The sequence below is a fragment of the Phenylobacterium sp. genome, from assembly GCF_037968635.1.
Taxonomy (GTDB): domain Bacteria; phylum Pseudomonadota; class Alphaproteobacteria; order Caulobacterales; family Caulobacteraceae; genus Phenylobacterium.
Genome location: NZ_JBBKVV010000063.1, coordinates 1 through 52,243, shown reverse-complemented (window position 1 = coordinate 52,243; position 52,243 = coordinate 1). Strand labels below are relative to the sequence as shown.

Genomic DNA, 52,243 nt, shown 5'->3' with positions numbered 1-52,243 from the left:
ATGTTGATCAGGGTCGGCTCTTCCACCTTCTGACCTTCGGGCGGCGGGATCGCCGGCGGCAGGTCGAGCTTGATCGACACCGTCGCGGCGGGGATCGACACCATGAAGATGATGAGGAGCACCAGCATCACGTCCACGAAGGGCGTGACGTTGATGTCGCTGTTTTGGCCGAGGTCGAACTTGCCGCCGCCTCCGCCGCCCAGCTTCGCACCCATATGCAATTCCTTCCCTAGGGGCGCGTATGACGTCGCGCCCATCCACAGTCTGGACACCCTTCGCCAATCAAATCGGGATTGTAAAGCCCGAACCGCCGTCCAGCGTCGGCCAAGGCCAAGCGCTGCCTGAGATGCTCTCGCGCCGGGCGAGATTTACCGGCGCCCGATGTCTCGCCAAGACCAGTGTTTGGCGGTTAAGAGGCCCGCATGAGCATGTCCTACGACGCCTATGTCACCGCCGCCCTTTTCGACCGCCACGGCAAGGCGGCTTTCGCGCTCGGCGACGGCACGGTCCGATTCGAGGGCGGAGAGACCGCCGCCGCCCACAAGGGCGTGGCGCTGTCGGCGTGCCTGCATCCCAGCGGCGACGGGATTCTGACCGGGGGCGATGACGGGGCGGTGGTGTGGTCGCGCGGCGCCGAGGTCGCCAAGATCGCCAGTATCCCCGGTCGCTGGATCGAGTCGGTGGCGGCTTCGGCTGAGTCGAAGCTGATCGCCTTCGCCGCCGGCAAGGAACTGCACGTCCGCGACGCGGGCGACCCGGCATTCGCCCGGGTCTTCGTCCACGAGAAATCGGTGGCCGACGTGGCCTTCGATCCCAAGGGGCGGCGGATCGCCACGGCCACCTATAACGGCGCCTGGCTCTGGTACGCCCGTATCGCCGAGCAGAAGCCCATGGTGCTGAAGTGGGCCGGCAGCCATGTGGCTCTGGCCTTCAGCCCTGACGGCAAGTTCCTGATGAGCTCGATGCAGGAAAACCAGCTGCACGGCTGGCGGGTGGCCGACGAGAAGAACCTGAAGATGGGCGGCTATCCCGCCAAGGTGAAGAGCCTGGCCTTCCTCTACAAGGGCCAGATGCTGGCCACCTCCGGCGCCAACGGCGTGGTCATCTGGCCCTTCACCGGCTCGGCCGGACCGCTCGGCAAGCAGGCGGCCGAGGTGGGCTTCGACGAGAGCGCGATGGTCAACCGCGTCGCCGGGACGCCGGTGGGCAACCGGGTGGCGGCGGGGCTGGACGACGGCCGGGTGTGGATGTGCGACCTTTCCAACCAGGCCATCGACATGCTGAAAGCCGAAAAGGGCCCGCCGATCTCGGCCCTGGCCATGACCGCCGACGGCAAGCGCGTGGCCTGGGGCGATGAAGAAGGCGGCGCCGGGGTTTTCGACCTCGCCTAGTCGAACCCCTTGAGCTCGGCCCAGGTGTCGAAGGCGTCGCGGGCCGAGCGCAGGGTGTTGATGGGGTGGGTGTCATCGCGCCAGCCGAGCGCCATGCCGGAAAACAGCATGTGGTCCTGGGGCATCCCCACCAGGTCCCCCACCAGCTTGGGATAGCGGGCCCAGTATTCCTGGGCGCAGGTGTCGAGGCCGCGCTCGACAGCCAGCAGCATGACGGTCTGCATGAACATCCCCAGGTCCGACCACTGGGGCGGGCCCAGCTTGCGGTCGAGACAGAAGAACAGGCCCACGGGCGCCCCGAACAGCTCGCCGTTCTTGGCCAGTTGGCGCAGGCGGGCGGGCTTGTCCTCGCGGGGGATGCCGATGGCGGCGTAGAGATCCTCGCCATTCTGGAAGCGGCGGGTGCGGAAGGGGTCCCAGAGGCTGGCCGGATAGACGTCGTATTCCGGGGTCTCACCGAAGGGATTGGCGGCCACCTGGGCTTTCAGCTCGGCCAGGGGCTCGCCGGCCAGGGCGTAGAGTCGCCAAGGCTGGAGGTTACCGCCGGAGGGCGCGCGGGCGGCCAGCTCCAGGATCTCGCGCACGGTCGCGGCGGGCGGGGTGTCGGGCTTGAAGGCGCGGACGGAAATTCGCCTGGCGACGGCTTCGGTGACGTTCATCTGCGCTCCTCACGTGCGGCGGCTTGACCCATTGCTCTCCATCGCTAGCACTGGCGCCTTAGGTCAAGGCAAGGGCCCGCGAACTTGAGCGACACGACCCCCGGTTCCGACAAGGACGACGGCCTGCGCCTCACGCGCGAGGCGTCCGGCGGCTGGGAGAATCTGGCCAGGTCCTGGGACGACATCTCGCTCAACGAGAAGCCCCGGTCGGTGGACGACCGTGGCGACGCCCCGCCGATCGAGATCCTGCAGGACCCGTCGCGCAAGCGCAGCGCCTGGGCCCGTGTGGGACGCACTGTGGTCAGTTTGGTGCTGGTGTTCGGCCTGATCGGGCCGGTGCTGGTGACCGCCGCCTATCGGCTGATCCCGCCGCCCATCACCTATCTGATGGTGGAGCGGGCGTTCGAGGGGCGCGGCTTCGACCGCAAGTGGCGGTCCCTGGACGACATATCTCCGCGGCTGGTGCGCTCGGTGATCGCCGCCGAGGACTCCAAGTTCTGCGCCCATCGCGGTTTCGACTTCGGCGCCATGCAGAAGGCCCTGGCCCACAACGAAAACTCCAAGCGGGTGCGGGGCGGATCGACCATCAGCCAGCAGACCGCCAAGAACATCTTCCTCTGGCCCGCTCGATCCTATGTCCGCAAAGGCCTGGAAGCCTATTTCACCGTCCTGATCGAGGGGCTGTGGGGCAAGCGGCGGATCATGGAGGTCTATCTCAACAGCGTGGAGTGGGGCCCGGGGATCTATGGCGCGGAGGCCGCGGCGCTCAAGAACTTCGGCGTCGGCGCCGACCGGCTGACCCCGGCCCAGGCCGCCCGGCTGGCGGCGATCCTGCCCAGCCCGCTGAAATGGCGCGCCGCCAAGCCGGGACCCTATGTGAAACGCCGCTCGGGCCGCATCGACAAGGCCGCCGGCGCCGTCCGCCGCGAGGGGATGGCGAGCTGCGTCCTGGGTTGACGGAACAAAATTAAGCCCCCAACTCGTGCCCTAAGCGAATGAAATTCGCATCAGGGAGACAGCTATGCGCGTCGGCGTGCCCCGCGAGATCAAGGCGGACGAGTATCGCGTGGGGCTGACCCCCACGGCGGTCCGCGAATATGTCGTCCACGGCCATGAGGTATTGGTGGAGACCGGCGCCGGCCAGGGCGCCGGCTACGCCGATGACGCCTATGTCCGCGCCGGGGCGAAGATCGCCCCCGATGCCGACGCGGTGTTCGCGGGATGCCAGCTGATCATCAAGGTCAAGGAGCCCCAGGCCGCAGAGTGGGGCCGGCTGACGCCGCAACACATCCTCTTCACCTACCTGCACCTGGCGCCCGATCCCGCCCAGACCGAGGGCCTGCTGGCCTCGGGCGCGGCGGCCATCGCCTATGAGACGGTGACCGACGCCAACGGCGGCCTGCCGTTGCTGGCCCCGATGTCGGAGGTGGCGGGTCGGATCGCGGTGTTCTCGGCCGGCGAGACCCTGCTGAAGCACAATGGCGGCATGGGCCTGCTACTCTCCGGCGTGCCCGGTGTGCCCCCGGCGCGGATCTGCGTGCTGGGCGGCGGGGTGGTGGGCATGAACGCCGCGCGCATGGCCGCCGGCCTCGGCGCCGAGGTGGTGGTGGTGGAGCGTTCCATCCCCCGGATGCGGGTTCTGGACGACATGTTCCTAGGAAGGATCCTCACCCGGTACTCCACCCTCGACGCGGTGGAGGAGGAGGTGCTGAAGGCCGACGTGGTGATCGGCGCGGTGCTAAGCGCCGGCGCGGCGGCCCCGACCCTGGTGCGCCGTGAGCACCTGTCGCGGATGAAGCCTGGCTCGGTGCTGGTGGACGTCTCCATCGACCAGGGCGGCTGTTTCGAAACCTCAAAGCCCACGACCCACCTCCACCCCACCTACACGATCGACGGGGTGGTGCATTACTGCGTGGCCAATATGCCGGGCGCCGCCCCGCGCACCTCGTCCGAGGCCCTGGGCCACGCGACCCTGCCCTTCGGACTGGCCCTGGCCGACAGGGGGCTGGAGGCTTTGGCGGCCAACAAGCACCTGGCCAAGGGGCTGAATGTTCTGAAGGGCCAGATCACCCACCCGGCGGTGGCGCAGGCCTTGGGCAAGTCGTTCAATGATGCCTACGGGGCGTGGGCGGCTTAAATCTCCGCCGCGATGAGCGGTTGCTGAGTCACGCCGCCCAGCGGGCCAGGTCCTGGCGGCCCTGAAGCACGCCCAGCACCTGCTCCAGGCCAAAGGCCGGGTCGTCGGCGTGCAGGGCGCCGTAGACGCCGTTGGCGAAGGCCATGTCGGCGGGCGTCTTCACCCTCCAGTCCAGCGCCGACCAGTCGCGCCGCGCCAGGCAGTGCGCCTGGGGATAGCGTTCGGGCCGGGCGCGGATCTGGGCCAGGGGCGAGGTCCCGGCGGCCGTCGCCTCATCGGCCTCGGCGGCGGTGCGGGTGAGCGCCTGGGCGGTGACCACCTCGACCTCGAGACCCTTGGGGAAGCTGCGCTGCACGCGGTTGGAGGCGTAGGCGGCTCCGGTGGCCAGGGCCAGGCGGATGGTCTCGTCGATGACGCCGGGGTCGACGAAGGGGGAGTCGCCCTTGATGCGAACCACATGGCTGACCGGGCCGGCGGCCTCCACGCAGCGCATGAACCGGCGGGTGAGGTTCTCCGAGGCGCCCCGGAATACGGTCTGGCCGCGGGAGACCAGGAAGCTGGCCATCGGGTCATCAAGCGCCTCGTCGCTGGTGGCCACGATCAGCTTGGAAAGGCAGCGGGCCTGACGGATCCGCTCGACCTGGCGCAGGATCATGGGCTCGCCGCGTAGGGGCGCCATGGCCTTGCCGGGCAGGCGGGGGGAGGTCATCCGGGCTTGGAGGATCGCGAGGATCATGGCGGCTGGCTCCTTTTGAGCCGTGGCCGGGGGCCGCTTACCCTTTAAGCGGCGGCCCAGGCGCGGGGGTCAAGGGCGACCGGGTCATTGATCGCCATGTCGTCCCAGTCGAGGTCGGGCGGCGGGCTGGAGGCCGCGGCGATCACCGCGTTCAGCTCGGCCGCGGTGGTGACGCCCACCAGGACGGCGGCGGCTTCGGGACGGGACAGGGCGAAGCCCAGGGCCGCCTGCAGCGGATCAGACCGACCCTCGGCGATCAGCCGGCGGGCCCGCGAAATCCGGCTGGCGGCTTCCTTCAGGTGGTTGGGGGCCCGGTCGGCGGGCAGGAACAGCAGGCCCGACAGGAAGATCGAGCGCAGGTGCACCTCGATGCCGATGCCGGTCAGGGCCGCGAGCGTTCCGTCGATCAGCAGGCGCTGGTCGAGCAGGGAGGCCGGGGCCTGGATGATGTCAGGACGGAACCGGCGGGCCACGCCCAGCGGATCGTCGGAGGCGAAGACCGAGACGCCGATCTTCCGGGTGAGACCTTGGTCCTTCAAGGCCTTCAGGCGGTCCCACAGGGCCAGGCCGTGCGGGCCGAACAGGTCGGTGGCCGAGGGCACCAGGATCGCGTCGGCCTGCTCCACGCCCAGGCGGCGTAGGGTGGCGCGGGCCTCGGCCTCCACGAAGTCGGGGCCGCGATCGGCGCGGACGGTGGAGATCGAGATCTTGAAAGGGTTGGGCCGGGGCATGATGTCCCCCAGCACGCTCTCCACCTGGGGCGAACGGCCGGCCACATCGAAGACGGCAAGCTGAGTGCGCGCGGCGATGTCCAGGATGTCCCGCACCTCGGCCTGAGGCGGGCGCCCACGCAGGCTCGCCTGTTCGAGGGCGAACTGGCCGGAGCCGAGACCGAGCTTGGAAAGCGGAGACGTCATGAACAACGCTGGTTGCGAGACTTAGGAGTGCCCATTTAGGGGGCAAGGCCTAAAGAAGCGGTGTCTGGAACCTTTCACGGGGGTTAAGCTCAAGCGCATGAGAGAACCCCTGCCCGAGTGGCCATTGTTCGGCATGGCCGAGGACGTGCGCCCCGCTTTGCGCGAGGCAGCACAACAAAATCAACCACTTGCCCTGGCCACCCTGGTGGCGGTGGAGGGTGGGGGACCGCGCCCGGTCGGAACCCAGATGGTCTTCGCCGACGGCATCGTCTGCGGATATTTTTCAGGCGGCTGTGTCGAGAGCGATATCGCCGATCATGCGGCTGCCTGCCTCGAGGACGGACAGCCCCGACGACTGATTTATGGCGAGGGCAGCCCCTGGCCCGACATCCAGCTGCTATGCGGCGCGCGCATCGAGATTTTCCTGGAGCGGGTCCCGGCGGGTGACCCCGCCCTGGCCGAACTGCTGGCCGCCCAGGCGCAGCGTCGCCCCGCCGTCTGGATCAGCGATGGGGTGAAGCGGCTCTGCGGGGAGCCCGGCGCCGACACCGCCTGGGAGGGCGCCATCCTGCGCCGCTACGACCCCACCCCGCGCCTGGTGGTGTTCGGCTCCGACCCCACGGCCCTGGCCATCAGCCAGCTGGGCGCTCAGAGCGGGTTCGAGACCACCCTGGTCCGGCCCAAGGGCCCGGAGGCCGGACCGCCCGTCGCCGGGGTGGCCTATCTCCGCTCCGAGCCCGAGGTGGCGCTGGCCGCCATCGGGACCGACGCCTGGACCGCCATCGCCATCGCCACCCACAATCTGGAGACCGACCGCACGGCGTTGGCCGCCGCCCTGCCGTCGCAGGCCGGCTATGTCGGTCTGCTGGGCGCGCGCAAGCGCCTGCCCGAGCGGTTGGCCCCCCTGCGCGCGGCGGGGGTTCCGGAGAACGTCCTGCTCCGCGTCCACGCTCCCATCGGCCTGGACATCGGCGGCAAGGCGCCCTGGGAGGTGGCGGTCTCGGTGATCGGCGAGATCATGGCCCTGCGCCATGCCCGCGCGCCGGCGACGCCCCGCGAACCGGTGTCCAAGCGCGACAAGGCCGACGCCTGAATTCGGCGAAGCTTGGCCGGAGACGCCATCGAAACCCTGACTCCTTAACGGAAACTCCCGTCTCGCCGAGTCGCTTAAGCTTAACTCGACGCCTGCCGGTTGCGCGCGATTGGCGCGGCCGGCGCCACCCTTAGGTTGCGCCCCTCGGCATTCAAGCCGGTGTGGGAGGGGTCATGTTTCTTACGGGTGGGTCTGGCAAGGACAAGCTGACGGGCGGCGCGGGCGCCGACACTTTGTATGGCCTGGGCGGCGACGACTCTCTCTCCGGCCTGGCGGGCGAGGACGTCCTGACCGGCGGCTCCGGCAATGACACCCTCTCCGGCGGCGCCAATGACGACTACCTGATGGGTGACGCGGGCAATGACCGCATCGACGGCGGCACGGGCAATGACTGGGCCGGCTACGAGGACGCCACCTCCGGGGTGAAGGTCGACCTGGCGCTGACCACGGCTCAGAACACCCTGGGCGCCGGGATCGATACCCTGGTCTCCATCGAATATGTCTACGGCTCGTCCTACGGCGACACCCTCAGCGGGACGGCAGGCGCGAACTACATCTTCGGCGGCGACGGCGACGACAAGCTCTACGGTCGGGGCGGCGACGACTTCCTGGCCGGCGGCGCGGGCAACGACACCATCGACGGTGGCGCGAACGACGACACGGTCAGCTTCGACGACGGCGTCGCGGGCGGGGTCGTGGTGTCGCTGATCACCCAGACCGCCGACGGTCACGGCCACGACAGCCTGGTCTCGATCGAGGGCGTCTACGGCAGCGGCGACGCCGACAGCATCGTCGGGAATGACCTCGATAACTACCTGTTCGGCGGCGCGGGCGCCGACACCATCGTGGCTGCGGGCGGCGCTGACTATGTCGACGGCGACGCGGGGAACGACCTGCTGGTCGGCGGCGCGGGCGATGACTACGTCCTCGGCGGCGACGGCATCGACACCTTCAGCTTCGATGACGGCGTCGCGGGCGGCGTGACGGTCTCCCTGTTGAACCTGGTCGCCGATGGTCATGGGCATGATGTGCTGGTTGCGATCGAAAATGTGATCGGCAGTAGCTATGCCGATACGATCGCCGGCGATGGCGGGAACAATTCCATCAGCGGCGGCGGCGGCTTCGACCTGTTGTCGGGCGGCGGCGGCAACGATGTCCTCGTTGGCGGCGCGGGCAATGACACCATCGACGGCGGGGCCGGCATCGACACGGTGAGCTACGACGATGGCATCGTCGGCGGTGTAATCGTCATGCTCGATCTGCAAATCGCCGATGGCCACGGCGCAGACAGCTTGGTTTCCATCGAGAACGTACATGGGAGCGCGTATAGCGACATCCTGATCGGCAGCGCCGCCGACAACTACATCTACGGCGGCGACGGCGACGACAACCTTAGCGCCGGAATAGATGGCCACGATGTGCTGGACGGCGGCGCCGGGAACGACTGGTTCTTCCCCGACCATTCACCTGATGTGATCGTTGCGGGCGGCGAGGGGTTCGACACCATCAATTATGAGGACGGGAGCGGTCCTGACCCGCTGCATGGGATCGTGATCGATCTCGCCAATACTGGCCGCCAATATGTCGACGCGACTCACTCAGTGATCTTGTCCTCGGTCGAAGGGGTCAACGGGACGCATTATTCCGACACGATCGCCGCGAGCACCGCGACCAATCATTTTGACGGACGTGGCGGACCTGACGTGTTCGTGTTCCGCAGCCTCGCGGAACTCGGCAATGGCGCGAGCGCCGACGTATTCAGTTCCGTCAATGATTTCGATCGAATCGATCTGTCTGCCATCGACGCCGATACGACCACGGCGGGCAATCAAGCGTTTCTGGCCTTCACATTTGTCGCGGGACAGCAGGGAGCGACACCCCATACGGATTTCACGGGCCGAGCGGGCGAGATCATCGAGAACTATATCGCCGAGAAGGACATGTACCTTGTGCAGTTCGACGTAAACGGCGACCGAGTCGCCGACGCTAGTCTTTGGTTTGAGCATGGCGGCGCCAGCGACGGTGTTTTCATCCTCTAGGCGGTCAGCCTGCCCGGTCCAGCGCCAGCACCTCGACGAGGTCCCCGGCGGCGCAGGCCGGGGCGCCGGCCGGCCGCTTGAGCAGGGCGTCGGCGGCGGCGAAGACGCTCACCAGGGACGAGTCCTGGTCGCGATATGGGTGGGCGGTGATGGCGCCGTCCGCATAGGTCAGCTTGGCGCGCATCCAGTGTTCGCGGGGGCCGTTGGCGGCCAGCGGCTCGGCCAGGCGAGCGCTGGTCATGCGGGGCTGATGCGGCGCGCCGCAATAGGCGGCGATCAGGGGCTTGAGGAACAGCTCGGCGCAGACGAAGGCCGAGGCCGGGTTGCCGGGAAGGCCTAGCAGCCGTCGGCCGTCGGCCAGGACACCGAAGAAGGTCGGCTTGCCGGGGCGCACCGCGACGCTTTCCACCCGGTACTGGATGCCCAGGGCCTCGGCGGCGGCGCGGACCAGGTCGTGGTCGCCCACCGAGGCGCCGCCCACCGTGACGATGAGGTCGGCTTCGGCGGCCCGCATCGCCGCGATCACCGCGTCGAGCTGGTCGCGGATGCCGCTGAGCTTGGAGGCCTCCGCGCCCCAGGCCTCGCACATCACCTTCAGGGCGGGTGAGCCGGAGTCGTAGATCTGGAAGGGCCCTGGCTTGGCCGGCGCCTCGACGATCTCCTCGCCGGTGGAGAGGATGGCGACGCGGAGCTTGCGGTGGACGCTGACCTCGGCTCGGCCGGCCGAGGCCGCCAGCGACAGGCGCCAGGGGTCGATGCGGGTCCCCTTGGTGAGCAGAACCTCGCCCGCCCGGAAGTCCTTGCCCGCGTCGCGGATATTGTCGCCGGGCGCGGCGGCGGGAACAGTGACCCGGTCGCCGTCGCGCGTAGCGTTTTCCTGGATCACCACACTGTCGGCGCCGCCCGGCAGGGCCGCGCCGGTGAAGATACGGGTGGCCTGGCCGGGGGCGAGCGCGCCCTCATAGCCATGGCCCGCCGCGCTCTCACCGACGATGGCGAGCGCGCCCGGCGTCTCGGCGGACCGTACGGCCCAGCCGTCCATGGCGGAGTTGGTGAAGGGGGGCTGGGCGCGGACAGCGGCGACATCTTCGGCCAGCACCCGGCCGTTGGCGCTCTGCAAGGCTATAGTCTCGGCCGGCAGGGGGGTGGCCTCCGCCACAATGGCGGACCGCGCGGCCTCGACGCTCAGCAGTTTCACGGACGCTTCCAGTCGCCGGACTTGCCGCCGGACTTTTCCATCAGGCGCACGGCCTCGATGGTCATGGCCTTATCGGCGGCCTTCAGCATGTCGTAGACGGTGAGGCAGGCGACGGAGACGGCGGTGAGCGCCTCCATCTCCACCCCGGTCTGGCCGGTGGTGCGGACCCGGGCGGTGACCGCCAGGCCCCCTTCGCCGGGCTCGACCCGGACCTCGACCTTTGAGAGCGCCAGCGGGTGGCAGAGTGGGATCAGGTCGGCGGTTTTCTTGGCCGCCATGATCCCGGCGATCTCGGCGGTGGCCCGCACATCGCCCTTCTTGGCGTCGCCGGAGAGCGCGAGCGCCAGGGTGTCGGCCGACATACGCACGAAGCCCTCGGCGACCGCCTCGCGGGCGGTGACCGCCTTGGCCGAGACGTCGACCATGTTGGCGCGCCCGGTCTCGTCGATGTGGGTCAGGCGGCTCATTTCTCGAGCAGGCGCGGCATCAGCTCGACCATGTTGCAGGGGCCATGGCGGCTGTCGAGCTGGGCTGAGATGACCTTGTCCCAGCCGTCCTTCACCGCCCCGTTGGAGCCTGGCAGGCAGAAGACGAAGACCCCGCCGATCAGGCCGGCCGTGGCGCGGCTCTGGAGGGTGGACAGGCCCACCGACTGGTAGCTGACCAGGTGGAAGACCACCGAGAAGCCGTCGATCTTCTTGTCGAACAGCGGCTCGACGGCTTCGGGCGTCACGTCGCGGCCGGTGATGCCGGTGCCGCCGGTGGTGATGATGGCGTCCACGGTTCCCGAGGCGACCCAGGCCTTCACCTGGGTTCGGATCTGATCGACGTCGTCGCGGACGATGGCCTTGGCGGCCAGTTCGTGGCCCGCGCCGGTGACGCGCTCGGCCAGGACGTGACCGGAGGTGTCGCTTTCCTCGTCGCGGGTGTCGGAGACGGTGAGTACGGCGACGCGGACCGGCACGATCTGCAGCTTCTCGTCGATGTGACCGCCGGGGCTAAGGACAGGGGCGTTCATGGGGTGGGTTCCTCCCAGCGGGCGATGTCGGCGTGGTCCTGCGGCTTGGGCTCGATCCAGCGCGCCTGGCCGTCGGGACCGGTCTCCTTCTTCCAGAAGGGAGCCCGGCTCTTCAAGTAGTCCATCAGGAAATCGCAGGCCTCGAAGGCCGCACGGCGGTGGCCCGCCGCCGTGGCCACGAAGACGATGGCCTCGCCGGGTGCGATCTTGCCCACGCGGTGGACGATGGAGAAATCATCCAGGGCGAAGCGCTCGCGGGCGCCGTCGGCGATGCGGCTGATCTCGCTCTCGGTGAAGCCAGGATAGGCCTCCAGCTCCAGGATGGTGGTGGCCCCCTGTTCGGCCCGCGCCAGGCCGGTGAAGGTCGCCACGGCGCCGGTCTCGGTACGGCCCTTGCTGAATTCGGTCAGCAGGGCGCCGGGTTCGAAGGGTTGGTCGATGAGGGCGATCATCCGCCGCTCATGGCCGGCAGGAAGGCCACCTCGGAGCGGGGGGTGAGGGCGGCGTCCCCGCGCACGATGGCCTGGTCGAGGGCCACCTGGACGCCGGGGGCCGACAGGGCCTCGGCCAGGCTTTCGTCCTCGGCGCAGAGCTGGGCGCGCAGGGCCGACAGGGAAGTGGGCAGGGGATCGAGGGTGCGCTCGCGCCAGCCGGCGATGTCGCTCAGGCGCCCGAACAGCAGGACCTTGGCCACGCTAGACCCTCTCCGGATCAGGTTGACTCAACCTGATCGGGTAAAGAGGGTCTATCTCTTTGAATCTAGAGCATGTCCGAGCGGCGAACCGGTTTCCACTTGCGCCTGACATGCTCTAGCCGCCCGTGGTGGACATGTGCCGGGCGACGGCGGGGGCGGAGGATCGCACGATCTGGAAATCATGTCCCTCGGGCTTGGCGTCCACGGCCAGGCGGATGGCGTCTTCCAGGCCCGCCTCGTCGGCGCCGGCGCGGATGACGGCGCGCAGGTCGCTGGCGTCCTCGCGGCCCAGGCAGGTGTGCAGGGTGCCGGTGCAGGTCAGCCGTACCCGGTTGCAGGCTTCGCAGAAATTGTGGCTGAGCGGGGTGATGAAGCCCAGGCGGCCGCCGGTCTCCTCGACCGTCACATAGCGGGCCGGGCCGCCGGTGACGTGGTCTGAGTCGGTGAGGGTCCAGAAGCTTTCCAGCCCGCGGCGCACGTCCTTCAGCGACAGGAACTGGTCGGTGCGGTCGACCTCGATCTCGCCCAAGGGCATGGCCTCGATCAGGGTCATGTCGGCGCCGCGGGCGTGGGCCCAGGCGATCAGGTCGGGGAGCTCGGCGGCGTTGTCGTCCTTGAGGGCCACGGCGTTGACCTTCACCGCGATGCCGGCCGCCAGGGCCGCGTCGATGCCCGCGATGACCTTGGACAGGTCCCCGCCCCGGGTCAGCTTGCGGAACAGGTCGGGCTTCAGGGTGTCCATGGAGACATTGATGCGGCGCACGCCGAACCGGGCCAGGTCACCCGCGAACTCGGTCAGCCGGGTGCCGTTGGTGGTCAGGGTCAGCTCGTCCAGCGCCCTGGACTTCAGATGGCGCGACAGGTTTTCGATCAGACCCATCACTCCCTTGCGAACCAGAGGCTCGCCGCCGGTGATGCGCAGCTTGCGGACCCCCAGCTGGATGAAGCCCGTGGCGATGCGATCGAGCTCCTCCAGGGTCAGGACCTCCGCCTTGGGCAGGAAGGTCATGTGCTCGGCCATGCAGTAGACGCAGCGCAGGTCGCAGCGGTCGGTGACCGAGACCCGCAGATAGGTCACGGTCCGCCCGAACCCGTCGATCAGGGCTGGCCGCGAAGTCGCTTGCGAAGGGGCGTCGTCATAGGGCGTCATGCTGCGCCTAACATAGAGAGGAACGCGGTCGGGTGACAGGGGTTGGCGGATTCGAGGCGATCGTTCTGGCGGCGGGCGCCGGGACCCGGTTCGGCGGCGGCAAGCTGCTGGCGCCCTACGGTGATGGGGTGCTGCTGGACGGCGCTCTGCGCGCGGCCTTCTCAGGCCCGGTGCGCGGCGTGACGGTCGTCACGGGGTCGGATCCCAGCCGGGTGGGCGCGGTGGTGATGGCCCACGCCCGACAGGCCGGCCAGTATGAGCGCCTGCAGATCGTCCACGCCGTCGATCACGCCGAGGGCATGGGGGCCTCCCTGCGCCGGGCGGCCGCCGCCCTGCCGGCGGACACCGCGGGCGTGTTCATCTTCCTCGGCGACATGCCGCGCATCCCGCTCTCGGTGCTGGAGCCCCTGGCCCAGGCGGTGCGCGACGGGGCTCCGGCGGCGGCCGCGACCTTCGGCGGCAAGCGCGGCCACCCGGCGGTGATCGGCGCGGCCATGATCTCGCAGTTGCTGACTCTGACGGGAGACGCCGGGGCCCGCGCCTTGCTGCAGAACCTGGGCGACCGGCTGGTCCTGGTCGAGGCCCCCGACGACGGAGTGCTGTTCGACGTGGACCAACCGGCCGACCTGAAGTCCTAGGCCTTCACGAAGGGCAGGCTGGTGGTGGCCTGGCCGTTGAGGGCCAGCAGGGCGTTGGCGACGGCCGGCGCGATCACCGGAGTGCCGGGTTCGCCGGTGCCGGACGGGGCGTTTCCGGAGGGGAGGATATAGGTCTCCACGCTCGGGGCCTCGGAGTTGCGCAGCACCCGGTAGGTGTCGAAGTTGGTCTGCTCGACCACCCCGTCCTTCAGACTGACCTTGCCGTACAAGGCCGCCGACAGGCCGTAGCAGATGCCGCCTTCCATCTGGGCGGCGATCTGGTCGGGGGAGACGGCGACACCGCAGTCGACGGCGGTGACCACGCGGCCGACCTTGGGCTGGCCGTCCACCAGTTTCACCTCGGCCACCTGGGCGACCAGGGTGCCGAAGCTCTCGTGCACGGCGATACCGCGCGACCAGCCGGCGGGTGCGGGCTTGTCCCAGCCCGCCTTCTCGGCGGCGAGGTTCAGCACCGCCAGGTGGCGGGTGGCGCCGGCCTTCTCATAGAGGGTCCGGCGATAGGCCACCGGGTCCTTGCCGGCCTTGCGGGCCAACTGGTCGATGGTGTGCTCCATGACGAAGGCGGTATGGGTCGCCCCCACCGAGCGCCACCACAGCACCGGAATGCCGACATCAGGCATCAGAACCTGGGCGTCCACCACCGGGGTGGCCTTCAGATAGGGCGACCCCTTGGTTCCCTCGACGGTGGTCTCGTCGACGCCCTTGGTGGGCATGGGCGAGCCCTTCATCAGGGTCTGGGTGACCACGCGGTGGCGCCAGGAAACCGGGTATCCCTCCTTGTCGACGGTGATCTTCAAAGCGTGATGGGTGAGCGGGCGGAAGTAGCCCGCCGCCATGTCGTCCTCGCGGGTCCAGACCAGCTTCACCGGCCGCATCTTGCCGACCTTCTTGGCGATCTCGACGCACTCGGCGACATAGTCCGACTGGAAGTTGGCGCGGCGGCCGAAGGAGCCGCCGGCGAACAGGGTTTCGATCTCCACCGCGCCCGGCAGCATGCCGACGATCTTGGCGGTGTTGAGCTGGTCCACGGTGGGGATCTGCGAACCGAAGGTCAGCTTGGCCTTGCCGGCGCCGACCTGGGCCACGCAGTTCATGGGCTCCATGGCCGCGTGGGCCAGGAACGGGAAGTCGTAGGTGGTCTCGAAGATCGTGCCCTGGATCTTCTTTGACGCATCGCCCTTGGTCTCGAAGGCCTGCCACTCGGTCTTTTCCGGAAGCTTGCCCTTGCCCGCCGCCCACTGGCGGTAATTGGCGGCCATGTTGTCGGAACTGGCCTTTTCGGCGCCGCTCTCGTCCCAGGTCACCTTCAGGGCCTCGCGGCCCTTGCGGGCGGCCCAGGTGTTCTGCGCCACCACGGCGACGCCGGTGGGGATCTGGTAGACCTCCACCACGCCGGCGACCTTCTTGGCCTCGGCGGCGTCGAAGCTTCCCACCTTGGCGCCGTAGCGCGGCGCGTGGGCGACCATGGCCACCAGCATGTCGGGCAGCTGGACGTCCTGGGTGAAGCGGGCGGTGCCATCGCTCTTGGCCTGGGAGTCCTTGCGGCGCACGCGGTCGGAGCCGATCAGGGTGAAGGTCTTGGGATCCTTCAGGACCGGCGCCTTGGGCGGCGTCACCTTGCCCGCCTCGGGCAGCAGCTGCGCGAAGGTGGCCGACTTGCCGCTCTTGGCGTGGCTGACGACGCTGTCCTTGACGGTGATCTCGCCGGCGGGCGCATTCCACTTGTTGGCGGCGGCCTCGACGAACATCGCCTTGGCGCCCGCGCCGGCCTGGCGGAGCTGGTTCCAGGAGTTGGAGATGGCTGAGGAGCCGCCGGTGCCCTGCACCCCCATGCCGGTGTTGGCGTAGACCTTGGCGATGGCGGGCGCCTGCTCGACCTTGACCTTTGTCCAGTCGGCGTCGAGCTCCTCGGCGACAATGGCTGCCAGGCCCGCATGGTTGCCCTGGCCGAATTCGATGTGCTTGGAGATCACCGTCACCGCGCCGTCGGCGCCGATCTTGATGAAGGGTCCGAAGGCCCCGAAGTCCTCCTTGGCGCCGACGCTGAGCAGGTCGCCAGGAGAGCAGCCAACCAGGAGGGCGCCGCCGACAAGTGTTGCGCCGACAACGAGGTCGCGCCGGGTGGCGCCTTGGGTTTCGCGGCGGGAGAGGATCTTGTTCATGGGGTCCGCTCCTAGTTCGTGGCCGGGGCGGCGGGCGCCGCGACGGCGGCCGAGGCGGGGGCGGCCGTCGCCATCCCCGCGGCGTCCTTGATGGCGGCGCGGATGCGCTGATAGGTCCCGCAGCGGCAGATGTTCCCGTCCATCGCCGCGTCGATGTCGGCGTCCGTCGGGTTGGGTTTGGCTGCCAGCAGGGCCGAGGCGCTCATGATCTGGCCTGACTGACAGTAGCCGCACTGGGGCACGTCGTGCTTCACCCAGGCCTGCTGCAGGGGGTGGTTCCCTCCCAGGCTTTCGATGGTGGTGATCTTCACGCCGGCCAGCCCCTCGATGGGCATGGCGCAGGCGCGGATCGGCTGACCGTCGGCCAGCACTGTGCAGGCGCCGCACTGGGCGATCCCGCAGCCGAACTTGGAACCGGTCAGGCCCAGCTCGTCGCGCAGCACCCAGAGCAGGGGCGTGTCGGGGGCCGCCTTCACCGCCAACGGTTTGCCGTTCACGTCCAGTGTCATGGCCATGGGTCTGTCCCTCCCCGAATGAGCTTCAAATCGCATCTTAACGTCGTTTAGTCGTCGCGGTAAATGTCGCCGTCGTGGCGGGGCTCGTCGTGACGCGCTAGTTAGGGGGTCGACGTCTCCGGAGGGTTTTCATGACACGCCGTGTTCTCGCCATTCTCGCATTTGCGGGCCTGCTGACGGGGTCGCCCGCCCTGGCCGCCGACGGGGCCAAGACCTTCCAGTTCCAGTGCAAGACCTGTCACGGCGCCACGAGCACGCCGATGGGCCCCAGCCTGGCCGGGGTTTCGGGCCGCAAGATCGCGGGTCTGTCTGACTTCAAGTATTCGGCCGGCCTGACCGCCAAGTCGTCGATGGCCTGGACAGACGCCAATCTCGAGGCGTTCCTCGCCTCCCCGACCAAGTTCGCGCCCGGGACCAAGATGATGACCGGTGTCGCCAACCCCGCCGACCGCGCCGCGGTGGCGGCCTATCTGAAGGGCTTGAAATGAAACTCGCCCCCTGGCTGGCCCTGGCCGCGGGGCTCGCCCTGACCGGCTGCGCCTCCGTGGCCCCGGAGGACGCCAGCGACGCGCCCATGACCTATGCCTGCGGCGCTGGGAAGCGCTTCGTGGCGTCCTACGCCCTGGACGGCCGGATCGTGCGGGTCACCGCCGGCGGCCAAACCACCACCCTGCGCCAGGTGAGGAAGAAAAAGGGCGATCCCGTCTTCGCCGCCGGCGGTGTCACCCTGACGACGAAGGGCGCGTCGGCCAACCTGGACGGGGCGCCGGCCGGGCCCTACCGGAACTGCAGAACCGGCTAGGGTGGACGCCTTTCCCGCCTATTTCCCGCTGGCCGGCGCCAAGATCGTGGTGGCCGGGTCCGGCGAGGCCGCCGAGAACAAGCTGCGGCTGCTCGCCTCGTCGCCGGCGACCCTGGTTCGGTTGGAGGGGCCCGACGCCTTCCTGTCGGGCAGCTATTCCGGCGCGCTGCTGGTGTTCATCGATGGCGAGGACGAGGCCTTCGCCAAGGGCGCGGCGGCCGCCGCCCGCGCCGCCCGCGTCCTGGTCAATGTCACCGACCGGCCGGAACTCTGCGACTTCACCACGCCCGCGGTGATCGACCGGGGTGAGGTGGTGGCGGCCATCGGCACCGGCGGCGCCTCACCCATGCTGGCCACCATGCTGCGCAACGACATCGAGCAGCGGGTGCCCGAGGGGACCGGCCGGGTCGCGGCCCTGTTCCGCACCTTCCAGGACGATGTGCGCGCCAAGTTCCCCGAGCTGCATGCGCGTCGCGCCTTCCTGCGCGAGACCCTGTCGGGCGCCGTCGCCCAGGCGGCCCAGGTCGGCGACATGGAGACGGCCCGGACCCTGTTCCGGGCGGCCATCGCCAAGGGTCCCGAGGCCGCCGGCAAGGTGCAGTTCGTGGCCGGTCGCGGTCCCGCCGATCTGCTGACCCTGCGCGCCAGCCGGGCCCTGGCGGCGGCCGACGTCATCGCCGCCGATAAGGGCGCGGACGCCGACATCCTGACGATGGCGCGCCGCGACGCCGAGCGGATGACCCCGGACGAGGCCACTCCCGAGGCGATGATCGCCTTGGCCAGGTCGGGCCGCCGGGTGGTCCGGGTCTTGGTGCAGGCGCCGCGTGCCGATGAGGTCCAACCCCTGGCCGCCGCCGGGGTGACCGTCGAGGTCCTGGCGTCCGCCTCGTGACGTCCCTGACCTCGGACGATTGGGCGGCGATCCTCCTGTCCCTGAAGGTGGCCCTGGCGGCCACCGCCTTTGGCCTGCCCCTGGCCCTGGTGACGTCGCTCGCCCAGGCGCGAGGAAGGTTCCTGGTCCGTGTGGTGCTCGACGTCCTGGTGACCCTGCCGCTGGTCCTGCCGCCGGTGGCGACGGGCTATGTCCTGCTGCTGTTGTTCGGGCGGCGCGGGGCGATCGGGGCGGCCCTGGAGAAGGTCGGCATCGTCTTCGCATTCGACTGGACCGGCGCGGCCCTGGCCGCCGGGATCATGGCCTTCCCGCTGATGGTGCGGCCCATGCGGTTGGCCATCGAGGCCCTGGACAAGGAGGTCGACGAGGTGGCGCGCACCCTGGGCGCCCCGCCGCTGGTGCGGTTTTTCCGCATCACCCTGCCGCTGGCCCTGCCCGGGGTGGCGGCCGGCGCGATCCTTGGATTCGCCAAGGCGCTGGGGGAGTTCGGAGCCACCATAACCTTCGTGGCCGCCATCCCCGGCGAGACCCTGACCCTGCCCGCGGCCATCTATGGCGCGACCCAGTCGCCGGGGGACGAGGCGAGAGCCGGGATGCTGTGCCTGGTGGCCGCGGCGATCGCCGTCGGGGCGGTGCTGGTCTCCGACCTGGTGGGGCGGTTGGCCACGCGGACATCGCGGGGCGCCCCCTAGGTATTTATCCGGGTAATATTGACTCGGTATTATATCCGGGTAAAAGGGAGCGACCATCTGGAGCCGCCCATGCCCATTCCCCACGCCAAACGCCCCGAGGTCGACCGCGCCCTAAGGGCGGCCTTCGGTACGGCGGAGATGGACAGCATCGCCACGGTGAGCGGCGGCCTGTCCGGCGCCCTGACCTATCGGATCCGGGTGGGGGGCATCGCCTATCTGCTGCGGGTCGAGACCCAGCGCGACGGGTTCAAGGACCCCGATCGCTGGTATCGATGCATGGCCATCGCCGCCCAGGCCTGCCTGGCGCCGCGGGTCCGGTACGCCGACGCCGCCGACGGGGTGGCGATCATGGAGTTCATCCCTGAGCAGTCCTGGAGCCTGGACTATGCCGGCACGCGGGAGGATCTGATCGTCGAGGCCGCGCAAGGCGTCCGCGCCCTGCACCAGGCGCCCGCCTTTCCGCCGCTGGTGGACTATATGGAGGGGATGGACGCCGTCCTGACGGGGTTCCGAGCGACCGGCCTGATGGCGCCCGAGGCGATATCGGAGCTGCTGGACGGCTATGGCGCGGTGCGGGCCGCCTATCGCACCGACCCGGCCGACCTGGTCTCCAGCCACAACGATCTGAACCCCCGCAACATCCTCTATGACGGCCGGCGGCTGTGGTTCATCGACTGGGAGAGTTCGTTCCTCGCCGACCGGCATGTGGACCTGGCGACCCTGGCCAACTTCATCACCCACGACGCAGGCGAGGAAGAGCTGCTGCTGCGCACCTATTTCGGCCAGGCGCCGGACTCGCGCCAGCGCGCGCGGCACGTGGTGATGCGGCAGGTGAACCACCTGTTCTACGGTCTGATCATGCTGACCACGGTGGCCGCGTTGCGGCCGGGGGCGCGGGCGCCAGGCGATCTGGACGGGCCGTCGCTGGCGCAGATTCACCAGGGCATCGGCGCCGGGACCTTCCAGCTGGATGGCTGGGAGGGCCAGGTCGCCTACGGCAAGGCGCGGCTGAACGAGGCGCTTACGGGCATGAAGACCCAGGCCTTCGATCAGGCGGTCAGGGTGCTGACCGCCTGACGGGGGGCTTGGTTCGAGCGGGGTGCGGGCGGAAAACCCGTTCCCACTTTTCCTCATCCCGCTCTAGTCGTGCAGGGACCGCTTGTTGGTCTCGGGCAGGAACAGGACGCAGGTGACCACCGAGATCGCCGTGAAGGCGAAGGGGTACCAGAGGCCGGAATAGATGTCCCCCACCGCCGCCACGATGGCGAAGGCGGTGAAGGGCACGAAGCCGCCGATCCAGCCGGTGCCGATATGGTAGGGCAGGGACATGGCGGTGTAGCGGATGCGAGTGGGGAAGAGCTCCACCAGGCAGGCCGCGATGGGGCCGTAGAGGGCCGTCGCGGCGATCACGAAGACCATCAGCACGGCGAAGACGCCGGGCAGGTTCATGCGCTCCGGGTCGGCCTTGGAGGGGTAACCCGCAGCGGCGAGGCCGGCCTTGATGCGGCCCTCGATCTCCGTCCTGGCCTCCTTGGCGGCGTCCTTGGATAGGCCTTGGACGGAGTCTGACGCCACCACGGCGTCGCCGATCCTGACCTGGGCCTTGGCGCCGGGCGCGGCCTTCTGGTTGCCATAGGACACCCCGGCGTTGGCCAGGGTGGTCTTGGCGATGTCGCAGGAGGACGTGAAAGCCGTCTTGCCGATGGGGTCGAACTGCAGAGAGCACTCGGCCGGATCAGCCACCACAACGACGGGCGTTCGCGCCACCGCTTCGGCCAGAGCCGGGTTGGCGGTCTGCGCCAGCATGTGGAAGCCGGGGAAGTAGGCGATCAGCATGAGGGTCATGCCAAACAGCATCACCGGCTTGCGGCCCACCTTGTCCGAGAGCCAGCCGAACAGGACGTAGAATAGGGCGCTCGCCGCCGCCGCGCCCATCATCAGCAGGTTGATGGTCTCGGCCGGGACCTTGAGGAACTTGTCCAGAAAGGTCTGGGTGTAGAAGAAGGCGGTGTACCAGACCGCGCCCTGAGCCGACATGATGGCCACCAGGGCCAGGATGACGATCTTCAGGTTCTTCCAGGTGCCGAAGGCCTCGGTGAAGGGGGCGGCGGCGATCTCGCCCTCCGCCTTCATCTTGGTGAAGGCCGGGCTCTCCGAGAGCTTGAGGCGCATGAAGATCGAGACCGCCAGCAGGCCCGCCGAGAACAGGAACGGGATGCGCCAGCCCCAGGCGTCGAAGGCCTCCGGTCCGAAGTAGCGGCCCACGATCACGCGGGTCACCAGGATCACCAGCAGGGCGGCGAACAGGCCGAAGGCGGCCGAGGTCTGCACCCAGCTTGTCGAGCGGCCCCGCGCGCCGGGGGGCGCGTGCTCGGCCACATAGATGGCCGCGCCACCGTATTCTCCGCCGAGCGCGAAGCCTTGAAGAATACGCATGAGCACCAACAGGGCGGGCGCCAGCAGGCCGACCTGGGCGTACGAGGGCAGGAGGCCGATGGCCACGGTGGCCCCGCCCATCAGCACGACGGTGAACAGGAAGGCGCCCTTGCGTCCCACCCGGTCGCCGATGCGGCCGAAGACCAGGGCTCCAATGGGACGGAAGGCGAAGCCCGCGCCGAACAGAGCCAGGGCGGCGACATAGCCGGCGGTTTCTGTGAGGCCGGAGAAGAAGGTCTTGGAGATGACCTGGGCCAGGCTGCCGAAGACGAAGAAGTCGTACCACTCAAAGGCGGTCCCGGCGGCCGAGGCGGCCACCACGGTGCGCAACGAAGCCTTCTTCGGCGCCTTGCCCTCTTCAACCGCCACCATATGTCTCTCCCCCGAGCTCTTTAAGGCCAAGGTCTAGCATTGGCTTGTGCGCGGTTGGAAGGGCGTCCACCGCTACCCGCTCATCCCGGCGAAGGCCGGGACCCAGGTGAGGCCCACCACGATCTCAGGCGGAACCGCAAATGGGGCGAGTGAATCAGGTCGCAGCGCCGCAGATGAACCTGGGTCCCGGCCTTCGCCGGGACGTGCGGCTTTTGTCTAGGCCACCGCTTCGTCCTCGAACGCCGCCGGCGCACTCAGCCGCGCGATCTCGGTCAGCAATGCGGTGGGGGAGATGGGCTTGCCCACCACCCCGTCCATGCCGGCTTCCAGATAGGACTGGTGCTGGTGGGACAGGACGTTGGCGGTCAGGGCCACGATCGGGGTGTGGGCGACAGGACCGCTCAGGGCGCGGATTCGGCGGCAGGCCGCCAGGCCGTCGATGCCGGGCACCTGGACGTCCATCAGGATGAGATCGAAGGCGCCTCGGGCCGCGGCCTCGACCCCCAGCAGGCCGTCGGCGGCGGTCTCCACGCTGGCGCCCAGGTTCTCCAGCAGCTTGGTGGCGATCATGCGGTTGGTGGAATTGTCCTCCACCACCAGGATCCGCAGGCCCTCCAGCACCGGCTCGCCGGTGTCGGCGACGGGGGCCACGGCCTCGGCATCGGGGGCCGCCACTTCCAGCCAGAACACCGAGCCCTGGTTCTCCACCGAGGTGAAGCCCACGGCGCCGCCCATCATCTGCGCCAGCTTCTGGGTGATGGCCAGGCCCAGGCCCGAGCCGCCGAACTTGCGGGTGGTCGACGCGTCGCCCTGGTCGAAGCGCTGGAAGATGCGGTCTTGGACGTCCGCCGGGATGCCGACACCGGTGTCGGCGATCTCGAAGCGCAGGCTCTGGCCGGCGCTGGTCTGGCGCAGGGCGGCGCGGACGGTGACCTGGCCCTCGAGGGTGAACTTCACCGCATTGCCCACAAGGTTGAACAGGGCCTGGCGCAGCCGGACCGGATCGGTGCGGACCCAGCCGATGTCGGCCAGACCCTCGAGCCTCAGCTCCAGTCCCTTGGCCTCGGCCTGGGGCCGCAGCAGGCGGGTGACGCCCTGAACGAGTGCGGCGGGATCGATGGCCTCCTCGGCCAGCACCAGGGCGCCGGCCTCGATCTTGGAGAAGTCGATCACGTCGTTGAGCAGCTCGGCCAGCATCTGGCCGCAGGACAGGGCCTCCTCAAGCATCGCCCGCCCGTCGTCGGTCAAGCTCTCGGTCTTCAGCAGGTGCAGGACCCCCATCACCCCGTTCATCGGTGTGCGGATCTCGTGGCTCATATTGGCCAGGAAGGCGGCCTTGGCCTCGGCGCCGGCCTGGGCGGCCTCCTGGGCCTCGATCAGGGCCAATTCCTGGCGTTTGCGCTGGTCGAAGTCGTGGACCAGGCCGACACCCTTGAGCCAACGGCCCTTGGAGTCCCGTTTCAGGTGATGGAAGACCCGCATCCAGCGCGCCTCGCCTGAAGGCGTCATGATGCGGGCCTCGAAGGCCTCGCCGGATTTCCGGGTCTCGGCGTTGATGTCGAGGAAGGCCTGGCGGACGCCGGCCATGTCCTCGGGGTGGAACTTCGGGAAGTTCAGCTGCAACGCGTCCTTGTAGCTGCGGGACGAGCGGCCGATCAGCTTCTTGAATTCCGGGCTGGCCCAGAAGGTCTTGTTGACGTGGTCGATCTCGTAGACCCCGGCGTCGGCGGCGCTGAGCGCCACCTTCAGGCGCCGCGCATTGGTCTGGGCCTCGCGCCGGGCGCTGGCCACCGCCGAGATGTCGTCCACATAGGCCAGCATGCCGCCGATCTCGCCCTTGGCGTCCAGCCAGGGCCGCGCCTCCCAGCGCACCCAGTGCTTGCCGCCCTGGCTGTCGGTGAAGCGGTCTTCCTTGCTGGAGACCACCTCGCCCTTGAGCGCCCGGCGCTGGGCGGCCAGGAACTTCTTGGGAATGGTGGGGAAGACGTCCTCAAGCCGCAGGCCCACATGGTTGCGGTGGCCCAGGCTGAAGGCATGACGCCAGCGATTGGAGATCATCAGATAACGCAGGTCGCGGTCGAACATCGCCACAGCGAAGGGGGCGTTCTCGATCAGCTGGCGAATCTGGCGCTCCGCAGCCAGGGCCACGTCGCGGGCGGCCGCCAATTCGGTGATGTCCTGGGACATACCCTTTAGCGCAAACACCCCGCCAGGCCGGGGCTCGCAGTGGAAGGTGGCGCGCCAAGTGGACCAGCGGCCGTCCTTGTTGCGCATCCGATGCTCAAGGGTTTGGGGCAGGCCTTCAAGGATGCCCCGGTTGAAGGCGGCGCGGACGTCCTCGGCCTCGTCGGGATGGAGGATGTTCCGGAAGGCCTCGGCGTCGGCCATTTCCTCGCGGCTGTAGCCGGTGATGGCGCGAATGTCGTCAGACCAGTCCAGGCGCTCACCGACCGGTTCGAACATCCAGGTGCCGACCCCGGCCGATTCCGACAGCAGCAGGCGGGTGCGGCGCGCGGCCTCCAGCTCCATCTCGCGCTCGCGTTCGCGGGTGGCGTCACGCAGGGTTCCGATGATGTGGCCATCGTCGGTGAGCTGGCTGCGGCCCTCGAACCAGCGGTAGGAGCCGTTCTTCATCCGCATGCGGGCGACGTTCTCGCCGACGCGGGTTTCGATCAGCCGCTCGGCGAGCTTTCCGAAGTCCTCCAGGTCGTCGGGGTGGATGAATTCGGCGGCTCGCTTGCCGACGATCTCATCGCTGGCCCAGCCTGTGGCGGCCGTCCAGGCCGGGTTCACCAGCTTGAAGCGGGAGTCAGGTCCGATGACGAGCAGGAGTTCCTGGCTGTTGGCGAACAGCCACTCGATCATCGGCCCGGGCTCCGTCGGCGTGTTGGTCGCACGCTCTGCCGGCATGGAAGTTCCCCCAAAATTCGGGCGAATTCTTAGGCGTGAAGCGTAAACGCAACGTTCGAAGAACGTGGTTTGATCGCGAAAGTTGATGCGACTTCAACCGGCGAGCGCGCCGTCAGTCCATGTGCTTCTTCTCGATCTTCCATTCTGGGGCCAGGCAGAGGCCGCACTTGGCGCCCTCGAACAGCTTGGCGGCGGTCTTGTCGCCCTTCAGACGCCAGGCCAGCCAGGCCTCACCCACCTCGCCGAACCAGCCGCCATTGACGTGCCGATAGGTGCCGCCGTGGCCGACATTGAGGTTGCCCTTGAACACCGGGACGGTGGTGATCCTGGCGAAGTCGTCCTCGGCGTTGGGATAGGCCACGTCCACCGGGCCGCCGATGAAGTAGGCGACGGGGGCGTGATAGGCCTTCAGGCTGTCCTTGGTGGCGTTGGAGAGCTTGGGCAGGCCGCCCTGGTCGATGATGACGCCGGAGTTCCAGACCACGGTGGTCTTCACCCGCGGATCGCCCGAGGCCTCGATGGCCTGCAAGCCGCCGCAGGACTGGCCCATCACCGCCACGGCGGTGGTGTCGATACGGCCCCTATAGGGTCCGGCCTTGGCGTTCTCCCCCTGGGCCCAGTCGATGGCGTCGATCAACTGGCTGGCGCTGGTCCTGGGGGCGACGATGGGCGCGCCCTGACCCGGGGCGACGTTCGGTGTCCAGGGCGGGGCGTCCTTCGGCCCGATGGCCACCACCAGGAAGCCGTGACTGGCGATCTTGGTGAGGAACGGGGTGAACCGCTCGCTGGAATTGGCGCAGGCGCCGTTGCCCCAGGCGACGATGGGCAGCTTGCCCTTCACCGCCGCCAGGTCGGTGGGCCGATAGAGGGTGTGGGTCGGCAGGCTGGCGTCGGTCTCGATGGTCACCGCGTAGGGACCGAGCGGCGGGGCCTTCTGCGGCGGGGCGTCGACGGGGACGGCCAGGATGTTCGGTGGCAGGGTCGCGGCGGGGGCCTGAGCCTGGGCCAGGGTCGCCGACATGACCAGGGCCAGGGCGAGGGGGATGATCTTCATACGCCGCTTCCTTCAAATATAGTTTGTTTGGCAAACGATATTTGGTCTTACGAAAAGTTCACTATCATGCGTCGCCCACTACCTTGTATGAAGCAGTACCTTGCGGTGTGCGATCGCGGGTTTTGGAGGCAGGCCAAGTGGAAGCCGTGGAAGTTCAACTGAAGAAAGGGGTGCTCGAGCTCTGCGTGCTCGCGCTTCTCTCCCGGGGCGACAACTACGCCTACGAGATCGCCAGCCGTTTGGCCGAAGGGATCGATATGGGGGAAGGCACCATCTATCCGCTGATGCGGCGGATGCAGGCCGATGGTCTGGTGGACACCTACCTGGTGGAGTCCTCGTCGGGCCCGCCGCGCAAATACTATCGTCTGACCGAGGCTGGGAAGACCAGCTTCGCCGGGCAGAAGCTGGCCTGGGGTTCGTTCTCCAAGGCCGTCAACGCCATCCTGGGAGAGGCCCAATGACCCGCCAGGCGTTCCTTGCCCGGCTGCGGGAGGGTCTCGCGGGCCTGCCCGCCCACGCCATCACCGACATTGTCGCCGACTATGAGGCTCACTTCGCCGAAGGTGAGGCCGCCGGCCGCACAGACGCCGAAGTCGCCGCAGCCCTGGGGGACCCTGGCCGCCTGGCCCGCGAACTTCGCGCCGAGGCGGGGCTGAAGCGCTGGGAGTCTGAGCGCAATCCGTCGGCGGCCGCCTCGGCGGTGTTCGCAGTCCTGGGGCTCGGGGCGATCGACCTGCTGATCCTGCTGCCCATCGTGCTCTCCATCGCCGGCACGCTGCTTGGCCTCTTCGTCGCGGTGATCGCGGTGTTCGGGTCCGGCGGCTTCGTCTTCGCCGCCGGTCCGTTCCTGGATCCGCCGGGCGGGGTCGCCGCGGCCATGCTTGCCGGGATCGGTCTGATGGCCGGCTCGGTGTCGCTGGGCGCGTTGCTCTGCCTGGTCACCGTCGGCTTCGTGAACCTGCTCGTCTGGTACGGGCGTCTCCACTACCGGCTGCTCAAGCCGGCCATTGAACCTCAAGCCTGAAGGCCCCTGACATGATCCGCCTTCTCGTCATCATCGCCGTCGTCGGGTTCCTCACCTGCATCGTCACCCTGGGCGGCGCCGTGGCCCTCGGCGGCCGCGATATCGCAGCCCAAGGCTGGGACCGCTGGAGCTGGTCCGATCGTGATTGGGATATCGGCTGGGACAAGCATGGCCAGCGCCACAGCAAATGGCGCAACCACCACAAGGGTGATCCCGAATGGGCCTCGGCCACCCGGGAGCTGGCCTGGGACGGGGCGACCGCCCTCATCCTCGACGTTCCGAGCGAGGTCACCTTCATCCAAGGCGGCGAAGGTCCTGGCAAGTTGACGGTCACCGGGCCCAAGCGCTCCATCGACACCCTGACCCTGGCGGCGGGCCGGCTGAGCGACAGCGTGCGCCACACCGGCGAGCGGCTGAGAGTCACCCTGACGGCGCCCAAGGTCACCCGCTTTGAGCTGAAGGGCGTCGATCGCCTGAATATCGAAGCCTACGACCAGGAGAGCCTGGAGATCAGCACCACCGGCATGGCCAAGGTCACCGGCCACGGCAAGACCAAAGCCCTGAGGCTCAACATGACCGGCGCCGGCGAGGCCGATCTTGCGGCGCTCGACGCCGAAAGCGCCGAGGTGGACATCTCCGGCGCGGCGCAAGCCACCATCGCGCCGCGCACCAGCGCCAAACTCGAGATCTCGGGCTCGGGCGAGGTCAAGCTGAAGACCCGGCCGCTGAAGCTGGAGAAGAACGTCTCCGGTTCCGGCGAGGTCAAGGAACTGGACTCATAGAGATCCGCGCAAGCGGAACGGCCGACGGTTCTTCCCCAAAAAGACAACCGGCCTGACTGGCCCAGGGCGCTCCCCCGCCCTGGGCTTTTTCTTTTGGTCCCTACTGCGGGCCTAGAAGGCGTTCTCGCCGGTGATCGCCCGGCCCAGGATCAGGGCGTGGACATCGTGGGCGCCTTCATAGGTGTTGACGGTTTCCAGGTTCGCGGCGTGCCGCATCACATGGTACTCGCCGGATATCCCGTTGCCGCCGTGGATGTCGCGAGCCTCACGGGCGATGGCCAGCGCCTTGCCGCAATTGTTGCGCTTCATCAGGCTGATGGCTTCGGGCACCCAGGCGCCCTGGTCCAGCAGGCGGCCCAGCGCCAGCGAGCCCTCGAAGCCGAGCGCGATCTCGGTCTGCATGTCGGCCAGCTTCTTCTGCACCAGCTGGCGGGCGGCCAGCGGCTTGCCGAACACGCTGCGGGTCTTGGTGTAGTCACGGCTGGCGTGCAGGCAGAACTCGGCGGCGCCCATGGCCCCCCAAGAGATGCCGTAACGCGCCTTGTTCAGGCAGGAGAACGGACCGCGCAGGCCCGAGACATTGGGCAGCATCTGGTCTTCCGGCACGAAGACGTCGGCGAGCGCGATCTCGCCCGTGATGGAGGCGCGCAGGGACAGCTTGTTGAGGATCTTCGGCGTCGTGAAGCCTTCCGAACCGCGGTCCACCAGGAAGCCGCGGATCACCCCGTCCAGCTTGGCCCAGACCAGGGCGACGTCGCAGATCGGCGAGTTGCTGATCCACATCTTCGATCCCGACAGGGTGTAGCCGCCGGGCGCCTTGCGGGCCACGGTGCGCATGGAGGCGGGGTCGGAGCCGCCGTCGGCCTCGGTCAGGCCAAAGCAGCCAATGATCTCGCCCTTGGCCATGCCGGGCAGGTACTTGCGCTTCTGCTCTTCCGAGCCGAAGGCGTAGATCGGGTACATGACCAGCGACGACTGCACGCTCATGGCCGATCGGTAGCCAGAGTCGATGGCCTCGATCTCGCGGGCGATCAGGCCATAGGCCACGTGGTTGACGCCCGCGCCGCCGTATTCCTCCGGCAGCGTCGGGCCGAGGAAGCCGAGCGCGCCCATCTCGGTCATGATCTCGCGGTCGAACCGCTCCTCGGCATAGGCCGAGACCACCCGGGGCAGCAGCTTCTCGCGGGCATAGGACCGGGCCGCGTCCCAGACCATGGTCTCCTCCTCGGAGAGCCGGGACTTCATGTCCAGGGGGTCTTCCCAGTCGAAGGTCTTGGCGGTGCTGTCCTGAGCCATGGCGTTTCCCCTGCGCAAAGTCTGGGGGCCTTATGACGCCAAGTCAGGTCCCTGTGTAGACGCCTTTGCGTTTCTCCAGGAACGAGGCCCGGGATTCCTTCACGTCATTGAGGGCGCGGCGAGCGAAGGAGAGGCCGACGGACTCGTACTTCAGGGCGGTGTCGAGGTCGCTTTCGAAGTTGGCCTGCAGCACCTTCTTGGCGGTGCGGACCGCCAGGGGCGGCCAGCGGGTGATCTCCTCGGCATAGGCCAGCGCCGCGTCGAGCAGGTCATCGTGGGGCGCCAGGCGGTTGAGCAGGCCCAGCGATTTCGCCTCGTCGGCCAGCACCATGCGGCTGGTCATGATCAGGTCGGCGGCGTCGGCATAGCCCACGATACGCGGCAGCAGCCAGCTCATGCCGCTATCGGGCGACAGGCTGCGCTCGACGAAGGTGGTCTTGAAGCGGGCGTGCTCCGAGCCGATACGGACGTCGCAGCCCAGCGCCGCGCTCATCCCGGCCCCGGCGCAGACCCCGTTGATGGCCCCGATCAGCGGCTTGTCGAAGTCGTGGAACAGCTTGGCCCAGCGGCCGACCCAGCTCATCTCGTCGAGGCGGGCGTTCTGGCTGGTCTCGGCCGGCGGTACCTGGCCGGTGAGGTCGGCGCCGGAGCAGAAGCCGCGGCCGGCTCCGGTGAGGATCACCGCGCGGACATTGTCGTCCTCTCGGGCCAGGGCGAAGGCGGCGTGGACATCGGCGCGCAGCTCGCCGCTGATGGCGTTCAGCTTCTCGGGCCGGTTCAGGGTGACGATCCCCACGTGGCCGCGGGTCTCATAGTCGATCGTCTGCCAGGTCATCTGCGTTTCCCCTTTTGCACGAACCTCACGTGCAATCGGCCGGGGAGGCAAGGGCCATCTGGCGCCGGCGCGGGCGAAAAAATACGCCCCGTCCGCGAGGGGAGCGGACGGGGCGCTAGTCCTGCCGGACCCTTAGGGAGGATCGGAGCCGGCAGCTGATGCCTGCCCTGGTAGGCCGATGCCCAGAACTTGGCAATGAGAATTATTCGCAACTAAGCGCCGTCGGTCCAGCCTAAGTCGACTGTGCGACACTCCGCGCACGCACCCGCGGCGCGAATCATGTGAATTTATGGGGAGGTCGCCGCAACTTTCGTGGCGATCGGTAGTTCCCGTGTCAGGCGTTTTGAGACCCAAGGGATCGCCCCATGTCGCTTACCCGTACCGAACCCAATCCGTTCGACCTCATCCGGCCCTTTGTGGTGCTGGCCGTGTTCGCGTTCTTCGTGGGCTTCGCGACCTACATGGTGGCCGGCGCCGGCAGTGTCGCCACCGCCTATTCCCGAACCCACCCGGCGTCGCCCATCGCCTCGCAGCATATCGACTGGGACAGCCGCAAGGCGATCTAGTCGGAGCCTACTTGCCCCGCGCCACGAACGCGCCATTGCGGAACTTCTCGTCAGCCTTGCCGTAGACGAAGGCTTCGCCTTCGGGCGTCAGCACGCTGCCGCCCGCCGCCTCCAGCACCGCGTGACCGGCGGCGATGTCCCATTCCATGGTCGGGCCATGACGCGGATAGACGTCGGCCGAGCCCTCGGCCAGGCGGCAGAACTTGATGGAGGAGTCCATCGCGCTCGTGGCGTCGAAGCCGTACTTGTCGGCCAGGGCCTTGAGGGTGTCCTCCTTCATGGTGTGGCTGACCAGGGCGACGGCCGCGCCTTGCGGCCAGGTCCGGGCCTGAACCGGTTTGCCGGCCTCGCCCACCACCCGTTTCATCGTCTGGCCGCCCTGCGTGTACCAGGTCTCCCCCGAGGCCGGGGCGCAGACGGCGCCGGCGACCGGGCGGCGGTTCTCGATCAGGGCGATGTTGACCGTGAAATTGGGGTCGCCGCGCACGAAGGCCTTGGTGCCGTCCACCGGGTCCACCAGGAAGAACCGATCCCCTATCGCGTCGGGGGTGCCGAATTCACTGGCGTCTTCCTCGGAGATCACGTGGACCCCGGGGAAATGGGTCTCCAGCCGTTCCAGGATCAGCTGCTCGCCACGGCGGTCGGCCTCTGTGACCGGACTTTCGTCGGCCTTGGAAAACACCTCCAGGCCGGACTTCCACAGGGGCAGGACCAGGCGGCCGGCTTCCTCGACGATGTCGGCGAGCAAGGGCCCGATGTCGGTGTTGAAGTTGCTCATCGCCTGGCGCTCCGGGGGTCGTTGCTTACGAAGGCGAGGGGCACGACCGTGGTGTCGATCACCTGCTTGCCCGCCTCCTGGAAATTCACCGTCACCTTGCGCCCCGCCACCGACTGCACCTGGCCCAGACCCCAATCATCGCGCTCGGGGTGACGCACGATGACGCCGGGCTCGAGGAAGGGGTCGGAACTGCTCATGAACCGGTTACCTATCCGCCCGCCCCGGTTTGCCAAAGCGCCAAATCAGGCCAAGTTCGAGACCTCATGTCAGAGCCAGACCAGACTCCCGCCGCCGAACCCTCCGTGGAGGCCGAGCCCAAGCCGGCGCCTCGCACCGCCGAGGTGGCCGCCTATCTGGCGGCGCGGATGTGTCACGACTTCATCAGCCCGGCCAGCGCCATCGTCTCGGGCCTGGACCTGCTGGACGACCCCAGCGCCCAGGACATGCGCGAGGACGCCATGAACCTGATCGCCGGCAGCGCCCGCAAGCTTGCCGATCTGCTGTCCTTCACCCGGGTGGCGTTCGGCGCCTCGGCCACCGCCGAGACCTTCGATGCGCGCGAACTGGCCAAGCTGGCCCAGGGCGTCTTCGCCCACATGCGCGCCGAGATGGACTGGCAGGTCGAGGCGGCGTCGCTGAACAAGCCCACGGCGCGGGCCATCCTGAACCTGGCCCAGATGGCCGGCGCGGCCCTGCCCACCGGCGGGACCGCCAAGATTCGGGCCGTGGAAGAAGGCGCCACCGTGGTCATAGCCGTGGAGGCTATCGGTCCCCGCGCCCGGCTGCGCCCCGAAGTGCTGGCTGGCCTGCGCGGCGAGGCCATGGGCGAGGGGCTGCACGGCCACTGGGTCCAGGCCTATTACGTGCACCTGTTCATGACCGACGCGGGCGGGCGCATCTTCGCCGACGTGGGCGAGGAAAAGGTCACCTTCGCCGCCAGCATTCCGGCCTAGAGGCCCCGCGCCAACCCGCGCGTAAATGCAAATTCCCGGTCGGTTAACACGGCTCCTTAACCAACCGCGCGCGAGAAGACGGTTGAAGGGTGGAGTATCCCGTTGAAGACCTGCCTCGTCGTTGACGACAGCCGGGTGATCCGCAAGGTCGCCCGCCGAATCCTGGAGGACATCGGCTTCGAGATCGCCGAGGCGTCCGACGGGATGGAGGCGCTCGCCTGGTGCCGGGCGGCCATGCCTGACGCGGTGCTGTTGGACTGGAACATGCCGGTGATGACGGGCATCGAATTCCTGCGCCATCTGCGGCAGGAGCCGGGCGGCGATAAGCCCACGGTGGTGTTCTGCACGGTGGAGAACGATATCGAGCGGATCCGCGAGGCCCTGGACTGCGGCGCCAACGAGTACATCATGAAGCCCTTCGACGGTGACATCATCGCCTCGAAGTTCGCCGAGGCGGGGCTGGCATGAGGCCCGAGGACATTGATCTGGTGGTCCACCTGTGCGCGGCGCGCGCCGGCCTGTTCGTCGACCCCGACAAGACCTACCTGCTGGAAAGCCGCCTGGGCCCGGTGGCGCGGCGCGAGAACTTCGGTTCCATCGACGACATGATCGCGGCCCTGCGCACCAAGCGCGAGGACCGGCTGGCCTGGGCGATCGTCGAGTGCATGGCGTCGAGCGAGACCGCCTTCTTCCGTGACCGCGCGCCTTTCAACCTGTTCCGCGACGAGATTCTGCCGACCCTGGCCCGGCTGCGCGACGGCGAGCCGATCCGCATCTGGAGCGCGGCCTGCGGCTCGGGCCAGGAAGTCTATTCCCTGGCCATGACCATCGAGGACCAGCGCGCCCTGATCCCCGGCGCCAAGCTGGAGCTGTTCGCGTCGGATTTGTCGGAGCGCGCCCTGGAGAAGGCCCAGAGCGGACTCTACACCCAGTTCGAGATCCAGCGCGGCCTTCCGATCCGGCAGTTGGTTCGGCACTTCGAGAAGGCCGACGAGATGTGGGCGCTCGCGCCGCGGATCCGCCAGATGGTCCGCTGGCGTCGCATCAACCTGGTGGCCGACCTGTCGGCCGCCGGCCGCTTCGATGTGATCTTCTGCCGTTATGTCCTGGGCGCGCTGGTGGAGCCCATGCGGATTCGCCTGCTGGAGAACCTGGCCCGGGCGCTCAGTCCTGACGGCTTCCTGTTCCTGGGCCTCGGCGAGACCGCCACCAGCCTGTCGGAAGCCTTCCAGCCCGTCAGCGGCCGACCGGGGCTCTACGCTCGCAATCCTTCCTTTCGCGCCGCCGCCTGACAAGCGGAGCCCCAGTACGCTAGGATCGCCCTGATCACTCGGGGGATTTTCGATGTCCAAGCGCCTGCTGTTCGCCACCGCCGCCGTCCTGGCCGGGACCCTGGCGCTGGCCAGTTGCAAGAAGCCGGTCCCGGAGGCTTCCGCCCCGGCCGCGCCCGCACAGCCGGCGGCGCCCATCACGCAGCCGGATCCGGTCGAGCCTGCGCCACCCGCCGCGCCTCTGACCGGCTTCTTCCATCAGCCCGGCGTGAACCTCTTCGGCTACTATTTCGCCAAGGCGCCGATCCAGTTCGGCAACTTCAAGCTCCGTGAACTGCACCTGGGCACGGCCGAGGAGTTCGCCAGCTATGAGAAGGGACAGAGGATCTCGCCCAACTATGCGCCCGTCATGCTGGAGTTCGACGACGTCACCAGCCCAAGGCGCGAAAACGAGCTGGGCCAACCCTATCACGAGGTCAGCCGCCGGGTCCTGCCCACGGCCTATCGGGTCACCGCCGAGGAGGTGCGCTTCCACGGCCGGGACGAGATGCTGGGAGAGGTAAGCTTCAATAGCCGCCTGGACGCCAAGGCGCTGGAGCGGGTGCGGGCCGGCGGGGCGGAGGAGACGGTGCTCACCGGAACGCTGGCCGCCATGGGCCAGAAGTTGAACCGCGCCTTCGTCTGGTTTGGTGGCGACTGACCCATTCCTCCACGAAAAACCCCGCCGCAGAGACTGCGGCGGGGTTTCCAAGCCTTGAGAGGGCTTTGAAGCTTACTGCTTGGCGTCTTCAGCGGTGTTGGTCACGGCCGAACCGGCGGCCGAAACGTCCCGGCCGGCGCCCGAAAGGGTGTTGCAGGCGGAAATGGCGAAGGTGGCGGCCACGACGGCCAGCAGAGCAATCTTACGCATTTTTGGGTATCTCCCCGAGGAGTTGTTGAACTTGCGGGAGACGAACGGTCAGGCTGCCGCCTGGTTCCCTGTTTGCGGCTCTGGCTTCACTGTATTTTCCACGCCGGGGGTCGGGAACACCAAACGGACCGTCACGCCGCCGGATTCATTGCGCACCAGTTCGGTCCGGCCGCGCAATTGGCGGGCGAAGGCGGTCATCAAGGTGCGCCCGACGCCGGACGCGGTGAGCACCTCGTTGCTGGAGGTCCCGTCGTCGCTGATGTCCAGTTCGGCCTCGTCGCCGCGGACCTTGAAGGTCACGGTGAGCGTGCCGCCCCGACCGGCGAAGGCATGCTTCTGGGCGTTGGTGATGGCTTCGACGGCGAACAGGGCCAGGGGCGCCAGGCGGTCCGGGTCGATCACCAGGGCGTCGACATGCATCTCCGTCTTCACCGGCGCGCCGTGCAAGGCGTCGGCGGAAATGAGCTGCGCTGTCAGTTCCTCCAGGAAGGGGCGCAGGTCGACCTTCTTCAGGTCCGGTCCCTGGTAGAGGGCGCGATAGATGAGGGCGAGCGCGGTGATCCGCTGCCGGGTGTCGGACATGGCGGCCCGCGCGGCCGGATCGGTGAGCGCCCGCTGCTGCATGTTCAACAGCGAGGAGATGACCTGCAGGTTGTTCTTCACCCGGTGATGGATCTCGCGCATCAGCGCGTCCTTCTGGGCCAGGTTGTCGCGCAGGGTGGCGTCGCGGCCGACGATGGCGTCGGCCATCTGCTCCAGAGTCTCGGCCAGGTCGCGGATTTCGGGTGGCGCCTGCTCGGCCTGGATCGGCCGCACGGTGAGTCGGCCGCGGGCATAGAGGGCCGCGATCCGCTGTAGATAGGCGATCCAGCGGATCACCACCCGATCGGTCACCACCAGCACCGCCAGCAGGGCCAGGACGAAGGCCACGAGAGGAAGCAGCAGGCCGGTCAGCGGATTGAGCCGGGTCCAGGAGAACAGGCCCTGGGCCTTGGCCGACAAGATCACATAGAGGTCGTCGCCCACCAGGGCGGCGGCGGAATAGACCCGGCGGTCGCCACGTCGGTCCTTGGCGTACCAGACAACCGAGCCCTTGGCGTCGGCCTTGGCGCGCCAGGCGGGCGGCAGGTCCGGGAAGGCCTGGCCGTCGGTGAAGTTCATGTAGTGACCCTCGCGGTCGGCCAGCGCCACCTCGGCCTCGTCGGGCAGGGAGCGGTCGGCCAGGCGCGGGGCCAGGCTCTGCAGGGAGATCACCGCCACCAGGGCGCCGTCGAAGCCGACCTTGGGATCGGTCGCCCGCACGGCGGCCAGCAGGACCGGCTCCTTGGCGTAGAGCGCGCCGGGGTCACGGGTGACCACCAGATTGTCGCCCTTTTGCAACTGCTGGAACCAGGGCCGCTCAGCTCGAATCAAATCGACCGGCACATCGTTGGCCGCGCAGGCCACGCGGCCGCGACGGTCGAAGCGGATCAGGTTCGAATAGCCGGGAATACGTCGGGTCACCTCGGCCAGTCGCTGGGCGCACTGGAAGCCGACGGAGGCCGGCGCAAGGGTCTCCAGCAGGATGTCGGCGGCCTCCATCCGCGCCCGCGCCGTGGCGGCGCTGCGTTCGGCCGAGGTGGCGAGGTTCTGGCGCACGATCTCGCCCTCGCGGCGGAAGGCCATCGAGGACTGGATGGCGCCGAGGATCAGAACCGGTAACAGGGCGGCGGCGAGCGCAGCGGTGAGGCGCACTCGGATCGTCGACAAAGAACCCCAAGGGGATGTGATCATGTGGTCGCCCGTCGCCTAGAGCATTTTCCGATAGGTGTGAAACGGCTATCGGATCGAAAAATGCTCTAACTTTTTGAATTAGAGCCCTTTTGATCCGATCTGACTGAAGCGGTCAGATCGGAAAGGGCTCTACCGGGCGCTTGAGAGCCGCTCCGCATCCGCGAGGATGGAGCGCATGGCGTCGCCGGCGGCGCCACCATCGCGCTCATAGGCGCCGTCGTCGAGGATCGCGTGAAGGGCGCGCCGAGCCCGGCTGACCCGGCTCTTCACGGTGCCGACCGCGCAGTTGCAGATCTCCGCAGCTTCCTCGTAGGCGAAGCCTCCGGCGCCCACCAGCACCAGGGCTTCCCGCTGTTCGGCGGGCAGCATGGCCAGCGACAGGCGCAGTTCGTCCAGGGCGACGGGCGCCTCGGGGTCGTCCACGGCCACCAGGGTGCGCTCGGCCGCTTCCTGGTCGAGCTGGGTCTGGCGCCAGGACCGGCGCTTCTCGGAATAGAACTGGTTGCGCAGGATCATGAAGGTCCAGGCCTTCATGTTGGTGCCCATCTGGAATGAGTTGCGGGCGTCCCAGGCCTTCATCATGGCGTCCTGCGCCAGATCGTCGGCGCCTGCCGGTTCGCCGGCCAGGGTACGGGCGAAAGCCCGCAGGTGAGGGATCAGCTTGACCAACTCCCGCTTGAACGCCTCGTCCTCCGCGGGTGTGCGGTTGGCGTTCTTTGAGTCGTCCCCCGCCATCAGCCGTTCTCCGAAGAACGCTTGTCAGCCTTGCGGAGGATATCGAGAAACTCGTCGGGAACCGGTTCGTTGACCACCTCGTCGAACATCTGGCGCAGGCGCGCGCCGATCGCCTGCTGGCGGAGCCGGGCTTCGTCGAGGGCGGCGGAGACTTTGCGCCGGTCCTCATTGGGTGTGTGTTCGATCATGTCATCGGCGCTCCGCTTGCGCGGCGCTTGCCCCCTCGATTGGTCATCGTCGCCCGTCAACGTCCCGCTCCGGTTCCGGTTCCCTTGATCAGGCCCTAGGATGGACAAAACGCAGGCGGGAGGGAACCGGTTCCCCGCAGCGACGTTTCCGGCGCTATGGTGAGCGCTGTCGGGGCATGTGACCCGAGGCGTTCGTGTGTTTCTTACGGGGAGGGTATCACCTTGAGTCTGTTAGCCCGATTGGCGCCGCATCTGCCCTATGTGCGCCGCTACGCCCGCGCCTTGACGGGCGATCAAACCACTGGCGACCACTATGTCCGCGTCGCGCTTGAGGCGCTGGCGGCGGGCGAACGGGTGCTGGAGGCCAACCTCACCCCCCGCGTCGCGCTCTATCATGTCTTCCACGCCATCTGGCTGAGCACGGGCGCCAAGCTCGAACCGCGGGACGGCGGGATCACCGGCGACGACGCCAGCGGCCGTTTGATGCGCATCGCGCCCCGGTCGCGCCAGGCCTTCCTGCTCACCGCCCTGGAGGGCTTCACCCCTTCGGAGGCCGCCCAGATCCTGGGCGCCGACTTCTCGGAGGTCGAGGGCCTGATCAGCGAGGCCCAGCAGGAAATCGACGCCGAACTGGCCACCGATGTCCTGATCATCGAGGACGAACCGGTGATCGCCGCCGACATCGAGGCCCTGGTCACCGAACTGGGTCACACCGTCGTCGATATCGCCGCCACCCGCACCGAGGCGGTGGACGCCGTCAACCGCAAGGTTCCGGGTCTGGTGCTCGCCGACATCCAGCTGGCCGACGGCTCCTCCGGGATCGACGCCGTGAAGGACATTCTGGCCCGTTACGACGTGCCGGTGATCTTCATCACCGCCTTCCCCGAACGCCTGCTGACCGGGGAACGTCCGGAACCCACCTTCCTGATCACCAAGCCCTTCCAGCCGGAAACGGTAAAGGCGGCGATCGGCCAGGCGTTGTTCTTCCATCCGCGGAACGCCAAACAGGCCGCCTGATCTTCGAGCCAGCAGCTTGAGCGGAACGCCGGCGTCGCGCCGGCGTTTTCGTGTTCAGGCGTCCGCATCGGGGCGCAACCTTTCCGGAGTAGACCGCATGCTGGGCTGGGCCTTGACCTTCGCCGTTCTCGCTATCGTGGCGGGCTTCCTGGGCTTCATGAGCCTGGCGGGTCTGGCCGCCACCGTGGCCAAGGTGCTCTTCGTCGTTTTCCTGGTGCTGCTGGTGGCCAGCTTCGTCATCCGCGCGGTGCGAGGACAGTCGGTTCTCTAGAGCGTCAGGGTTAGGTGGAAGCCGGTTAACTCGTCCGACGCGCTCTATCTTCTTGGAGTTAGAGCCTTTTTCAACGGGCCAGATGCTTCTATCTGACCCTAAAAGGCTCTAGCGGAGTCGACGTCGAGATATGAAAACGGCCGCCCGATGGGGCGGCCGTTTTGCATTGGGGACTTGAGACGACCTAGCGGGGCTGGTCTGGCGTGTTTTGCAAGGTGGCCTCGGCCGGGGCGCCGGCCGTGAACGCCTGGGCGTCGGCAGGCTGGCGGGCGTTGTCGACCTCGGTGGAGGCCAGGTTGTCAGCCTGCCAGGTCCAGGCGCCGAAGAGGGCCATGGCGGCCAGGGCGGTGGAGACCAGCAGCACCCAGAAGACGTGACGGCCGAAGCGGCCCTGGCGGGCGCGGGTGGCGGTCAGGACGGGATGGGTGGAGGAATCGCGGGAGAGGACAGCCATGGGGGTGGCTCCTTGTTACTTAGTTCGGGAAGTAGCTGAACGGACCAGGAGGCACGGGCCGCCCGGCCTCATGAACGCTGCTGAGCTGACCAATCAGGCCGCCGGCGAAGGCGACCCCGAGAATCACGGCGACGGCGGTGGAGCGGCGGCGAGCCTGACGCTGACGCGTGGTGGGCGCGGTGAAGAGGACGGGCCCGCTATGGGGCGCTTCATAGCCACGGATCATGATGGGGGCACCCCAGAATTTCGGCACGAGCCGCATGCCCGCATTTCGCTAACGTCACAGTCGTGCTGCTGTTCCCGCTCATCGACGGTTCAGGTGCGCTGGTTCAAAATGGTCGCAATGAGGTCACGGCCTCCCCATCTATTGAGCACCATGATCAAGCCCAGACACGTTCTCGCCGCCGGCCTCGCCGCCGGCCTCATGTTCGCCTTCGCGAACCTCGCCTCCGCGCAAGGGAGCCTGGAGGGTCGAGAAGTTCGCGCCTCCGACGGCGCGGTGCTGGGGACCATCGCCAAGGTGATCACCGGCGCCGACGGTCGTCCGCTGCAGGTGCTCGTGCAGCCCAAGGGCGTGCGGGCCGCGGGGCCTCGCAGCCTGCCCTACAAGGCCCTGAGTCCGGAGGGCGACCAGTTCGTCATCCCGCTCAGCAAGGCGGAGTTCGACTCGATGCCGGCGGTGGACCTGGCGGCGAAATAATTTTCAAAAAACTCGCGCGGAGCGGGAACCAAGGATTCCAGAACGAGTTTGATATTTGCGAAGGCGGCGACGCCCCCCCGACTTGAGACCGGCGCACACGCCGGTCTGCCGCCTTCGCACCCCATTCTCGATGTGCACACCTTCAAGGCGGCTCTCCCCAGAGCCGCCTGATTTTTCGCGCGCTATACGATAGTCCGTCTCTATTTTCGGGGTGTCGAGAGCTTGAGGGTCACGTCGGCGCGGCGGCGCAGGGGCCGGGTGTCCCCCGAGGCGGTGACGGAGCCGGACTGACCGGCGGCGCTCAGGTCGAACTCCGCGGCGGGCAGGCCGGTGGCCGCAAGCGCCTTGGTGACCGAGGCGGCGCGCTGCTTGGAAAGTTCCAGATTGGCGGCGGGGACGCCGGCGGCGTCGGCCAGGCCCAGGACCAGCACCTTGTCCACCCGACAGCCCTTGGCCTGGTCGGCTGCGGCGCGCAACACCGCGCGGCCTTCCTTGGTGACATCGGCGGAGTCGGGCTCGAAGTAGATATCGACCGTCACGTCGGCGCAGCTGGCCTCGCGCTTGACGATGCGGTCGCGTGCGCTGGTCATCGTTGTGCAACCCGCCCCCAGGATCGCCACCACCAGAACCGCCGCGCCAAGTCCACGAACCGTCGTCATGAGCCACACCTTCAGGAACAAGCCGCCACCATAGCCCAGCGCCGTGGCATAGCCATCCATGCCAGCAACGCATGGCGACGCTTGACGTTTCCTGCCGCTCGGCGCCGGAACCCCTAACAGCCTCCACCGTTTCGAGAGTCCAATACGCGAACGGAGACCACGACCATGCTGTGGAAACGACGCAACAAGATTGCCAACGAGACCCTCGCCCACGAAGAGCACGAGGTCCGTGACGCCTATGCGCGCGGCCGCCGTGATGAGCGCAAGGCTCGCAAACGTCATCCGATCATGATGACCCTGACCTTCGCCGCAGCCCTGGTGGGCGGCGTGGTCCTGGTGCTGGCCGCCAAGGAGGGCTCCTTCGCCCGCAGCGGCGGTATCGTCGACCACGGCCTGGCGCTGGCGACCGACCGCGCCCAGCCGGTGGTGATGGACGCCGCCCGTGACTTCAAGGCCAAGACCTTCCGTCAGACGGAAAGCTGAGGCCTGGGTGGGGAGCAAGATTCGTAGCATCGAACTGATCGCCAACACCGCTTCGGGAAGTGTTGGTGCGGGCGCCCCTGACGAGGCGCGCGCGATCCTGGCCGAATTCGGCGGCAAGACGAACGTCTGCGTTCCAGAGAACGGCGACCTATCGGGCTGTCTGCAGGCCGCCGTCGACCGGGCGCCCGATCTGCTGGTCATCCTTGCCGGAGACGGCACGGCCCGCGCGGCGGCCGAGCTGTGCGGCATGGAGGGGCCGGTGATCGCCCCCCTGCCCGGCGGCACCATGAACATGCTGCCCAAGGCGGTTTACGGCACAACCGACTGGAAGGCCGCCCTGCGCGACACTCTGGAGTACGGCGAGGAACGCCCCCTCGGCGGGGGGGTGGTGGACGGCCGGCTGTTTCTGGTGGCCGCCATCCTCGGCTCTGGCGCGCTGCTGGCGCCTGCCCGCGAAGCGGTGCGCGAGGGCCGCCCGGTGATCGCGTTCCACCGCGCCCGCCGCGCCTGGCGCCGCGCCTTCTCCGGCCGGCTGCGTTACAGCCTGGACGGCGGCCCCCGCGGCATGGCCGAAGCGCTGACCTTCATGTGCCCCATCGCCTCGCGCGCCCTCGATGACGACGATCAGGTCCTGGAAGCCGCGGTCCTTGATCCCGCCGGGGTGGCCGAGGCCCTGCGTATCGGCCTGGCCAGCGTCATGGGCGACTGGCGCAATGACCCTGCGGTCCAGGCCATCGCCTGCCGCCAGGCTCGGATCTGGGCCTCCAGCGGCATCCCCGCCGTTCTGGACGGCGAGCCTGCGCGGCTGAAGGCCAGCGTCCAGGTCACCTGGAAGAGCGAGGTCACCCGCGTCCGGGCGCCGCCAAAGACCGCCAGGCCCGATGAACCTGCTGCCCCGGCGTCGAAGACCGTTAAGGCGAAGGCCTGATGCGGATCGCCCACCTCTCCGATATCCACTTCGGCGGGGAGAACGTCGAGGCCGTGGCCGCCGCGACGCAACGCCTCGCCGCCGACCACCTGGACCTGGTTGTGGTGTCAGGCGACCTGACCCGGTTCGGCGAGAAGGGCGAGTTCACCGCCGCGGCGGCCTGGCTGAAGCAGCTGCCTGAACCCCTGCTGGTGACGCCCGGCAATCACGACGCGCCCTATTTCGCCGTGTACGATCGCGTCTTCACCCCCTTCGCCCGCTATGAGCGCGCCATTGGCCGCGCCCGCTTCCAGACCCATCTCTCGCCGGGCCTCGCGGTCTATGGCGTCAACACCGCGCGCGGGGTGCAGCCCCGGGCCAACTGGTCCAAGGGCCAGATCTCCGAGCATCAGGTGGAGGAGGCCTTGGCCTGGTTCGCCAAGGCGCCGGAGGGTGTTCTGAAGATCCTGGTCTGCCACCATCCGCTCACCGAGATGCTGGGAGGGCCGATGACCGGAAAGGTCTGGCGTGGCGAGGCCGCCGCCAAGGCCTTCGCCGAAGCCGGAGTCGATCTGGTGTTGACCGGTCATATCCATGCCCCCTTCACCTGGCCCTACGGCTATGGTGACGGAAAGACCTATGCGGCCGGGTGTGGGACCCTGTCGGTTCGCGAACGTGGCGTTCCTGCCGGATTCAACATTGTTGAAACTGACGCCGCCGAGATGCGGATCACAGCCCTGGCCTGGACCGGGAAGAGCTTCGAGTCCGAGCGCACCTGGTCCCTGGCCCGCCGCTGAGATCTACGCAGGGCCGCACAGCAAAGCGCGCCCCCGACCAGGTCGAGGGCGCGCCATTCGCATCGTCGGGGCGTGGCTAGACGCTTCGCCCACGGACGAGGTGCATGACGAGGCTGACCACGAACAGCACCAGGAAGACAAAGAACAGAATCTTGGCGACACCCATCGCGGCGCCCGCGATGGAGGTGAAGCCGAGGAGGCCGGCGATCAAGGCGACCACCAGGAAGGTCAGGGCCCAGCTCAGCATGGGAGAAGCTCCGGTTGGTTTGCGTACCTAGTTCGAACGTGCGTCAAGCGCAGCCGTTCCCCCGGCGGACTCGACAGGCCCCGGATGCGTCCAGGCCTTCCCCTCGCCGCGGGCGGCGGCGTACTGGCTCTGCGCGAAGCTCCAGTTGGGCAGGGCCTCGAACCAAGCCTCGAGGAAGGCTTTCCGGTCATTCTTGTGATCCAGATAGTAGGCGTGTTCCCAGACGTCGCAGACCAGCAGGGGCGTCAGGCCCTGGTGAACGAGCAGGTCCTCAGCGTCGTGGGTGGAGAGCACCTTGAGGGCGTCACCTTCGGCCGCCAGCCACACCCAGCCCGAACCGAAGTGCCCCGCGCCCTCCTTCACAAACGCGGCCTTGAGGGCGTCAAGTCCGCCGAAGTCTCGGGCCACGGACTGGAGCAGGGCGCCGTCGAGGGTTTGCCGGCGCGTGCTCATGGCGGTCCAGAAGAAGGTGTGGTTCCAGGCCTGGGCGGCGCTGTTGAAGAGCTTCCTGGCCTTGTCGTCGCCGAAGGCGTCGCGGACCACCTCCTCCAGGTTCTTGGGCGTGGCGCCCGCCTTGGCCAACAGGTCGTTGAGCGTGTCGACGTACTTCTTGTGATGCTTCTCGTGGTGCAGATGCATCGTCGCGCGGGAGATGACCGGCTCAAGGGCGGCGTGGTCGTAGGGCAGCGGCGGCAGTTCGAACATGTTGGGGTTCCAGACTGGGGGTGGCGCGAACGCCTGTCCCTTCAGAAACCCCTGAACCCTGTGTCGGGTTCTCTACTTTTTCTTCGAGGTGTTGGTGGAGCGCGTCGCCATGGCCGTGGCCAGGATGGTGGCGACGATCTTGGGGTTCTTCAGCGCCACCAGACTCGCGCCGATAATGGCGCTGGCCGCGACGATCGGCTTGTCCTTGGCCAGGTCGATGAGGCGGGTGAGGGTGTCGCGTTCCTCGGCCTGCTTGCCGAACTTCGAGGGGCTGATCTTGATCAGCAGGACCAGGGCGCACAGCGCCATCAGCAAGGCTGCGGCGCCGGCCACGCAGGCGGCGGCCCAGGCAGGGCCCACCTGCGGCAGCACCGCGGCATAGAGCGCAAAGGCCAGGGCCACGACGACAACGACCGCCGCCGCGCCAAGCGCGGAGACGGCCGAAACGTAGAGAAGCGCCTTCTTGAAGATCAACGGTTACGGCCGCTGGCGAGCAGCAGACCCACCAGCAGGCCGACGCCCAGCGCGGTGCCGGCGGCCATCAGCGGCTTCTCGCGGACGCGCTCGACGACATAACGTTGGGCTTCGTCCAGATGTTCGCCGGCGTTGTCGGCATAGGTGCGGCTTTGGGCGCGGACCTGTTCCATGCCCTCGGCGACGATCTTCTCGAAGCGCTTGGCGGCTTCGGCGAAGCTGCGTTCGGCCTGGCTGGCCAGTTGGGTCGCGGCGTCAGCCACGGAGCTGGCGGCAGCCTTGGCTTCCTCGGCGGTCCGTTCGACGGCGTTCGCGGGCATTGAAGATTCTCCAGAAAATGGGGGCTGCCCCGCACGGCCTTGTGAGCGTGGGGAAGCACAGCCACAACGCCGCGCATCTTAGGCCGGTTCCGGCCGCCGCGCAAAGCCGTCGCGCCTGATCAAATTGTGTCTGGAATTGAGAAGTCCAACCCACGGTTCCTGTCGCGTCGGCGCGAACCGCGATCTATGATCGCTTCATGAGCGAAAAGGCCGCCGGCCTGAACCTGGACCGCAAGCGCCTCGACCTCGCGCTGCAGGCTGCGCGTCTGGGCGAGTTCGAGTGGGACATCGTCCGCGGCGTGTTTATCGTCAGCGACCGGATGGCGGCGATCACCGGCCTGCCCGCCGGTGAAATGCCGGTCAGCGGCCCTCAAGATATTCAGGACCTCGTCCATCCCGATGACCGGGAAGCCTTGAACAGCCTAATCCAGGACGGCCTGCGCACGGAAGGCCGCTACGAGGCCGAGTACCGCCTGCGCCCCGGCCCCAACGGCGAGATACGGTGGCTGCGGGCGGCGGGCATTCAGGTGCTGGATGACGCCGGAAAGATGATCTCCATCTGCGGCGTCATCCAGAACATCACCGACAGTCGCGTCGAGGAGGACCATCGCCGCACCCTGATGGCCGAGGTCGATCACCGGGTGAAGAACGTGCTGGCGGCGGTCCAATCGCTCGCCTACCAGACCGCTAAACGCACGACATCGCTGGATAGCTTCCTCTCCAATTTTTCAGGCCGGCTCAAGTCGATGGGCGCGGCCAACGAGCTGCTGACCGCGGCCCGGTGGCGCGGCGCGGCCATCGCCCACCTGACCGCCGCGGAACTGGGGGGCATCGCGCCGGGCCAGACCCGTTGGACTGGCCCTGAACTCTTTCTGACGCCGCGCGCCGCCAACGCCTTGTCGCTGGCCTTGCATGAACTGGCCACCAATGCGGTGAAGTTCGGAGCGCTTTCCACGGACGCCGGCCGGGTTGACGTCCGTTGGACCAAGACGGCGGGCGGCGGGTTCGAATTGAACTGGAATGAGAGCGGCGGCCCGCCGGTGGGAATTCCCGGGCACAGAGGATTCGGCTCGACCCTGCTGGCCCAGGTGACGGGGCGCGAGCTGAACGGTGAGGTCGTCCCCGAGTTCCGGGCGGGCGGGGTGCGGGTGCGGGTCACCGCAGGCGCCCAGACCCTGGTGGAGCGCCCCGACAATGTGCCCGAGGCGCCGGCGGTCAGGGTGTTCGAGACGACGCAGAAGACCGACCGCCCCACCGATCTGCGCGGCTCCAGGGTGCTGATCGTCGAGGACGCGGTGCTGTTGGCCCTGGAGCTGGAGACCGGCCTTTCCGACGCCGGCGCCGAGGTGGTGGGACCGGCCTATGAACTGGCCGAGGCCATGGCTCTGCTGGACGGCCATATCGACGCCGCAGTGCTGGACGCCAATCTCAACGGCCTGTCGGTGCATCCGGTGGCCGAGGCCCTGGCCGCCCGCGGCATCCCCTTCGTGTTCGCCACCGGCTATGGCGACACCGGCGCGCCGCTCGGCTTCGACGCCCCGATCATCCGCAAACCCTACGACGTGACCCAGGTCGCCGCCGCCGTCTCGGCCCTGCTCAACGCGACCTAGACATCTTCGCCGTTCAGGAACCTGATCATGGTCGCGTTCGCCGCGCGGTCCTGGATCATGAACAGGTGGCCGCCCTCGAAGAAGCGCAGCACCGATCCCTTGATGCGGCCGGCCAGGTTTTCCTGCGTCGCGGGCAGGGCGATGCCGTCATAGCGCCCCGCGGCGATCAGGGTGGGAACTTCGATCTGGTCCAGGCGATCCCAGGTGTCGTGATGCGCGCGCGCCTCCAACTGCCGCCGGGCGCCCATTTCCCGACCGGGTTCGCCGGCGAAGGGATCGACGGCGCTCATGGCGATGAGCTGCCTGTAGGTGTCGGGATTGGCCTGCGCCCAGGCGGCGTCGCGGCGAGTGTCGGAGACCGGCATCAGATGCTGGGCGCGGTCCTCGCCCTTCAGATGGTCGATCTCGTGGAAGGGGAAGGAGGCCCCGCCCGCTCCGCCCGGCGAGGTGCAGGCCAGGACCAGCCGGTCGACCCGGTGCGGGTGCCGCAAGACCAGCTCCTGGGCCACCATGCCGCCGAAGGACACGCCTATGACATGGGCCTTCTCGATCCCCAGCTCGCCCATCAAGTCCGACGCGTCATCGGCATAGTCGGCCATGCTGTAGTCGAGGTCGGGCTTGTCGGACCGCCCCAGGCCGCGCTGGTCGTAGGAGACCATGTCGAAGACCTTGGGGAACGGCCCGTCGAACTGGTTGGGTTTGTTGCGCAGATCGCCGCCGGTGCCGGAGATGAACAGCAGGGGCGGCCCCGACCCGGCCTGCTCGTAATAGATATCCAGGCCATTCACGTGGGCGGTGGGCATTCAATTTCTCCCTTGCGGCGACTACGGCGCCGCATCACCTAGGTTCCGACGGGCGAGAGTTCCGGGCAAGCGGGGAAGCAACATGAAAAGCGTCGTGGTCACGGGCGTCTCCACTGGCATCGGCTGGGGGACTGCCAAGGTTCTGACCGGCCAGGGCGTTCGGGTGTTCGGCAGCGTCCGCAAGGCCGCCGACGCCGACCGCCTGCGCCAGGAATTCGGTGACCGCTTTGTCCCGCTGGTCTTCGACGTCACCGACGAGGCTGCGGTGCGCGCCGCCGCCGATCAGGTCCGCGTGGCCCTGGCCGGAGAGCCGCTGATGGGCCTGGTGAATAATGCCGGGGTCGCCGTGGCCGGCCCCCTGCTGCATCTGCCCATCGCCGACTTCCGCCAGCAGATCGAGGTCAACCTGACTGGCGTGGTCACCACCACCCAGGCCTTCGCACCGCTCTTGAACGCCGGCGGCCAGGGGACATCGGGCAGGATCGTCAACATCAGCTCGGTGGGGGGCAAGAACGGTTCGCCCTTCATGGCCCCCTACAACGCCTCGAAGTTCGCCCTTGAGGGTCTGTCGGAGTCCCTGCGCCGGGAGCTGATGCTGTTCGGCGTCGAGGTCATCGTGGTGGCGCCGGGCGCCGTGGCCACGCCGATCTGGGGCAAGGCGCGCCCTGAGGATATCGAGCCCTATCGTGACACCGCCTTCTATCCGGCTCTGCAGAAGGTTCATGCCTTCATGACCGCCAGCGGGGCCGCCGGCCTGCCCCCCGAAGCCATAGGCGAGGCGGTGGCCAAAGCCCTGACCACCGCCAAACCCAAGGTCCGCTACACCATCACCCCCAATCCGGTGATGACCTTCATGATGGCCAACCTGCCCCGGCGGGTGGTGGATCGGATGGTGGGCAAGCGGCTGGGCCTGACCTAGCGCCTTCAGGCGAAGGGGCCGCCGGTTCGCCGTCCGAAAGCGCGGCAAGCTGAAGAGACCTAGACCTTCGGCATGAGGATCTGCTGGGCTGAGGCGCGGGCGATCAGGTCGCCGTCCTCACGCCGGAAGTCAGCCTCCACGGTGATCAACTGGCGGGTGACGGCGGTGACCCGGCCCTCGATGGTGAGAGGTCGCGCGGCGCCGACCTTCACGAACAGCATCTGTAGATTGATGGTCCGATAGTAGTTCTCGTCGGGCACGACGGTCATGGCCGCGAAGGCCAGGATCTGGTCAGCCAGCGCCGCCAGATAGCCGCCGAACATCGAGCCGTCGCCATTGATCACGTCGGGGCTGGGCTGCCAGGTCTTGCGCACCCAGCCCGTCCCCCAATCCTCCAGGGTTCCCAGCTTCAGGGTGGTCACCACCGGCGGGACCTCCAGGTTTCCCGCCTTCAACGCATCAAGTCGTTCGGTCGCCCAGGTCATTCCAAAATGCCTCGAAGTTGTTGAGGCGCAGACAATCCGAGCTAAGCTCAGATTTTCCTACTCGCCTTCAAGCAGAGGTCTTCAGCACATGGCGCAATCCCAACGCCGGCAACCGAGACAGGCCCGCGCGGTGGCGACCCAGGCCGCCATCTTCGAGGCCACGGCTCAGATTCTGGAGGGGCAGGGGGAAGCGGCCTTGACCACCAACGCCATCGCCGAACGGGCCGGGATCAGCATCGGGACGCTCTACCAGTACCACGCCGACAAGAGCTCGATCCTGGTGGCCATGGCGCTGGCCGAGAACGCCAAGGTGCGCGAGGCTTTGACCGCTGCGGCGGGGCCGGACGGGGTTTCCAGCGCGCGCCTGGCGATCCGCGTTCAGATCGCCATCATGGCCGACCGTCCGGCCACGCGGCGGGCCTGCCTGAAGGCCATCCTGGCGACCGAGCTCATCCCCACCGAGGAACGGACCACCAACCGGCTCATCGAGCGCCATCCCGGCGACCGCCTGGACCGCTTCGTCATCAGCCGGGCGGTGATCGGGGTGATCCGCGCCGCGGTGCTGGAGGGCTCGCCGGTGCTCACCGATCCGGGGCTGGAGGACGCCCTGGTGAAATTGGTGGAGAGCTACGCGCTCTAGGTTGGCGGCTTATGGATCGGGTCGATCCAGGCCACGCCCTGCGGTTTCTCCACCGGCTCGATGTCCAGGTTCACCACGACGGCGTCGCTGTCGCTGCGCACCAGCAGGCATTCCAGGGTCTCCTCGGCCGAGGCGTTGATCTCCTGGTGCGGCACATAGGGCGGCACATAGATGAAGTCGCCGGGGCCCGCCTCGGCGGTGAACTCCAGGCGCTCGCCCCAGCGCATCCGCGCCCGGCCTTTCAACACATATATGACGCTCTCCAGCGGCCCGTGGTGGTGGGCGCCGGTCTTGGCGTCGGCATGGATGTGGACGGTCCCGGCCCAGAGTTTCTGGGCGCCAACGCGGGCGAAGTTGATCGCCGCGGCCCGGTCCATGCCCGGGGTCTGGGGGGTGTTGGTGTCGAGTTGGTCGCCGGGGACGACGCGGACCCCGGTGTGCTTCCAGGCGTCCTCGGGGATATCGGACATGGGTCAGGTCTCCGGCTGAGGCCCTAGACTATGCCCTTGGCCCGCAGCTCCGCCACTCGGTTTGCATCAAGGCCCGCCAGGCCGGTCAGCACCTCGTCGGTGTGCTGGCCGAGCGTGGGCCCAGGCCAGCGAACCTTGCCCGGCGTCTCTGACATCTTCGGGAAGGCGTTCTGCATCTTGATCTTGCCGAACACCGGATGGTCGGTCTCCACGATGGTGTCGCGCGCCTTGTATTGCGCGTTCTCCAGCATGTCCGGGGCCCGGAAGACGCGGCCCGACGGGATGCCCTCGGCCTCCAGCAGGGCCAGCAGATCGTCCAGGGTGAAGCCCTGGGTCCAGTCGGCGATGATGTCGTCCAGCTCGCCCTGGTTTACGCCGCGCGAGGCGTGGTCGACGAACTTCGGGTCCTTGGCCAGCTCCGGTTGGCCCATGGTCTGGGCCAGGCGCGCGAAGACCGTATCGCCATTGCCACCGATCAGGATCATCTCGCCTTTGGCGCACGGATAGACGTTGGAGGGCGCGATCCCGGGCAGGATCGAGCCCGAGCGTTCGCGGACGTAGCCGGTCAGGTCGTATTCGGTGACCAGGTTCTCCATCACCGCCAGGACGCTCTCATAGAGGGCGACGTCCAGCATCTGGCCACGGCCGGTATTGGCCCGATGGTGCAGGGCCATGGTGATCCCCATCACCGCGTGCATGGCTGTCAGGCTGTCGCCGATGGAGATGCCGGCCCGCGCCGGGGGCCGGTCGGGCTCGCCGGTGACGTGGCGCAGGCCGCCCATGGCCTCGCCGATCAGGCCGTATCCGGCCCGGCTGGCGTAGGGTCCGGTCTGGCCGAAGCCGGAGACCCTGGCCATGATCAGGCCGGGATTGGTGGCCGCGAGCGCCTCATAGCCCATGCCCCACTTCTCCATGGTGCCGGGGCGGAAATTCTCGATCAGGATGTCGGCCTTGGCGATCAGGCCCGCCGCGATCTCCCGGCCTTCCGGGGTGCGCAGGTCCAGGCCCACCGACTGCTTGTTGCGCCCGATCACCGGCCACCAGGGCGACAGGCCCTGGGGCAGGCTGCGGCCCCACTGACGCATGGGGTCGCCGGTTTTCGGATCCTCGATCTTGATCACGCGGGCCCCGAAATCCCCGAGGATCTGGCCGGCGAAAGGCCCGGCGATCAGGGTGCCCATCTCGATGACCACGAGGTCCTTCAGCGGGCCTTGGGCGGCGTCGGTCATTTGAAACTCCCCGGAACAGGACAGCGCGCCATGGGTTTGGACCGGCACGAGCGGGTCGTTGGACCCGCGCGAACGCCTATCTGTCAATGCTCCAGGAGTACCTCATGAGCCGCCATCTGCTGATCGCGGGCGCGTGCGTCGTCGCCCTCTCCCTCGCCGCCTGCGGCCAGAAGGCCGAGACCACGCAGGGTGCCGCCACCCCGGCCGAGCAGGCGATGACCCCGGACGCCAATCCCGCCGCCACCATTCCGAGCCCCCAGAACGAGGCCGCCGCCGTCGACTTCGTGCCCCAGGCCGCCGCCAGCGACATGTTCGAGATCGAGGCGGCCAAGATCGCCCAGAAGCGCTCCGCCAACGCCGAGGTGAAGAAATTCGCCGGCGACATGATCACCGCCCACACCAGGTCGACGGCGGGGCTCAAGAAGGCCATCGCCGATTCCGCCCAGACCATCACCCCGCCGGCCGCCCTGCCCAGCGACCTGCAGGGCAAGCTTGACGACCTGAACAAGGCCGACGCCAAGGACTTCGACAAGAAGTACGTCGACGGCCAGGTGGACGCCCACCAGGGCGCGCTCAACCTGATGCAGCGCTACGCCGAGGACGGCGATGTCATGGCCATCAAGGCCTTCGCCGCGGCCACCGCCCCGGTGGTCCAGGGTCACCTCGACACGGCCAAGGCCATGCAAGCCAAGATGAAGTAGGGCGCTTAGACCCCCGCCCCAGGCGTCCCGGCGCGAGGGGCGGGGTTCCCTTCGAAGGGGTGGGGGCGTAAGGCCGCTCTCATGACCGATTACGTCCTTGCTCCGCCGGCTCAGGCCGCCGTCCCCGTCGAGGGCTCGAGCGCCCTCTTTCCCGTCCGCCGCATCCTTTGCGTGGGCCGCAACTACGCCGCCCACCGACGCGAGATGGGGGGCGACGACCGCGATCCGCCGTTCTTCTTCGCCAAGCCCGCCGACGCCGTGGTGATCCCCGGCGGCCCGGTTCCCTATCCGGCCCGCACGTCCAACCTGCATCACGAGATCGAGCTGGTGGTGGCCCTGAAGGGGGGCGGTTCGAACGTCGCTGTCGAGAACGCGCTGGACCTGGTCTACGGCTATGCGGTGGGCGTCGACCTCACCCGCCGCGACCTCCAGAACGCCGCCAAGGACAAGGGCCAGCCCTGGGAGGCCGGCAAGGCCTTCGACGCCTCGGCGCCGATCTCCGCCATCCGCCCCTGGACCGGCCCCGCCCCGCAGGGCCGCATCGCCATCTCGGTGAACGGGACGGTGAAACAGGAGGGTGTGGTGGCCGACATGATCTGGAACGTCGCCGAGATCATCAGCGAGGCCTCCAGGCTCTGGACGCTCACGGCTGGCGACCTGATCTTCACCGGCACCCCCGAAGGTGTCGCGGCCATCGTGGCCGGCGACAGGGTCGAAGGCGAAGTCGAAGGCGTCGGCGCCCTCAGCTTCACGGTGGCCTAGGATGAGCCTCACCCTCTATTCCCAATGGCGGGCCACCGCCCCCTATCGCGTCCGTATCGGCCTGGCGCTCAAGGGCCTCGACTACGCCTATGAGCCTGTCGACCTGGTGGCCGGCGCCCAGCACAAGCCGGCCTATCGGGCGGTCAACATCCAGCGCCTGGTGCCGACCCTGGACTTTGGCGACGGGACCGACGCCCTGACCCAGAGCCTGGCGATCCTGGAATATCTCGACGAGACCCATCCCGAGCCGGCCCTGCTGCCCAGGGATCCGATGGACCGCGCCCGGGTGCGCGCCATGGCCGGGGTCATCGCCTGCGACATCCATCCGCTGAACAACATGCGGGTCCAGCGGGCCTTGGAGGCCATGGATGTCGCCGCCCCGCGCCGCGCCAAGTGGACCGAGCGCTGGATCGTCGACGGCTTCAACACCCTGGAGCCGATGATCGCCAAGTATGGCGCGGGCTTCTGCTTCGGCGACACGCCGACGATCGCCGACTGCTGCCTGATCCCGCAGATCTATTCAGCGGCCCGGTACAAGGTGGAGCTCGACGCCTGGCCCGCGATCCAGGCCGTGGGGCAGCGCTCGAAAGAGCACCCAGCCTTCATCGCCGCCCTGCCGGAGAACCAGCCGGACGCAGTTCCCGCCTAGTTCCCCCTCACCCGCACCCGCGCCGTGACCTTGCGCCCCTCGCCGTCGATGACCATCAGGCGGTAGAAGCCCGGCCCCTTGGGCCGCCAGACCACGCGGCCCGAGACCGGGTCGCGGTCCAGGGGCTCCCCCTCGACGTACCAGGAGAGGCCCTCACCGCCGGCGGCCAGGACCAGGCCCCGCGACTTGGGGCCGAAGCTTTCCACCTGCACCGCCGCGCCGTCCGGCGGGAAGATCAGGCGCGGGCCTTCGGAGACGGTGTCCAGGCTCTGCAGGGCGGTCGGGGCGGCGCGCGGCGCTATGG

The 52,243-nt window shown here is 68.2% G+C and carries 65 protein-coding genes and 1 pseudogene (1 of these 66 cut by a window edge); 31 read left to right on the top strand and 35 right to left on the bottom strand.

Going from position 1 to position 52,243, the window contains the following annotated elements; all coding sequences use genetic code 11:
- Positions 1-215, bottom strand: partial view of a biopolymer transporter ExbD gene (locus tag AAC997_RS07515; protein WP_340645072.1) — the 5' portion only. The gene continues 214 nt to the left of window position 1, outside the view; only the first 215 of its 429 coding nucleotides appear in the window; its start codon is at positions 213-215; the stop codon falls past the left edge of the window.
- Between the two features lie 207 nt (positions 216-422).
- Here AAC997_RS07515 and AAC997_RS07510 point away from each other — a divergent pair, with 207 nt between their 5' ends.
- Positions 423-1,391 carry a WD40 repeat domain-containing protein gene (locus AAC997_RS07510; protein WP_340645071.1) on the top strand — a complete coding sequence of 323 codons (969 nt, stop codon included), beginning with the start codon at positions 423-425 and terminating at the stop codon, positions 1,389-1,391.
- Here AAC997_RS07510 and AAC997_RS07505 read toward each other — a convergent pair.
- The gene (locus tag AAC997_RS07505; protein WP_340645070.1) at positions 1,388-2,050 is read right to left on the bottom strand and encodes a nitroreductase; all 663 of its coding nucleotides are present in this window, start codon (positions 2,048-2,050) and stop codon (positions 1,388-1,390) included. The genes AAC997_RS07510 and AAC997_RS07505 overlap by 4 nt on opposite strands.
- Before the next feature lie 285 nt (positions 2,051-2,335).
- Between AAC997_RS07505 and mtgA the strand changes: the two genes are divergently transcribed.
- Together mtgA and ald are read left to right on the top strand one after the other, a co-directional pair.
- A complete protein-coding gene (gene mtgA, locus AAC997_RS07500; protein ID WP_340645081.1) occupies positions 2,336-3,007 on the top strand; it encodes a monofunctional biosynthetic peptidoglycan transglycosylase in 672 nt (223 codons plus the stop codon).
- 64 nt (positions 3,008-3,071) lie between these two features.
- Entirely contained in the window at positions 3,072-4,187 is a 1,116-nt protein-coding gene (ald, locus tag AAC997_RS07495) for an alanine dehydrogenase (protein WP_340645069.1), read from the top strand.
- Positions 4,188-4,215: 28 nt separating this feature from the next.
- Here the strand turns inward: ald and AAC997_RS07490 are convergent, their stop codons facing one another.
- On the bottom strand, positions 4,216-4,923 hold the full coding sequence (locus tag AAC997_RS07490) for an NTP transferase domain-containing protein (protein ID WP_340645068.1): 708 nt from the start codon (positions 4,921-4,923) through the stop codon (positions 4,216-4,218).
- A 44-nt stretch (positions 4,924-4,967) separates the two neighbouring features.
- Positions 4,968-5,840: a bifunctional regulator KidO gene (locus tag AAC997_RS07485; RefSeq protein ID WP_340645067.1), complete on the bottom strand. Its 873-nt coding sequence runs from the start codon at positions 5,838-5,840 to the stop codon at positions 4,968-4,970.
- A 97-nt stretch (positions 5,841-5,937) separates the two neighbouring features.
- On the opposite strand from AAC997_RS07485, the gene AAC997_RS07480 reads away from it, so the two are divergent.
- Positions 5,938-6,933: an XdhC family protein gene (locus AAC997_RS07480; protein WP_340645066.1), complete on the top strand. Its 996-nt coding sequence runs from the start codon at positions 5,938-5,940 to the stop codon at positions 6,931-6,933.
- A gap of 173 nt (positions 6,934-7,106) precedes the next feature.
- Entirely contained in the window at positions 7,107-8,972 is a 1,866-nt protein-coding gene (locus AAC997_RS07475) for a calcium-binding protein (protein WP_340645065.1), read from the top strand.
- 4 nt (positions 8,973-8,976) lie between these two features.
- Here the strand turns inward: AAC997_RS07475 and glp are convergent, their stop codons facing one another.
- The 6 genes from glp to moaA all read right to left on the bottom strand — a co-directional run bounded on the left by glp (position 8,977) and on the right by moaA (position 13,032).
- Entirely contained in the window at positions 8,977-10,170 is a 1,194-nt protein-coding gene (gene glp, locus AAC997_RS07470; protein ID WP_340645064.1) for a gephyrin-like molybdotransferase Glp, read from the bottom strand.
- Entirely contained in the window at positions 10,167-10,637 is a 471-nt protein-coding gene (gene moaC, locus AAC997_RS07465; protein ID WP_340645063.1) for a cyclic pyranopterin monophosphate synthase MoaC, read from the bottom strand. Before moaC ends, glp begins: the two co-directional genes overlap by 4 nt.
- A complete protein-coding gene (moaB, locus tag AAC997_RS07460) occupies positions 10,634-11,188 on the bottom strand; it encodes a molybdenum cofactor biosynthesis protein B (RefSeq protein WP_340645062.1) in 555 nt (184 codons plus the stop codon). Before moaB ends, moaC begins: the two co-directional genes overlap by 4 nt.
- Positions 11,185-11,640: a molybdenum cofactor biosynthesis protein MoaE gene (locus AAC997_RS07455; RefSeq protein WP_340645061.1), complete on the bottom strand. Its 456-nt coding sequence runs from the start codon at positions 11,638-11,640 to the stop codon at positions 11,185-11,187. Before AAC997_RS07455 ends, moaB begins: the two co-directional genes overlap by 4 nt.
- Positions 11,637-11,882: a MoaD/ThiS family protein gene (locus tag AAC997_RS07450; protein WP_340645060.1), complete on the bottom strand. Its 246-nt coding sequence runs from the start codon at positions 11,880-11,882 to the stop codon at positions 11,637-11,639. Before AAC997_RS07450 ends, AAC997_RS07455 begins: the two co-directional genes overlap by 4 nt.
- Before the next feature lie 115 nt (positions 11,883-11,997).
- Positions 11,998-13,032 carry a GTP 3',8-cyclase MoaA gene (gene moaA / locus AAC997_RS07445; protein ID WP_340645059.1) on the bottom strand — a complete coding sequence of 345 codons (1,035 nt, stop codon included), beginning with the start codon at positions 13,030-13,032 and terminating at the stop codon, positions 11,998-12,000.
- 32 nt (positions 13,033-13,064) lie between these two features.
- On the opposite strand from moaA, the gene AAC997_RS07440 reads away from it, so the two are divergent.
- The gene (locus tag AAC997_RS07440) at positions 13,065-13,670 is read left to right on the top strand and encodes a nucleotidyltransferase family protein (protein WP_340645058.1); all 606 of its coding nucleotides are present in this window, start codon (positions 13,065-13,067) and stop codon (positions 13,668-13,670) included.
- Here AAC997_RS07440 and AAC997_RS07435 read toward each other — a convergent pair.
- Positions 13,667-15,853 carry a xanthine dehydrogenase family protein molybdopterin-binding subunit gene (locus AAC997_RS07435; protein WP_340645057.1) on the bottom strand — a complete coding sequence of 729 codons (2,187 nt, stop codon included), beginning with the start codon at positions 15,851-15,853 and terminating at the stop codon, positions 13,667-13,669. The two genes, AAC997_RS07440 and AAC997_RS07435, sit on opposite strands and share 4 nt — an antisense overlap.
- An 11-nt stretch (positions 15,854-15,864) precedes the next feature.
- A complete protein-coding gene (locus tag AAC997_RS07430) occupies positions 15,865-16,368 on the bottom strand; it encodes a (2Fe-2S)-binding protein (RefSeq protein WP_340645056.1) in 504 nt (167 codons plus the stop codon).
- A 131-nt stretch (positions 16,369-16,499) separates the two neighbouring features.
- Here AAC997_RS07430 and AAC997_RS07425 point away from each other — a divergent pair, with 131 nt between their 5' ends.
- The 5 genes from AAC997_RS07425 (at position 16,500) to AAC997_RS07405 (ending at position 19,831) form a co-directional block, all read left to right on the top strand.
- Complete coding sequence (locus AAC997_RS07425; protein WP_340645055.1) at positions 16,500-16,856, top strand: c-type cytochrome; 357 nt, start codon at positions 16,500-16,502, stop codon at positions 16,854-16,856.
- Positions 16,853-17,170 carry a hypothetical protein gene (locus AAC997_RS07420; protein ID WP_340645054.1) on the top strand — a complete coding sequence of 106 codons (318 nt, stop codon included), beginning with the start codon at positions 16,853-16,855 and terminating at the stop codon, positions 17,168-17,170. Before AAC997_RS07425 ends, AAC997_RS07420 begins: the two co-directional genes overlap by 4 nt.
- Before the next feature lies 1 nt (position 17,171).
- The gene (locus tag AAC997_RS07415; protein ID WP_340645053.1) at positions 17,172-18,062 is read left to right on the top strand and encodes an NAD(P)-dependent oxidoreductase; all 891 of its coding nucleotides are present in this window, start codon (positions 17,172-17,174) and stop codon (positions 18,060-18,062) included.
- Entirely contained in the window at positions 18,059-18,754 is a 696-nt protein-coding gene (gene modB / locus AAC997_RS07410; protein WP_340645052.1) for a molybdate ABC transporter permease subunit, read from the top strand. The genes AAC997_RS07415 and modB overlap by 4 nt, the downstream gene beginning before the upstream one ends.
- 69 nt (positions 18,755-18,823) lie before the next feature.
- Positions 18,824-19,831 carry a phosphotransferase gene (locus AAC997_RS07405; RefSeq protein ID WP_340645051.1) on the top strand — a complete coding sequence of 336 codons (1,008 nt, stop codon included), beginning with the start codon at positions 18,824-18,826 and terminating at the stop codon, positions 19,829-19,831.
- A 63-nt stretch (positions 19,832-19,894) separates the two neighbouring features.
- On the opposite strand, the gene AAC997_RS07400 is transcribed toward AAC997_RS07405, so the two are convergent.
- The 3 genes from AAC997_RS07400 to AAC997_RS07390 form a co-directional block, all read right to left on the bottom strand.
- Positions 19,895-21,562, bottom strand: a complete 1,668-nt coding sequence (locus tag AAC997_RS07400; RefSeq protein ID WP_340645050.1) for an MFS transporter — start codon at positions 21,560-21,562, stop codon at positions 19,895-19,897.
- A gap of 216 nt (positions 21,563-21,778) precedes the next feature.
- On the bottom strand, positions 21,779-24,472 hold the full coding sequence (locus AAC997_RS07395; protein ID WP_340645049.1) for a PAS domain S-box protein: 2,694 nt from the start codon (positions 24,470-24,472) through the stop codon (positions 21,779-21,781).
- 112 nt (positions 24,473-24,584) lie between these two features.
- Positions 24,585-25,526, bottom strand: a complete 942-nt coding sequence (locus tag AAC997_RS07390; protein ID WP_340645048.1) for an alpha/beta hydrolase — start codon at positions 25,524-25,526, stop codon at positions 24,585-24,587.
- A gap of 137 nt (positions 25,527-25,663) precedes the next feature.
- Here AAC997_RS07390 and AAC997_RS07385 point away from each other — a divergent pair, with 137 nt between their 5' ends.
- From AAC997_RS07385 to AAC997_RS07375, 3 genes are read left to right on the top strand one after another with little or no spacing between them, the layout of a single operon-like run.
- Complete coding sequence (locus AAC997_RS07385; RefSeq protein WP_293496474.1) at positions 25,664-25,987, top strand: PadR family transcriptional regulator; 324 nt, start codon at positions 25,664-25,666, stop codon at positions 25,985-25,987.
- On the top strand, positions 25,984-26,550 hold the full coding sequence (locus AAC997_RS07380; protein ID WP_340645047.1) for a DUF1700 domain-containing protein: 567 nt from the start codon (positions 25,984-25,986) through the stop codon (positions 26,548-26,550). Before AAC997_RS07385 ends, AAC997_RS07380 begins: the two co-directional genes overlap by 4 nt.
- An 11-nt stretch (positions 26,551-26,561) precedes the next feature.
- Positions 26,562-27,332 carry a DUF2807 domain-containing protein gene (locus tag AAC997_RS07375; RefSeq protein WP_340645046.1) on the top strand — a complete coding sequence of 257 codons (771 nt, stop codon included), beginning with the start codon at positions 26,562-26,564 and terminating at the stop codon, positions 27,330-27,332.
- A 111-nt stretch (positions 27,333-27,443) separates the two neighbouring features.
- Here the strand turns inward: AAC997_RS07375 and AAC997_RS07370 are convergent, their stop codons facing one another.
- On the bottom strand, positions 27,444-28,628 hold the full coding sequence (locus AAC997_RS07370) for an acyl-CoA dehydrogenase (protein ID WP_340645045.1): 1,185 nt from the start codon (positions 28,626-28,628) through the stop codon (positions 27,444-27,446).
- A 43-nt stretch (positions 28,629-28,671) separates the two neighbouring features.
- Positions 28,672-29,463 (bottom strand): enoyl-CoA hydratase/isomerase family protein, encoded by a 792-nt coding sequence (locus AAC997_RS07365; protein WP_340645044.1) that lies wholly within the window; start codon positions 29,461-29,463, stop codon positions 28,672-28,674.
- Between the two features lie 365 nt (positions 29,464-29,828).
- Between AAC997_RS07365 and AAC997_RS07360 the strand changes: the two genes are divergently transcribed.
- Complete coding sequence (locus AAC997_RS07360) at positions 29,829-30,029, top strand: hypothetical protein (RefSeq protein WP_340645043.1); 201 nt, start codon at positions 29,829-29,831, stop codon at positions 30,027-30,029.
- A 7-nt stretch (positions 30,030-30,036) separates the two neighbouring features.
- Here AAC997_RS07360 and cysQ read toward each other — a convergent pair whose 3' ends face one another.
- Positions 30,037-30,807 carry a 3'(2'),5'-bisphosphate nucleotidase CysQ gene (cysQ, locus tag AAC997_RS07355; protein WP_340645042.1) on the bottom strand — a complete coding sequence of 257 codons (771 nt, stop codon included), beginning with the start codon at positions 30,805-30,807 and terminating at the stop codon, positions 30,037-30,039.
- Positions 30,804-31,004 carry a DUF3553 domain-containing protein gene (locus AAC997_RS07350; protein ID WP_340645041.1) on the bottom strand — a complete coding sequence of 67 codons (201 nt, stop codon included), beginning with the start codon at positions 31,002-31,004 and terminating at the stop codon, positions 30,804-30,806. Before AAC997_RS07350 ends, cysQ begins: the two co-directional genes overlap by 4 nt.
- A 66-nt stretch (positions 31,005-31,070) precedes the next feature.
- Between AAC997_RS07350 and AAC997_RS07345 the strand changes: the two genes are divergently transcribed.
- The 4 genes from AAC997_RS07345 (at position 31,071) to AAC997_RS07330 (ending at position 33,731) form a co-directional block, all read left to right on the top strand.
- The gene (locus tag AAC997_RS07345) at positions 31,071-31,760 is read left to right on the top strand and encodes a histidine phosphotransferase family protein (RefSeq protein ID WP_340645040.1); all 690 of its coding nucleotides are present in this window, start codon (positions 31,071-31,073) and stop codon (positions 31,758-31,760) included.
- A gap of 102 nt (positions 31,761-31,862) precedes the next feature.
- A complete protein-coding gene (locus tag AAC997_RS07340; protein ID WP_340645039.1) occupies positions 31,863-32,228 on the top strand; it encodes a response regulator in 366 nt (121 codons plus the stop codon).
- Entirely contained in the window at positions 32,225-33,052 is an 828-nt protein-coding gene (locus AAC997_RS07335) for a protein-glutamate O-methyltransferase CheR (protein WP_340645038.1), read from the top strand. The genes AAC997_RS07340 and AAC997_RS07335 overlap by 4 nt, the downstream gene beginning before the upstream one ends.
- Before the next feature lie 52 nt (positions 33,053-33,104).
- Positions 33,105-33,731, top strand: coding sequence for a hypothetical protein (locus AAC997_RS07330; RefSeq protein WP_340645037.1), 627 nt, complete (start codon positions 33,105-33,107; stop codon positions 33,729-33,731).
- A gap of 72 nt (positions 33,732-33,803) precedes the next feature.
- On the opposite strand, the gene AAC997_RS07325 is transcribed toward AAC997_RS07330, so the two are convergent.
- The 4 genes from AAC997_RS07325 to AAC997_RS07310 form a co-directional block, all read right to left on the bottom strand.
- On the bottom strand, positions 33,804-33,941 hold the full coding sequence (locus AAC997_RS07325; RefSeq protein WP_340645036.1) for an entericidin A/B family lipoprotein: 138 nt from the start codon (positions 33,939-33,941) through the stop codon (positions 33,804-33,806).
- Positions 33,942-33,989: 48 nt separating this feature from the next.
- Positions 33,990-35,714, bottom strand: a complete 1,725-nt coding sequence (locus tag AAC997_RS07320) for a sensor histidine kinase (protein WP_340645035.1) — start codon at positions 35,712-35,714, stop codon at positions 33,990-33,992.
- A gap of 129 nt (positions 35,715-35,843) precedes the next feature.
- Positions 35,844-36,449: a sigma-70 family RNA polymerase sigma factor gene (locus AAC997_RS07315; RefSeq protein ID WP_340645034.1), complete on the bottom strand. Its 606-nt coding sequence runs from the start codon at positions 36,447-36,449 to the stop codon at positions 35,844-35,846.
- Positions 36,449-36,637 (bottom strand): NepR family anti-sigma factor, encoded by a 189-nt coding sequence (locus AAC997_RS07310; protein WP_340645080.1) that lies wholly within the window; start codon positions 36,635-36,637, stop codon positions 36,449-36,451. Before AAC997_RS07310 ends, AAC997_RS07315 begins: the two co-directional genes overlap by 1 nt.
- A 222-nt stretch (positions 36,638-36,859) precedes the next feature.
- On the opposite strand from AAC997_RS07310, the gene AAC997_RS07305 reads away from it, so the two are divergent.
- A complete protein-coding gene (locus AAC997_RS07305; RefSeq protein WP_340645033.1) occupies positions 36,860-37,654 on the top strand; it encodes a response regulator in 795 nt (264 codons plus the stop codon).
- 97 nt (positions 37,655-37,751) lie between these two features.
- Complete coding sequence (locus AAC997_RS07300) at positions 37,752-37,925, top strand: DUF1328 domain-containing protein (RefSeq protein WP_340645032.1); 174 nt, start codon at positions 37,752-37,754, stop codon at positions 37,923-37,925.
- Positions 37,926-38,109: 184 nt separating this feature from the next.
- Here the strand turns inward: AAC997_RS07300 and AAC997_RS07295 are convergent, their stop codons facing one another.
- Both AAC997_RS07295 and AAC997_RS07290 read right to left on the bottom strand, forming a co-directional pair.
- Positions 38,110-38,379 (bottom strand): hypothetical protein, encoded by a 270-nt coding sequence (locus AAC997_RS07295; protein ID WP_340645031.1) that lies wholly within the window; start codon positions 38,377-38,379, stop codon positions 38,110-38,112.
- Between the two features lie 19 nt (positions 38,380-38,398).
- The gene (locus AAC997_RS07290; RefSeq protein ID WP_340645030.1) at positions 38,399-38,605 is read right to left on the bottom strand and encodes a hypothetical protein; all 207 of its coding nucleotides are present in this window, start codon (positions 38,603-38,605) and stop codon (positions 38,399-38,401) included.
- Between the two features lie 150 nt (positions 38,606-38,755).
- On the opposite strand from AAC997_RS07290, the gene AAC997_RS07285 reads away from it, so the two are divergent.
- Positions 38,756-39,079 (top strand): PRC-barrel domain-containing protein, encoded by a 324-nt coding sequence (locus AAC997_RS07285; RefSeq protein ID WP_340645029.1) that lies wholly within the window; start codon positions 38,756-38,758, stop codon positions 39,077-39,079.
- A 200-nt stretch (positions 39,080-39,279) separates the two neighbouring features.
- Here AAC997_RS07285 and AAC997_RS07280 read toward each other — a convergent pair whose 3' ends face one another.
- Positions 39,280-39,798, bottom strand: a complete 519-nt coding sequence (locus AAC997_RS07280) for an OmpA family protein (RefSeq protein ID WP_340645028.1) — start codon at positions 39,796-39,798, stop codon at positions 39,280-39,282.
- A gap of 105 nt (positions 39,799-39,903) precedes the next feature.
- On the opposite strand from AAC997_RS07280, the gene AAC997_RS07275 reads away from it, so the two are divergent.
- Genes AAC997_RS07275 through AAC997_RS07265 form a run of 3 tightly spaced genes read left to right on the top strand, consistent with a single transcriptional unit; the run spans position 39,904 to position 41,925 of the window.
- The gene (locus AAC997_RS07275; RefSeq protein WP_340645027.1) at positions 39,904-40,221 is read left to right on the top strand and encodes a hypothetical protein; all 318 of its coding nucleotides are present in this window, start codon (positions 39,904-39,906) and stop codon (positions 40,219-40,221) included.
- Positions 40,222-40,228: 7 nt separating this feature from the next.
- Positions 40,229-41,149: a diacylglycerol kinase family protein gene (locus AAC997_RS07270; RefSeq protein WP_340645026.1), complete on the top strand. Its 921-nt coding sequence runs from the start codon at positions 40,229-40,231 to the stop codon at positions 41,147-41,149.
- Positions 41,149-41,925 (top strand): metallophosphoesterase, encoded by a 777-nt coding sequence (locus AAC997_RS07265; protein WP_340645025.1) that lies wholly within the window; start codon positions 41,149-41,151, stop codon positions 41,923-41,925. Before AAC997_RS07270 ends, AAC997_RS07265 begins: the two co-directional genes overlap by 1 nt.
- A 76-nt stretch (positions 41,926-42,001) precedes the next feature.
- On the opposite strand, the gene AAC997_RS07260 is transcribed toward AAC997_RS07265, so the two are convergent.
- From AAC997_RS07260 to AAC997_RS07245, 4 genes are all read right to left on the bottom strand, one after another.
- Positions 42,002-42,172 (bottom strand): DUF1328 domain-containing protein, encoded by a 171-nt coding sequence (locus AAC997_RS07260; protein ID WP_215338125.1) that lies wholly within the window; start codon positions 42,170-42,172, stop codon positions 42,002-42,004.
- 27 nt (positions 42,173-42,199) lie between these two features.
- On the bottom strand, positions 42,200-42,877 hold the full coding sequence (locus AAC997_RS07255; RefSeq protein ID WP_340645024.1) for a superoxide dismutase: 678 nt from the start codon (positions 42,875-42,877) through the stop codon (positions 42,200-42,202).
- 72 nt (positions 42,878-42,949) lie between these two features.
- Entirely contained in the window at positions 42,950-43,351 is a 402-nt protein-coding gene (locus tag AAC997_RS07250) for a hypothetical protein (protein ID WP_340645023.1), read from the bottom strand.
- Entirely contained in the window at positions 43,348-43,671 is a 324-nt protein-coding gene (locus tag AAC997_RS07245) for a hypothetical protein (RefSeq protein WP_340645022.1), read from the bottom strand. Before AAC997_RS07245 ends, AAC997_RS07250 begins: the two co-directional genes overlap by 4 nt.
- Before the next feature lie 197 nt (positions 43,672-43,868).
- On the opposite strand from AAC997_RS07245, the gene AAC997_RS07240 reads away from it, so the two are divergent.
- Positions 43,869-45,281, top strand: coding sequence for an HWE histidine kinase domain-containing protein (locus AAC997_RS07240; RefSeq protein ID WP_340645021.1), 1,413 nt, complete (start codon positions 43,869-43,871; stop codon positions 45,279-45,281).
- On the opposite strand, the gene AAC997_RS07235 is transcribed toward AAC997_RS07240, so the two are convergent.
- Positions 45,278-46,084: an alpha/beta hydrolase gene (locus AAC997_RS07235; RefSeq protein WP_340645020.1), complete on the bottom strand. Its 807-nt coding sequence runs from the start codon at positions 46,082-46,084 to the stop codon at positions 45,278-45,280. The two genes, AAC997_RS07240 and AAC997_RS07235, sit on opposite strands and share 4 nt — an antisense overlap.
- Before the next feature lie 82 nt (positions 46,085-46,166).
- Between AAC997_RS07235 and AAC997_RS07230 the strand changes: the two genes are divergently transcribed.
- On the top strand, positions 46,167-47,003 hold the full coding sequence (locus tag AAC997_RS07230; protein WP_340645019.1) for an SDR family oxidoreductase: 837 nt from the start codon (positions 46,167-46,169) through the stop codon (positions 47,001-47,003).
- A gap of 59 nt (positions 47,004-47,062) precedes the next feature.
- On the opposite strand, the gene AAC997_RS07225 is transcribed toward AAC997_RS07230, so the two are convergent.
- Positions 47,063-47,488 carry a PaaI family thioesterase gene (locus AAC997_RS07225; protein ID WP_340645018.1) on the bottom strand — a complete coding sequence of 142 codons (426 nt, stop codon included), beginning with the start codon at positions 47,486-47,488 and terminating at the stop codon, positions 47,063-47,065.
- Positions 47,489-47,576: 88 nt separating this feature from the next.
- Here AAC997_RS07225 and AAC997_RS07220 point away from each other — a divergent pair, with 88 nt between their 5' ends.
- Entirely contained in the window at positions 47,577-48,128 is a 552-nt protein-coding gene (locus tag AAC997_RS07220; RefSeq protein ID WP_340645017.1) for a helix-turn-helix domain-containing protein, read from the top strand.
- Here the strand turns inward: AAC997_RS07220 and AAC997_RS07215 are convergent.
- On the bottom strand, positions 48,125-48,598 hold the full coding sequence (locus AAC997_RS07215; RefSeq protein ID WP_340645016.1) for a cupin domain-containing protein: 474 nt from the start codon (positions 48,596-48,598) through the stop codon (positions 48,125-48,127). The two genes, AAC997_RS07220 and AAC997_RS07215, sit on opposite strands and share 4 nt — an antisense overlap.
- Before the next feature lie 23 nt (positions 48,599-48,621).
- Entirely contained in the window at positions 48,622-49,827 is a 1,206-nt protein-coding gene (locus AAC997_RS07210; protein ID WP_340645014.1) for a CaiB/BaiF CoA-transferase family protein, read from the bottom strand.
- Between the two features lie 104 nt (positions 49,828-49,931).
- On the opposite strand from AAC997_RS07210, the gene AAC997_RS07205 reads away from it, so the two are divergent.
- From AAC997_RS07205 to maiA, 3 genes are all read left to right on the top strand, one after another.
- Positions 49,932-50,528: a DUF4142 domain-containing protein gene (locus AAC997_RS07205; protein WP_340645013.1), complete on the top strand. Its 597-nt coding sequence runs from the start codon at positions 49,932-49,934 to the stop codon at positions 50,526-50,528.
- An 81-nt stretch (positions 50,529-50,609) separates the two neighbouring features.
- Entirely contained in the window at positions 50,610-51,290 is a 681-nt protein-coding gene (locus AAC997_RS07200) for a fumarylacetoacetate hydrolase family protein (RefSeq protein ID WP_340645012.1), read from the top strand.
- Between the two features lies 1 nt (position 51,291).
- Complete coding sequence (gene maiA / locus AAC997_RS07195) at positions 51,292-51,939, top strand: maleylacetoacetate isomerase (RefSeq protein WP_340645011.1); 648 nt, start codon at positions 51,292-51,294, stop codon at positions 51,937-51,939.
- On the opposite strand, the pseudogene AAC997_RS07190 reads toward maiA, so the two are convergent.
- Positions 51,936-52,243 (bottom strand): annotated as a pseudogene (locus AAC997_RS07190) (penicillin-binding protein 1C); the annotation flags it as partial. The gene maiA and the pseudogene AAC997_RS07190 overlap by 4 nt on opposite strands.

Bases quoted from the DNA above. Each gene is read 5' to 3' on its own strand.
- AAC997_RS07510 (WP_340645071.1), top strand. From the start codon at position 423: ATGAGCATGTCCTACGACGCCTATGTCACCGCCGCCCTTTTCGACCGC.
- AAC997_RS07505 (WP_340645070.1), bottom strand. From the start codon at position 2,050: ATGAACGTCACCGAAGCCGTCGCCAGGCGAATTTCCGTCCGCGCCTTC.
- ald (WP_340645069.1), top strand. From the start codon at position 3,072: ATGCGCGTCGGCGTGCCCCGCGAGATCAAGGCGGACGAGTATCGCGTG.
- AAC997_RS07490 (WP_340645068.1), bottom strand. From the start codon at position 4,923: ATGATCCTCGCGATCCTCCAAGCCCGGATGACCTCCCCCCGCCTGCCC.
- AAC997_RS07485 (WP_340645067.1), bottom strand. From the start codon at position 5,840: ATGACGTCTCCGCTTTCCAAGCTCGGTCTCGGCTCCGGCCAGTTCGCC.
- AAC997_RS07480 (WP_340645066.1), top strand. From the start codon at position 5,938: ATGAGAGAACCCCTGCCCGAGTGGCCATTGTTCGGCATGGCCGAGGAC.
- AAC997_RS07475 (WP_340645065.1), top strand. From the start codon at position 7,107: ATGTTTCTTACGGGTGGGTCTGGCAAGGACAAGCTGACGGGCGGCGCG.
- moaC (WP_340645063.1), bottom strand. From the start codon at position 10,637: ATGAGCCGCCTGACCCACATCGACGAGACCGGGCGCGCCAACATGGTC.
- moaB (WP_340645062.1), bottom strand. From the start codon at position 11,188: ATGAACGCCCCTGTCCTTAGCCCCGGCGGTCACATCGACGAGAAGCTG.
- AAC997_RS07455 (WP_340645061.1), bottom strand. From the start codon at position 11,640: ATGATCGCCCTCATCGACCAACCCTTCGAACCCGGCGCCCTGCTGACC.
- moaA (WP_340645059.1), bottom strand. From the start codon at position 13,032: ATGACGCCCTATGACGACGCCCCTTCGCAAGCGACTTCGCGGCCAGCC.
- AAC997_RS07435 (WP_340645057.1), bottom strand. From the start codon at position 15,853: ATGAACAAGATCCTCTCCCGCCGCGAAACCCAAGGCGCCACCCGGCGC.
- AAC997_RS07430 (WP_340645056.1), bottom strand. From the start codon at position 16,368: ATGGCCATGACACTGGACGTGAACGGCAAACCGTTGGCGGTGAAGGCG.
- AAC997_RS07425 (WP_340645055.1), top strand. From the start codon at position 16,500: ATGACACGCCGTGTTCTCGCCATTCTCGCATTTGCGGGCCTGCTGACG.
- AAC997_RS07420 (WP_340645054.1), top strand. From the start codon at position 16,853: ATGAAACTCGCCCCCTGGCTGGCCCTGGCCGCGGGGCTCGCCCTGACC.
- AAC997_RS07405 (WP_340645051.1), top strand. From the start codon at position 18,824: ATGCCCATTCCCCACGCCAAACGCCCCGAGGTCGACCGCGCCCTAAGG.
- AAC997_RS07400 (WP_340645050.1), bottom strand. From the start codon at position 21,562: ATGGTGGCGGTTGAAGAGGGCAAGGCGCCGAAGAAGGCTTCGTTGCGC.
- AAC997_RS07395 (WP_340645049.1), bottom strand. From the start codon at position 24,472: ATGCCGGCAGAGCGTGCGACCAACACGCCGACGGAGCCCGGGCCGATG.
- AAC997_RS07390 (WP_340645048.1), bottom strand. From the start codon at position 25,526: ATGAAGATCATCCCCCTCGCCCTGGCCCTGGTCATGTCGGCGACCCTG.
- AAC997_RS07380 (WP_340645047.1), top strand. From the start codon at position 25,984: ATGACCCGCCAGGCGTTCCTTGCCCGGCTGCGGGAGGGTCTCGCGGGC.
- AAC997_RS07375 (WP_340645046.1), top strand. From the start codon at position 26,562: ATGATCCGCCTTCTCGTCATCATCGCCGTCGTCGGGTTCCTCACCTGC.
- AAC997_RS07370 (WP_340645045.1), bottom strand. From the start codon at position 28,628: ATGGCTCAGGACAGCACCGCCAAGACCTTCGACTGGGAAGACCCCCTG.
- AAC997_RS07365 (WP_340645044.1), bottom strand. From the start codon at position 29,463: ATGACCTGGCAGACGATCGACTATGAGACCCGCGGCCACGTGGGGATC.
- AAC997_RS07360 (WP_340645043.1), top strand. From the start codon at position 29,829: ATGTCGCTTACCCGTACCGAACCCAATCCGTTCGACCTCATCCGGCCC.
- cysQ (WP_340645042.1), bottom strand. From the start codon at position 30,807: ATGAGCAACTTCAACACCGACATCGGGCCCTTGCTCGCCGACATCGTC.
- AAC997_RS07350 (WP_340645041.1), bottom strand. From the start codon at position 31,004: ATGAGCAGTTCCGACCCCTTCCTCGAGCCCGGCGTCATCGTGCGTCAC.
- AAC997_RS07345 (WP_340645040.1), top strand. From the start codon at position 31,071: ATGTCAGAGCCAGACCAGACTCCCGCCGCCGAACCCTCCGTGGAGGCC.
- AAC997_RS07335 (WP_340645038.1), top strand. From the start codon at position 32,225: ATGAGGCCCGAGGACATTGATCTGGTGGTCCACCTGTGCGCGGCGCGC.
- AAC997_RS07330 (WP_340645037.1), top strand. From the start codon at position 33,105: ATGTCCAAGCGCCTGCTGTTCGCCACCGCCGCCGTCCTGGCCGGGACC.
- AAC997_RS07325 (WP_340645036.1), bottom strand. From the start codon at position 33,941: ATGCGTAAGATTGCTCTGCTGGCCGTCGTGGCCGCCACCTTCGCCATT.
- AAC997_RS07320 (WP_340645035.1), bottom strand. From the start codon at position 35,714: ATGATCACATCCCCTTGGGGTTCTTTGTCGACGATCCGAGTGCGCCTC.
- AAC997_RS07315 (WP_340645034.1), bottom strand. From the start codon at position 36,449: ATGGCGGGGGACGACTCAAAGAACGCCAACCGCACACCCGCGGAGGAC.
- AAC997_RS07310 (WP_340645080.1), bottom strand. From the start codon at position 36,637: ATGATCGAACACACACCCAATGAGGACCGGCGCAAAGTCTCCGCCGCC.
- AAC997_RS07300 (WP_340645032.1), top strand. From the start codon at position 37,752: ATGCTGGGCTGGGCCTTGACCTTCGCCGTTCTCGCTATCGTGGCGGGC.
- AAC997_RS07295 (WP_340645031.1), bottom strand. From the start codon at position 38,379: ATGGCTGTCCTCTCCCGCGATTCCTCCACCCATCCCGTCCTGACCGCC.
- AAC997_RS07290 (WP_340645030.1), bottom strand. From the start codon at position 38,605: ATGATCCGTGGCTATGAAGCGCCCCATAGCGGGCCCGTCCTCTTCACC.
- AAC997_RS07285 (WP_340645029.1), top strand. From the start codon at position 38,756: ATGATCAAGCCCAGACACGTTCTCGCCGCCGGCCTCGCCGCCGGCCTC.
- AAC997_RS07280 (WP_340645028.1), bottom strand. From the start codon at position 39,798: ATGGATGGCTATGCCACGGCGCTGGGCTATGGTGGCGGCTTGTTCCTG.
- AAC997_RS07275 (WP_340645027.1), top strand. From the start codon at position 39,904: ATGCTGTGGAAACGACGCAACAAGATTGCCAACGAGACCCTCGCCCAC.
- AAC997_RS07265 (WP_340645025.1), top strand. From the start codon at position 41,149: ATGCGGATCGCCCACCTCTCCGATATCCACTTCGGCGGGGAGAACGTC.
- AAC997_RS07260 (WP_215338125.1), bottom strand. From the start codon at position 42,172: ATGCTGAGCTGGGCCCTGACCTTCCTGGTGGTCGCCTTGATCGCCGGC.
- AAC997_RS07255 (WP_340645024.1), bottom strand. From the start codon at position 42,877: ATGTTCGAACTGCCGCCGCTGCCCTACGACCACGCCGCCCTTGAGCCG.
- AAC997_RS07245 (WP_340645022.1), bottom strand. From the start codon at position 43,671: ATGCCCGCGAACGCCGTCGAACGGACCGCCGAGGAAGCCAAGGCTGCC.
- AAC997_RS07240 (WP_340645021.1), top strand. From the start codon at position 43,869: ATGAGCGAAAAGGCCGCCGGCCTGAACCTGGACCGCAAGCGCCTCGAC.
- AAC997_RS07235 (WP_340645020.1), bottom strand. From the start codon at position 46,084: ATGCCCACCGCCCACGTGAATGGCCTGGATATCTATTACGAGCAGGCC.
- AAC997_RS07230 (WP_340645019.1), top strand. From the start codon at position 46,167: ATGAAAAGCGTCGTGGTCACGGGCGTCTCCACTGGCATCGGCTGGGGG.
- AAC997_RS07225 (WP_340645018.1), bottom strand. From the start codon at position 47,488: ATGACCTGGGCGACCGAACGACTTGATGCGTTGAAGGCGGGAAACCTG.
- AAC997_RS07220 (WP_340645017.1), top strand. From the start codon at position 47,577: ATGGCGCAATCCCAACGCCGGCAACCGAGACAGGCCCGCGCGGTGGCG.
- AAC997_RS07215 (WP_340645016.1), bottom strand. From the start codon at position 48,598: ATGTCCGATATCCCCGAGGACGCCTGGAAGCACACCGGGGTCCGCGTC.
- AAC997_RS07210 (WP_340645014.1), bottom strand. From the start codon at position 49,827: ATGACCGACGCCGCCCAAGGCCCGCTGAAGGACCTCGTGGTCATCGAG.
- AAC997_RS07205 (WP_340645013.1), top strand. From the start codon at position 49,932: ATGAGCCGCCATCTGCTGATCGCGGGCGCGTGCGTCGTCGCCCTCTCC.
- AAC997_RS07200 (WP_340645012.1), top strand. From the start codon at position 50,610: ATGACCGATTACGTCCTTGCTCCGCCGGCTCAGGCCGCCGTCCCCGTC.
- maiA (WP_340645011.1), top strand. From the start codon at position 51,292: ATGAGCCTCACCCTCTATTCCCAATGGCGGGCCACCGCCCCCTATCGC.